47 protein-coding genes (2 of these 47 running past the window's edge) are annotated in these 57,671 nt (G+C 48.2%); 35 read left to right on the top strand and 12 right to left on the bottom strand.

The features are described from left to right. Positions 1-338, bottom strand: the start of a protein-coding gene (locus IFO68_RS13495; protein WP_192016379.1) for a response regulator. It extends 1,303 nt beyond the left edge of the window; only the first 338 of its 1,641 coding nucleotides appear in the window; the start codon lies at positions 336-338; the stop codon falls past the left edge of the window. Positions 339-704: 366 nt separating this feature from the next. Here IFO68_RS13495 and IFO68_RS13500 point away from each other — a divergent pair, with 366 nt between their 5' ends. The 19 genes from IFO68_RS13500 (at position 705) to pbpC (ending at position 22,341) form a co-directional block, all read left to right on the top strand. Continuing rightward, positions 705-2,159: a DUF4150 domain-containing protein gene (locus IFO68_RS13500; RefSeq protein ID WP_192016380.1), complete on the top strand. Its 1,455-nt coding sequence runs from the start codon at positions 705-707 to the stop codon at positions 2,157-2,159. 12 nt (positions 2,160-2,171) lie between these two features. After that, complete coding sequence (locus IFO68_RS13505; protein ID WP_192016381.1) at positions 2,172-4,409, top strand: glycoside hydrolase family 19 protein; 2,238 nt, start codon at positions 2,172-2,174, stop codon at positions 4,407-4,409. Further along, positions 4,402-5,145 (top strand): PA3715 family protein, encoded by a 744-nt coding sequence (locus IFO68_RS13510; RefSeq protein ID WP_192016382.1) that lies wholly within the window; start codon positions 4,402-4,404, stop codon positions 5,143-5,145. The genes IFO68_RS13505 and IFO68_RS13510 overlap by 8 nt, the downstream gene beginning before the upstream one ends. Before the next feature lie 34 nt (positions 5,146-5,179). After that, positions 5,180-5,827, top strand: a complete 648-nt coding sequence (locus IFO68_RS13515) for a hypothetical protein (RefSeq protein ID WP_192016383.1) — start codon at positions 5,180-5,182, stop codon at positions 5,825-5,827. A 136-nt stretch (positions 5,828-5,963) separates the two neighbouring features. After that, positions 5,964-6,476 (top strand): hypothetical protein, encoded by a 513-nt coding sequence (locus tag IFO68_RS13520; RefSeq protein ID WP_192016384.1) that lies wholly within the window; start codon positions 5,964-5,966, stop codon positions 6,474-6,476. Between the two features lie 196 nt (positions 6,477-6,672). Continuing rightward, positions 6,673-6,864 (top strand): hypothetical protein, encoded by a 192-nt coding sequence (locus IFO68_RS13525; RefSeq protein ID WP_192016385.1) that lies wholly within the window; start codon positions 6,673-6,675, stop codon positions 6,862-6,864. Then, positions 6,857-7,462 (top strand): lysozyme inhibitor LprI family protein, encoded by a 606-nt coding sequence (locus IFO68_RS13530; RefSeq protein WP_192016386.1) that lies wholly within the window; start codon positions 6,857-6,859, stop codon positions 7,460-7,462. The genes IFO68_RS13525 and IFO68_RS13530 overlap by 8 nt, the downstream gene beginning before the upstream one ends. A 67-nt stretch (positions 7,463-7,529) precedes the next feature. Then, positions 7,530-8,627: a PA3715 family protein gene (locus IFO68_RS13535; RefSeq protein ID WP_192016387.1), complete on the top strand. Its 1,098-nt coding sequence runs from the start codon at positions 7,530-7,532 to the stop codon at positions 8,625-8,627. Positions 8,628-8,656: 29 nt separating this feature from the next. Then, entirely contained in the window at positions 8,657-9,151 is a 495-nt protein-coding gene (locus IFO68_RS13540; RefSeq protein ID WP_192016388.1) for a hypothetical protein, read from the top strand. Next, the gene (locus IFO68_RS13545) at positions 9,148-9,333 is read left to right on the top strand and encodes a hypothetical protein (RefSeq protein ID WP_192016389.1); all 186 of its coding nucleotides are present in this window, start codon (positions 9,148-9,150) and stop codon (positions 9,331-9,333) included. Before IFO68_RS13540 ends, IFO68_RS13545 begins: the two co-directional genes overlap by 4 nt. A gap of 93 nt (positions 9,334-9,426) precedes the next feature. Continuing rightward, positions 9,427-10,128 (top strand): PA3715 family protein, encoded by a 702-nt coding sequence (locus tag IFO68_RS13550; RefSeq protein WP_473741668.1) that lies wholly within the window; start codon positions 9,427-9,429, stop codon positions 10,126-10,128. Positions 10,129-10,201: 73 nt separating this feature from the next. Further along, positions 10,202-10,996 carry a hypothetical protein gene (locus IFO68_RS13555; protein WP_192016391.1) on the top strand — a complete coding sequence of 265 codons (795 nt, stop codon included), beginning with the start codon at positions 10,202-10,204 and terminating at the stop codon, positions 10,994-10,996. A 6-nt stretch (positions 10,997-11,002) separates the two neighbouring features. Further along, positions 11,003-11,551 carry a hypothetical protein gene (locus IFO68_RS13560; RefSeq protein WP_192016392.1) on the top strand — a complete coding sequence of 183 codons (549 nt, stop codon included), beginning with the start codon at positions 11,003-11,005 and terminating at the stop codon, positions 11,549-11,551. 128 nt (positions 11,552-11,679) lie between these two features. Beyond that, the gene (locus tag IFO68_RS13565) at positions 11,680-12,264 is read left to right on the top strand and encodes a hypothetical protein (protein ID WP_192016393.1); all 585 of its coding nucleotides are present in this window, start codon (positions 11,680-11,682) and stop codon (positions 12,262-12,264) included. A 190-nt stretch (positions 12,265-12,454) separates the two neighbouring features. Continuing rightward, a complete protein-coding gene (locus tag IFO68_RS13570; protein ID WP_192016394.1) occupies positions 12,455-12,862 on the top strand; it encodes a hypothetical protein in 408 nt (135 codons plus the stop codon). Between the two features lie 180 nt (positions 12,863-13,042). Next, positions 13,043-14,233 carry a tetratricopeptide repeat protein gene (locus IFO68_RS13575; protein ID WP_225445226.1) on the top strand — a complete coding sequence of 397 codons (1,191 nt, stop codon included), beginning with the start codon at positions 13,043-13,045 and terminating at the stop codon, positions 14,231-14,233. A 57-nt stretch (positions 14,234-14,290) separates the two neighbouring features. Then, positions 14,291-15,349, top strand: a complete 1,059-nt coding sequence (locus IFO68_RS13580) for a polysaccharide deacetylase family protein (protein ID WP_192016395.1) — start codon at positions 14,291-14,293, stop codon at positions 15,347-15,349. Positions 15,350-15,554: 205 nt separating this feature from the next. Continuing rightward, positions 15,555-20,105 (top strand): alpha-2-macroglobulin family protein, encoded by a 4,551-nt coding sequence (locus tag IFO68_RS13585; protein WP_192016396.1) that lies wholly within the window; start codon positions 15,555-15,557, stop codon positions 20,103-20,105. Between the two features lie 28 nt (positions 20,106-20,133). Beyond that, positions 20,134-22,341: a penicillin-binding protein 1C gene (gene pbpC, locus IFO68_RS13590; protein ID WP_192016397.1), complete on the top strand. Its 2,208-nt coding sequence runs from the start codon at positions 20,134-20,136 to the stop codon at positions 22,339-22,341. Positions 22,342-22,420: 79 nt separating this feature from the next. Here pbpC and IFO68_RS13595 read toward each other — a convergent pair whose 3' ends face one another. The 4 genes from IFO68_RS13595 to IFO68_RS13610 form a co-directional block, all read right to left on the bottom strand. After that, a complete protein-coding gene (locus IFO68_RS13595; RefSeq protein ID WP_192016398.1) occupies positions 22,421-23,317 on the bottom strand; it encodes a glycosyltransferase family A protein in 897 nt (298 codons plus the stop codon). 223 nt (positions 23,318-23,540) lie between these two features. Then, complete coding sequence (locus tag IFO68_RS13600; protein WP_192016399.1) at positions 23,541-25,079, bottom strand: aminotransferase class V-fold PLP-dependent enzyme; 1,539 nt, start codon at positions 25,077-25,079, stop codon at positions 23,541-23,543. A 15-nt stretch (positions 25,080-25,094) separates the two neighbouring features. Then, positions 25,095-26,123, bottom strand: a complete 1,029-nt coding sequence (locus IFO68_RS13605; RefSeq protein ID WP_192016400.1) for a class I SAM-dependent methyltransferase — start codon at positions 26,121-26,123, stop codon at positions 25,095-25,097. A gap of 7 nt (positions 26,124-26,130) precedes the next feature. Next, positions 26,131-28,155, bottom strand: a complete 2,025-nt coding sequence (locus IFO68_RS13610) for a TonB-dependent receptor (RefSeq protein ID WP_192016401.1) — start codon at positions 28,153-28,155, stop codon at positions 26,131-26,133. A gap of 229 nt (positions 28,156-28,384) precedes the next feature. Here IFO68_RS13610 and moeB point away from each other — a divergent pair, with 229 nt between their 5' ends. From moeB to IFO68_RS13660, 10 genes are read left to right on the top strand one after another with little or no spacing between them, the layout of a single operon-like run. Further along, entirely contained in the window at positions 28,385-29,551 is a 1,167-nt protein-coding gene (moeB, locus tag IFO68_RS13615; RefSeq protein ID WP_192016402.1) for a molybdopterin-synthase adenylyltransferase MoeB, read from the top strand. Positions 29,552-29,561: 10 nt separating this feature from the next. Beyond that, the gene (locus tag IFO68_RS13620) at positions 29,562-29,969 is read left to right on the top strand and encodes a M67 family metallopeptidase (RefSeq protein WP_192016403.1); all 408 of its coding nucleotides are present in this window, start codon (positions 29,562-29,564) and stop codon (positions 29,967-29,969) included. A gap of 9 nt (positions 29,970-29,978) precedes the next feature. Then, positions 29,979-30,251: a MoaD/ThiS family protein gene (locus IFO68_RS13625; RefSeq protein ID WP_192016404.1), complete on the top strand. Its 273-nt coding sequence runs from the start codon at positions 29,979-29,981 to the stop codon at positions 30,249-30,251. Positions 30,252-30,297: 46 nt separating this feature from the next. After that, complete coding sequence (locus tag IFO68_RS13630; RefSeq protein WP_192016405.1) at positions 30,298-31,962, top strand: CoA transferase; 1,665 nt, start codon at positions 30,298-30,300, stop codon at positions 31,960-31,962. Next, positions 31,959-33,623 (top strand): class I adenylate-forming enzyme family protein, encoded by a 1,665-nt coding sequence (locus tag IFO68_RS13635; RefSeq protein WP_192016406.1) that lies wholly within the window; start codon positions 31,959-31,961, stop codon positions 33,621-33,623. Before IFO68_RS13630 ends, IFO68_RS13635 begins: the two co-directional genes overlap by 4 nt. 1 nt (position 33,624) lies before the next feature. After that, a complete protein-coding gene (locus IFO68_RS13640; protein ID WP_192016407.1) occupies positions 33,625-34,845 on the top strand; it encodes an MFS transporter in 1,221 nt (406 codons plus the stop codon). Next, positions 34,845-35,897, top strand: a complete 1,053-nt coding sequence (locus IFO68_RS13645; protein ID WP_192016408.1) for a hypothetical protein — start codon at positions 34,845-34,847, stop codon at positions 35,895-35,897. The genes IFO68_RS13640 and IFO68_RS13645 overlap by 1 nt, the downstream gene beginning before the upstream one ends. Before the next feature lie 20 nt (positions 35,898-35,917). Further along, positions 35,918-38,308, top strand: a complete 2,391-nt coding sequence (locus tag IFO68_RS13650) for a decarboxylase (RefSeq protein ID WP_192016409.1) — start codon at positions 35,918-35,920, stop codon at positions 38,306-38,308. A 10-nt stretch (positions 38,309-38,318) separates the two neighbouring features. After that, positions 38,319-40,835, top strand: coding sequence for a prodigiosin MAP biosynthesis aminotransferase PigE (gene pigE / locus IFO68_RS22080; protein WP_192016410.1), 2,517 nt, complete (start codon positions 38,319-38,321; stop codon positions 40,833-40,835). A gap of 35 nt (positions 40,836-40,870) precedes the next feature. Beyond that, on the top strand, positions 40,871-42,037 hold the full coding sequence (locus IFO68_RS13660; protein ID WP_192016411.1) for an acyl-CoA dehydrogenase family protein: 1,167 nt from the start codon (positions 40,871-40,873) through the stop codon (positions 42,035-42,037). On the opposite strand, the gene IFO68_RS13665 is transcribed toward IFO68_RS13660, so the two are convergent. The 5 genes from IFO68_RS13665 to IFO68_RS13685 all read right to left on the bottom strand — a co-directional run bounded on the left by IFO68_RS13665 (position 42,034) and on the right by IFO68_RS13685 (position 47,848). Beyond that, positions 42,034-43,245, bottom strand: a complete 1,212-nt coding sequence (locus tag IFO68_RS13665; RefSeq protein WP_192016412.1) for an MFS transporter — start codon at positions 43,243-43,245, stop codon at positions 42,034-42,036. The genes IFO68_RS13660 and IFO68_RS13665 overlap by 4 nt on opposite strands. Beyond that, positions 43,235-44,239 (bottom strand): helix-turn-helix domain-containing protein, encoded by a 1,005-nt coding sequence (locus IFO68_RS13670; protein ID WP_192016413.1) that lies wholly within the window; start codon positions 44,237-44,239, stop codon positions 43,235-43,237. Before IFO68_RS13670 ends, IFO68_RS13665 begins: the two co-directional genes overlap by 11 nt. Before the next feature lie 185 nt (positions 44,240-44,424). Then, entirely contained in the window at positions 44,425-45,696 is a 1,272-nt protein-coding gene (locus IFO68_RS13675) for an ABC transporter substrate-binding protein (protein ID WP_192016414.1), read from the bottom strand. After that, positions 45,693-47,156, bottom strand: coding sequence for an ATP-binding protein (locus IFO68_RS13680; RefSeq protein ID WP_192016415.1), 1,464 nt, complete (start codon positions 47,154-47,156; stop codon positions 45,693-45,695). Before IFO68_RS13680 ends, IFO68_RS13675 begins: the two co-directional genes overlap by 4 nt. Next, positions 47,153-47,848, bottom strand: coding sequence for a response regulator transcription factor (locus tag IFO68_RS13685; RefSeq protein ID WP_225445227.1), 696 nt, complete (start codon positions 47,846-47,848; stop codon positions 47,153-47,155). The genes IFO68_RS13680 and IFO68_RS13685 overlap by 4 nt, the downstream gene beginning before the upstream one ends. A 225-nt stretch (positions 47,849-48,073) precedes the next feature. On the opposite strand from IFO68_RS13685, the gene ptsG reads away from it, so the two are divergent. Further along, the gene (gene ptsG / locus IFO68_RS13690) at positions 48,074-49,516 is read left to right on the top strand and encodes a glucose-specific PTS transporter subunit IIBC (RefSeq protein ID WP_192016417.1); all 1,443 of its coding nucleotides are present in this window, start codon (positions 48,074-48,076) and stop codon (positions 49,514-49,516) included. Between the two features lie 63 nt (positions 49,517-49,579). Then, on the top strand, positions 49,580-50,497 hold the full coding sequence (locus IFO68_RS13695) for a PIG-L family deacetylase (protein ID WP_192016418.1): 918 nt from the start codon (positions 49,580-49,582) through the stop codon (positions 50,495-50,497). Between the two features lie 119 nt (positions 50,498-50,616). On the opposite strand, the gene IFO68_RS13700 is transcribed toward IFO68_RS13695, so the two are convergent. After that, the gene (locus IFO68_RS13700; RefSeq protein WP_192016419.1) at positions 50,617-52,932 is read right to left on the bottom strand and encodes an FdhF/YdeP family oxidoreductase; all 2,316 of its coding nucleotides are present in this window, start codon (positions 52,930-52,932) and stop codon (positions 50,617-50,619) included. 369 nt (positions 52,933-53,301) lie between these two features. On the opposite strand from IFO68_RS13700, the gene IFO68_RS13705 reads away from it, so the two are divergent. The 4 genes from IFO68_RS13705 (at position 53,302) to IFO68_RS13720 (ending at position 57,452) form a co-directional block, all read left to right on the top strand. After that, positions 53,302-54,039 carry a response regulator gene (locus IFO68_RS13705; RefSeq protein WP_192016420.1) on the top strand — a complete coding sequence of 246 codons (738 nt, stop codon included), beginning with the start codon at positions 53,302-53,304 and terminating at the stop codon, positions 54,037-54,039. 16 nt (positions 54,040-54,055) lie between these two features. Next, positions 54,056-55,498, top strand: a complete 1,443-nt coding sequence (locus IFO68_RS13710) for an ATP-binding protein (RefSeq protein WP_192016421.1) — start codon at positions 54,056-54,058, stop codon at positions 55,496-55,498. A 147-nt stretch (positions 55,499-55,645) separates the two neighbouring features. Further along, entirely contained in the window at positions 55,646-56,863 is a 1,218-nt protein-coding gene (locus tag IFO68_RS13715) for an ABC transporter substrate-binding protein (protein WP_192016462.1), read from the top strand. Between the two features lie 94 nt (positions 56,864-56,957). Next, positions 56,958-57,452 (top strand): SixA phosphatase family protein, encoded by a 495-nt coding sequence (locus tag IFO68_RS13720; protein WP_192016422.1) that lies wholly within the window; start codon positions 56,958-56,960, stop codon positions 57,450-57,452. A gap of 126 nt (positions 57,453-57,578) precedes the next feature. Here IFO68_RS13720 and IFO68_RS13725 read toward each other — a convergent pair whose 3' ends face one another. After that, on the bottom strand, positions 57,579-57,671 hold the end of the coding sequence (locus IFO68_RS13725) for a methyl-accepting chemotaxis protein (RefSeq protein ID WP_192016423.1). The gene runs 1,224 nt beyond the window's last position; only the last 93 of its 1,317 coding nucleotides appear in the window; its start codon lies off the right edge, out of view — the gene reads right to left on this strand; its stop codon occupies positions 57,579-57,581.

Here is a 57,671-nt window from a genome sequence, read left to right on the forward strand (position 1 = left end):
TTAATCAGATAATCATCGGGTTCCAGTTCCAGAAAATGGGTCACGACTTTCTGGCTGTTATCGCCGGTCACACAGATAAAGACGCTGCTAGGTGATAACAGATGATTATGTTTGATTTCCTCAAAAATAAGTCCGCCATCAATATGGTGCTGCATGTTGTAATCACAAAGTACCACGTCGAACTGGTTAGTTCGCAGTAACCGAAGCGCTTTCAGGCTGTCTGTGGCGGTCTGAATGTGTGAGTTGGGCACACCGGCATTAGTCAGCATAGAGCGCGTCAGTGCGATAGCCATATGACTATCGTCAATGATTAAAAAAGAGTGGTGGCATAACAACATAGGCCTCGCCTTCCCCGACAGAGGTTACTCACATAAAAGATTAGATCATTGTTGCATATGCGTTCAGAAAATCACGCTACTTAGTTACCATAACTGCAGAATTAAAATCTGTCCCAGTCGGTTCTGTTCTGGATAATACTGCTGTGTCATGGCATGCCTTCGCTCTAAGAAAAGATCATAAGACCAGATAATCAAGGTCAGAAAAGCAAACGTGAATCATCAGGACAGAAACGGAATCCGCTTCTCACTTCGGGGTAAACCGTTAAATCGACAGTCATATCCGTCTTATTCACTGAGATTCCAGTGAGAAAGCAATCCTATCTTGTTGATAAAATGGCCTAATTATTGATGAGATGAGGACGGGTAATGCCGGTAACAGTAAGTGCAGATGGGTTGAGTATTGTCCACCAAGGCTCGGAGGGCGTAGCAAACGCCGATATTCCGGATGTTTGTATGACACAGTGCGGACCACCTGTTGTGCCGATTCCTTATTCCAATGAAGCCAAATCGGCCGATCTGGTGGAGGGTACGACGACAGTGACAATGGACGGTGGCAACAGTATCGCGATCAAACCCAGCAAATTCTCGACCAGTACCGGCGATGAAGGTGGAGACAAGAAGGGCATAGTCTCTGGTGTCATTCAGGGAGAAGCCGCTTTTGTCACTGCCTCTGCCACCGTCAAAATCGAAGGCGAAGGGGTTGCCCGCTTGTCTGACATGATGACCATGAACAAAGCCAATACCATGTGCCTGTCTGGCGTATCCCAAGCCAGTGTCGAGGTACCGCCAGACGAAGCCGCAACGTTTGATGTCACCCTGAGTTGCCGATACCCAACGGGTGCTCCGTTGGTAAATGCGCCTTTTACGGTTACTGATGAAGGCGGGGCGGAGCTGGGCAGCGGCACTCTGGATGCTTCCGGACAGGCCGTGGTCAGCGGGTTGGAAGAAACCCTGTGTCTCTTCAATATTCAGGAATCTCAGGATCCGTATCAGCCTTACAATAACCTGCCGGAAAATAGCGTCGAAAACCCGTATCCGGATTTATTCAGCTATTGCTCAGCTGTGGCGGGCAATCGCGTGCCGTTCTGGCAGGAACGCAGTGGCGTACGCAACGACTGGGGCGTTTTGCTGTCGGAAACCTTCTCTGATCCGGATTTCGAATCACTGGTGCGGTTTGAAAGCCAGTTCAGCGCCACGTATTTCGCCACCGAACATCAGCATAAAGTGTTTGGCGAATGTTTTGTGTCAGCACTGGATTGGATTCAACGCGACGCAGACACAGTCGATCACTACGTACCGCTGATTCACAGCCTGGCGCCACTGTGCCATCCGCAGGGGCATATTCTCGATGCCTTGTTCACGCCGGATGAGTTTCTGCCGCCGGCCTTTTTGCTGGGTGGTGTGCGCTATCACGGCACAGGCAACAGCATCGAATACATCCGCAATATGGACTGGGACGCTGTCGCTCAGTCGTTCAGTCAATACATCGACAATTTTGTCGGTGTGATAGCCGATTATCTCGCCTTTATTAAACTGCAGGCTGAATACGAGCACCGCACCGTGATAGTAGAAGGGATTGCCCGCTATGAAGACGGCTTGAAAACCCTGAAGCGGCTTCTGCCGGACATTACGGCACAATATTTTTCTTCGTTAAGTGAGAAGTTGGTGCAGCTAATTGAAAACGCAGAAGAAAGTATTGTGACAAACACCCAGGTTTCCGGTTACAGTTCCACAGTCGGCCAGGTGACTGCTGTGGTTTTCACAACAGCAAACACCGGACAGGAAAGCCTGATTCCGTTCCTCGATGTGTATTCAGACTAAGGTGACACGAGCATGAAAACCGCATTTCCCATCTGTCAGGTCGACGGTAGCCAGTTCAACGATGTGTCTGCACTGAAGGTGCTGCTGAACGGGCAGACCAGTGGCCGTTACATCATCAGCAAAGGCCGTGGCTGGCACGGTGGCATTCACTTCAATAATCGCATTGCATTCTGGGCACAGCACTTCCAGCCAGTTCAGGCCATGGCCGACGGTGAGCTGGTGGCTTATCGCATGGCGGAAGAATACCCGACCACACAGTATCAGGAGACCACTTCCAGTTACAGCAACAACTTCTGCCTGCTGCGCCATACCTTCCAGAACCCGGATAAAGAAGACGAAAGTTATACTTTCTATTCCCTCTACATGCATTTGCAATCGCAGAAGGAAATTCAGGATTCGATCACAGCGGCAGAGAGCGCGAGTCAGATATCCTATATCCGCTTGAAAAAGAACTGGAACTCTCGGAGTGAGCCGGGAAGTGCAGATTTTGACAAGAAAGTGTTACTGCCTAAAGATTCAATCCTGAAGCTTATTGATCCTTCACGAGCAACAGTAACCAAAGACAAGATTAGAAATACCGAATATGACTTTCTTAAGGTCAAGGTGGTCTGCGTCGGTCAGTATGTTGGTAATAAGGATAAAGTTAAGATTCAGAATGAAGCCGATCAGAAGCTGAATCAAGAGGTCTGGCTGGCCATTAAGCAATACGGTGAAGGCACCAATCCAGAGGAGTTTTGGAACAATTTGGCTGAGCCGTTAACCAAACAAATGCCACCATGGCACACCCAAAATGGCCCGGAAAATAATTTGCCCATCGTCGCTGATGGTACCGTCCAGGTACCCGAACTGCCGATGAACATTAAAGCCGGCGAACACCTGGGTTATCTGGGCAAGTACGAGTACCTGAAAAATGCCCAGGGCAATATTGATCAGGAATACCGCGTTCATCTTGAAGTGTTCTCAAATGATCGCCCGCCTGAATATTTCCTTAAAGCTCTGGCTGGTGGACAAGAAGAACATGGTTTTCAGGTTATCGACGGCAGCAGCAGTACCGGCGTAATGGAGCCGGCAAACACCTTCTTCAACGACATTCGCCGCGCAATCGACACAGATAACGACGGCCAGATCTCAGAAAACGAACTGGTTGCCTTCTATCAGGCCGCCACGAACAGACTTGAAAAAGTAATCGCCAAGCACCCGAGTGAGTGGTATTCCAAGGCAGAAGAGCACTGGTTTAATCAAGTATTGGCAATGAGCCAAAAGTTGACAGAAGCAAGTTTAAGCCGATATTTTGATTCGACTGAAAGTTATATGTCGTCGGAATTTCGTAAAAACTTCGTACAGTCATACGACAGTTTTGCCATCCATGAAAAAGAGCGCATCGATAACACCAGTTGGATGCAGGATATCAACCCTGAAAAACTAGAACTAAAGCCAGAGGTTTGGCATTTTTGGCCGTTTACTATCGGTAGCTATGGATACCAGATATCTAAAGAAAAAATGGCTGCGTTATTCCCCGATGCTCCAGAAGGGAAGCGAGAAGAAGTTCGGATTTTATTTAATGCTAATGCTGAACTATTCGAAATCAATACGCATGAACGTGCGGCTCAGTTTTTTGCGCAGATTAGAGAGGAAGTAGGTGATAGCCTGCTTGGGAAAGAAGAAGACTTATGGTATAGCGTCGAAGGGTTAAGAGGTAAAGCATATTTTCTAACTTACACAACTGAAGCAGATCAGTTAGGATATAAAAGAATAACAAGCGATGAGTATGCTATTTTATCTGAACAGGATAAAGGAAAGTATACTAAAAGAAAATCTTATTACTATTCTCAATTCCCTCAGGAATATGAAATTGCTAAAAGAGTTTATGCTTGCCCTAATGGTTATTTTGAATTGATACAAGGAGGGGATGAATCCGGTTGGTTATATAGAGGGAAAGGTTTTATTCAGTTAACATGGTTAGTTAATTATAAAGATGTACAAAAGGTTCTTGAGGATAAAATAAAAGGTTTTGAGTTTGACATTGTTAACAATCCGGAGGTTTTGCTAGAAACTAAAGTTGGTTTTCTCTCTGCACTAGGATTTTGGGAGTTAAAAAAAATCAATAATGTAGTTGATGGAACTATTGAGTCAACGGATAGAGTTACAGATATAGTCAATAAACGTACACCAAGTAGAGCTGAACGAAGACAGCATTTTTTAGATGCCTATAAAGTATTAACAGGAAGGTTGGATATAATTGATGAATAAGTTTATTATTATATTTTTCGCTATTGTTGCAAGTAAACCATCATTTGCAAATGAGAGTCAGAAATGTGTGGATTCAATTGTGAAATTGATGAAAAATGATGCATTTAATTCAAATAATGGGGAGCATCACAAAGATGAGTTAAAAGCGTACTCCTGTAAAAAAACATCCGATAGTGCCTATACAATAGCCTCATATTTACAGCTCAGTGAGAAAGATAAGAAATATGATTTATATCATTGGCGAGTTTTGTTAATTAAAGATGAGCAGCGTATTGAATCTTCGTATTCAGGATTCATAGAGGAAGAGACTGAGATTGCAGTCGGTGATGATCCAATTTTATTAGACACTCATGACTATTATCTTGATGATAACGTCAAAGCATTTGGTGTGATATTGAATGTTGGGTATGCAGCCCCCTGTTCTACAGGTGGCAGGAATCAGTATTTCAATTTATTTGTTCAAAACCAGAATAATATGAATCGGGTGTTGATTGATTATCCAATGCAAGATTGGTTTATTTTAAAAGGAAATGCTTGCTATGAAGATCAAAGAGTCATCAAGCAGATAGTAAATTCATCCGTTGAAGTACAAGAAACAAAAACAAATGGGTTCTACGATTTACTAGTAAAACGTAGAGAAATAATTGAAAATGAACGAGATGAGGTGCTGGATGAGCAACTGAAAGTCATTCACCGCAATAAGCTACTGAAGTTTGATGGTCATTTTTATCGATGATCCGTTACTGATCATGTCTTGAGGACGTTAGATAATGAAAGTCAGGTTACCAGCTTTATATTTATTGATGCTTCTGTGGTCATTGAGAACATATGCAGATAATTTATTCAGCTTTGACTGCCAAATCGACTACACACAAGATATTGTGAGTGAACAAGGTCAATATATTAGACTTGCTCCTTATCAAACCAATTATGATTTTCAAGAGTTAGGTATTACGGTCGCACCTAAAAATCACCCAGAATATCCAGAAAACTATTTAATTATCAATGAATCTCTGATTAGAAATTATCATATCGAAGTTGAGGGTGATAATTTCATTCTGAAAAGTAATGACAAAGTACTCATAAATACGAGTATTAAGAAGCCTTCAGAGGGTATTGTGATCAATGCAAGCATTCAAGAATTTTCAAAGTCTTACGTGCTTATTGACTTTTCATTTTATAACCCAAAGACCATGCTAAGACAGCATGACTGGCAAATCATGTTTGATAATTATGACGATAAAATTAACACTAACAATGTCACTAGGGGGATGAATTTTGAAAATTCATATAGTATTTACGAATGTATGAATGGCCTGGAAGAAACAAATTTTGAAGCCTATCAGGGATATTGGGGTAATCTACTAGAAGCAATTCTACAAAAGAAAGTTGAAATAACCCCAGAAAATCCTTATTGATATTCATGTATGGTTACATACAAGGATTCCAGTGTGCACGTGTTTTTTATCAAAAAAGATGCTCTTTGTATCACAGGTTACAATAATAAAATAAAAGTCGAAATTGATATTGTCAGATGTGGAAGTGGAGATATAGATGAATAAGAATAAAATATACCAGAAAACTCTCTATATTATCTTGTCTATTATTTCGTTTTTTTCAGCGGGTAATGAAGCTCGAATTGTAACTGAAGCATTTAGCTATGAACTGGTTTGTCATGATCTCCATCGGGGGGAAATGATCGTTGATTCGGTGATTGGAGCATATCACGAATATGAAATGGATGATGGGTACAGCGGTCAAGTAAAACTAGTTATTTCTGACAACCAAATATTAATTTATAAAGATAATGGGCTGATGATTAATGATGAATTAACTTCCAATGCTGTTGAAATGATAGGGTCATCTAGAATTAAAGTATCAAAAACGGATGATGAATATTTTTCTTTTCATCTAGGTCGTACAGATTTGGTTTTGATACAACATTTAATACAATATGATGAAACATTTAAAGATTTCTTTTTTGAGTGTACAAACACTCCTATGATTGGGAATACAGAAAAATTATTTGAACATATACATAATGTTAAGATTAATCAATTACCATGATAATGCTTAATGGAATTGTGCCAACAGGAGAGTGTATAAAAATTGAAGTCAGGGAAAGTGGTTTTGATTATTTTGATATCAGCAGTGCTTACAGTGATATTTAATCAGAGTCGTGGTTTTAGTCTTCATTGAATGTTCTGTGTGTCATACGACAAATGGGAAGGTGATCTCAATTTGTGGTCGTGGCCAAGAGCTCATGTATCAATATGGTCGCCCTGGTCATGTTAAGCTGGCATTTACACCCATGATTCTTTGTACTCAGAGTTCAATCGGGATGGTGCCGGATGATCGTGAAATCGAAACACTACTGTCGCAGTATCGTTATCTGGTACCAGCCGAATTCGATCTTGATGTCTGGGTGAATAAAGACCATGAGGTCGATGAGTAAAGAGAGTAATGAGATGAGTCGAAAGGGTTATCAATGTCGCTGGGTTCTTGCTGGGATTTTGGCTGTGTTTGGCGGTTTTTCTTCTGCTCATGCGGATGATCTTGTCAATCCCGATGACTTGAATGAACTGTATCGTCATTACTTCAAAAAATATGAAACCAAAGATGCGGCATTGAACGAAAAATATCGGGCACTTCAAACGATATTGTCTGCAGATGAGTTCTCGCAACTGAAAAGCGTTCAGCGTGCCTGGGTTAAATTCAAAGAAGACTTGTGTGATCATCATCCTTACTTTGGTGATGACTTTGCTGTGTCCGAGCTGGATCCATCCGCAAAATCAGTCATCTACCTTTGCCTGGCGGAAGTCACTGAAGCACGATTATTAGAGCTGGCATATATCACCTCTCAGGAGACGGAACTGGCTTACACCCTTTATGCATCCAAAAACAAAACGCTGCAGGCATCACCAGCGGATCAGAATGCATTGTGGCAAGCCTATGCAGACAAAAACTGTCAATTCTTGAGCACCTATCTGAAAGAAAACCGAATCGATTGTATGGAAAGACAGCGATTTTATTATTCAGCTTTGCAGCTTTAATTATGGGTCTGAAACCGTGACGATCATGATGTTGAAGAATGCAATGGCTTGAAATGGAAACTGACTGATGAAAAGTACCACCCATATTATTTTTATGTTGTGCGCATTATTGTTCGCCAACCACCTCTATGCTTCCGACAGTCAGCCTTGTTCAGAGGCATCGAAGTCAATTCTATTACTTGACTTGTCTCATCAAGGCTTCGCCGATAAAAAGTTTGACGCGATTGCTTGCAAAATATTGCCTCACAATCAAGATAAAATGCTCGCGTCGTATCTGAAGAATATGACGCAAGACGGTCACAGTGATCGATATTTATGGCGTGTATTGGTGATTGATCAATCATCCGGAAAAGTCCTATCCAGCTATCGTGATGAAGTTCAGGAAGATGGTGGTATTCGAGTAAGTCCATATAGCATCAAGTTGGATACTGCAAGGTATCACTTAAATGAGACAGCACGAGCATTGGGAGTCCGGTTAATGATCGGTACTGCTCCCCGGTGTGCTGATTCTCTCATAACTGATTTTCTTACATTGTTTGTAGAAAAAGATTCAGAGCTGACGCCTGTCCTTTTGAATCTTCCCACGAATCTTTGGCAACGACTTGAAGGGGATCACTGTAGTACGAACGATGATCTTTTGATTACGACACAGAGTCATGTCTTCCTTTCTTTTCTAAAGGATCAAACACATGGTTATCGGGACATTCGAATCACAACAAAGGTTGAAGAGTCGACTGATTATCCATTAAAGAACATTTATAAATCTGATGTAAAGAAAACAGAGCAAACGCTTCGTTTTGATGGACAATCTTATCAAGCGACAGAAGTACGGCCAAATCATCCGCAATTACTGAAAGATGTTTATGAGAATCTGGATATCACCACATTTAGAAGTTCTTTGATGCCAAGACGCACAGAGGAAGAAAGTTGTTTTCCAGATTTTGAAACCATTCCCAAGCCCGTTTATTCAGAAAAGATGATCGTGATGGACAGTGAACACTGGTATTACGCTTTAACCCTCACCAAAGAGAACCATTTAGGCTATCACTTTTGTTTTGTGGATAAGTCGAAATTGGGTACTTATTTTACTACGAGCTCTTTATTGCTGAGAAAGTATGGGAATCGCTATGTCGCATTGAAATTTGAGATAAATGCGTGTGAATAATGAGTCAGTCAACCAGAAGGAAAAATTTGATGAAATTAGGCAGTAGAAGCGGTTTGGTATTTTCAGCAATGCTGCTGTTTTCTCATGTCGCTCAAGCCAGCAGTAGTGACAATCTTTTTGAGTTTGAATTGAGCTGTGATGATTTGCACAGAGGCGAATATATTACCAACGAGTACGGGACCTATCCAGTCTATGAGATGGAAGATGGTTATAGTGGGAAAGTGGAAATAATTGTCTCCGGTGAGGATGTCTCGATTTACAGAAATGATGCATTGGCCGTCGAAAAGAAGGTGACTTCCGAATCAGTCACCATGGATCCCTTAGGTTTTCTGAAAATAGCAACTGCAGAATATAACTATTATACATTCAGCTTTATCGATGATGAGGCGCTTTTGGTGAATCACGTGTTTACAGAAGGTGATACCGTGAAGGATGCATTTCTGGAGTGCGAGTATGTGCCGGATATCAAGCGGGTGACTGCGCTCTACCAGCATATTCAATCTTTGAAGGTAAATGAATCATGAAACGATTGAAATTGATGGTGTCTGCCCCCCTTTTTCTTTTGGTGTGGGCGGGTTCGGCACAGGCCGCGCAAACCCAGTTATGCAGTAATGCCATGATGTCGGTATTGAAGTCTGATGCCCGCAATCAGAATGATTCTGAATGGAATGAGGATAATTTCAGCTCGGTTGCGTGTACAGGGTGAGAGCATGAGTTAACAAGTTGTAAAATCACCATATAAAAAGCATGTTGGGATATACAAAAATAGTGATTTTTAACCGCCTGCCACAGGTGTGAAATGCATGAGGTGTCTAATAATTACTCAACCAGCCCGAGAGAACTTACGTGTGTTCAAAAAGTGAACATACGTGCTCTCACCCTGGTTGCGTGTAAGCGCTTACCGGGAGAGCCAGACATCATGTTGGGGTCATATTTTCAGCGCAATTTTATGCTTCCGCTTGATGACTCATCTCAGTATCTCTGGCGCGTTGTCTTGGTTGATACAACTACGCATAAGGTGGTTTCTGCTTATACCGGTTCAGTTGGTGATGAAGGAGGGATCCGAATTGATAATGATCAGATCTGGCTGGATACCGCACGTTATTACCTGAACGATGGGACCAGAGCCGTCGGGGTTCGGTTAGATATTGGTTACGCTTCCCGGTATGCAGAGGGTGGGGCGTCTGGCTATATGACGCTCTTTGTGCGCGAGCAGGAAAAGTTACAGCCTGTACTGAAAAGTTTGCCGATGAATTACTGGACGAATCAGGAAGGCCATTTTTCGGTGACTGATGAGCCTGTCCCGATTCATCAGGCCAAAGTCTATATCAATATCGGAAATAAAATCTCCCATGGATACCGTGATTTAAAACTGACGACAAAAGTGAAAGATAAGATGAGCGATCAATATTTTTCAGATGTTTATGAAAAAGCCTGGAGTTTTGAACAGACGCTGAAATTCGACGGAAAGGCCTATCAGGGATTTAAATCATGGCCGTGATTTGCGGGATAGAAAGCACACAGGGTTGTCTGTTGCCAGTCTTGTTTGATGCCTGTGAATTCGGGGACGAAGGATGATGTTACGTATCTTCTGGCTGGGCATTGTGTTGTTGTCAGGACCGGCGGCAGCCCTTGATATACACACAGAGAACCGCCGCGACAATGGCGAACCCTATTGTGCGATACAACTCAGTTCACAAGGACAAGTGCTCGAAACGCAATTATGGGGAACCTGGTGTGGCGGTGTTCAAACAGAAGCGGTGTATCGTGACAGTGAGGAACTGCAACAGCTGACTGTGGTGCATGACCGGGGCAAGTATTCAACCCGCTATTACATCAATACGGCCGGTCCGCTTGCCATTGCTGCAAAAGTGTCTTTCACCCGGCATCCATTCCTGCCAGATATTCGAATGCTTGAACAGCAGGTCTGGCAACCTCTGGCTGTGGAGCTGGACCGGATTCGTTCCTCAGTGGATGTGAATCTTTTATCCACGCTGTACAACTTGCCTCTGGATATCAGCCGCTATTCTCCGGCCCAACTCTTTGACGAGCAAAATTTTTCTTTATTGAATCGTATTGGGCATGTCACCAACGCAGGTTGTCTTGATGGGGAAAGTTATGTCTATCTCTGTGAGATCGGGCGTGAGCGTGTGGCCAGTGTTTGTTTCCGCGAGCAAGATCAGGCGTTGATTTACAGGTTTTCTAAAGCGGGCACGCAGGAACTCATGATGGCAAAAACGTTGACCAGTCCCGGTGCTATCGACTTATTGTTCCAGCGCGGACATTACAAGTACCAGATTGATTCGCAGGCGCACCAGCTTCGGGTCAGTCTGCAATCACAATTGCTTTTCGAAGCGACATGCAGGTAGTTCACCATGAACCAAATGAAGTCTTTACTTACTGTGCTGAGCTTGATGCTCAGTGCTTCTGTCTGGTCTGAAACCACAGCCGGGGAAAATCCGGTGGCTTTGGTGAGGTCGGTCGAGATTGGTGATCATGCGGTCAGCGTTCAGTTTGCTGATGGGCGAATGCAATCCATCCCGGTGCCCCACGAAATTGAGTCTCTGGATTACAGTGCCCGCTTTTTGGATATCAACTTTGACGGACATCCTGATTTGGTGATTGACGATAATCTGGGAGCCAATCAGTTATCTGAAGTGTTTTTATATCATCCGAAAGCGCGGTTGTTTTCTCAGGAAGCGGACTGGAAAATGAATGGATTACACTTGAACCCGCGGCGAAAACTGGTGTGCGGTCTGCACCGTATCAGCAATACTCAGTATGAAATTCAGATTCTGACGAAAAATGGCAGGATCGAACACGTGATTTTTGATTACGAGCGAAATGCAGGCACTTCCGAAATGACCCGGCAAAGTTTAAGTCGGGAATTTTTTGAAGCGCTTGAACAGCGTTGCCTGAACTGAGCAGTGAAGAATTTAATGTATTGCTTGAGGAAATCCTAAGTGTCTGCATGCTTATTTTTTACTTCGAATTCTCAACAAAGCATATGTGTTGAGAATTCAAGAACGAAAGTGAATGAAGGTTAGTGTTTATGTTTATGAGATTCATTAAAAATAAGTGCTCTGTCGTTTTTATTTTCATAGTGGTAGTTGGTGTTTTATTTTTCTTACACGAACATGACTATGTTGCTGATTTAGGGTTAGGTATGACAGTATCCGGCGATAAATATGTCGATAGTGGTGATTGGGTCTTTAATTGCCACAATGGCGATCTCATCAAAAAGGATGGCATACCTTTTCCAGATTTTGATGGCAATGATTTGATGAATCACTTGCTTGCTAAAGGCTATGATTTCAGCCGTAATTTAAGTAAAAAGTCAGTGCTCAATGGCTTCTTCCAGTTATCTGACTGGCAAGGAAGGTTAGAATACAGCACTTCTAAAGTGTCGCCATATTCTATAGGAATCAGTGGAAATACATGGACAACAAGGTTTGTGAATGATAATAAAGAAGAATATTTAATCTATGTGATTAATGATAGATTGGATAAGTTGAACGAGATTAATGAATGGTCTTTATTGGTATCAGATTATAGTCCAGAAAAGATTTACCAGAAAGATGAATTAATAAATTTAGCTATAAGTAGCTGTGACAAAGAACAGATCTTAGATAATTGATAATATTCAAGTTAATCGTTAAGAGGGTACAATTTATTGCTGTAATAACAATCGTGGTGTTTACCAGTGCCTGTTATCCAATAAATATTTTGTATATGGTTTTATATGATGATTTCAAGTTATTCCGTAAGGGAGATTAGCGATTAAACTGGTTATTCTGTCTGCATTAGTCGCTAATCTAAGTGCAAGTATGCAGTTCAATGAAAATGAATATTCATTTCAATTCCACTGTGATGACATTCACGAGAGCGGAGAGGTTTATTCGTATGGTCCAGATGATGAAAGTGACGATGATGGTTATGGTGGGGTTGTTGACTTATTTATCACAGGCGATAATTTAACGATCAAACACAATGGAGACATAGTTGCTGAAAAACGATTGTCGTCTCCCGACGTTAAAGTGAATCGTTACGATGAATTTTCAGTGTACCTTGATGAAGGAAATTATTATTCATTTATGTTAAAAGAAATTTCAGTTGTTCATTACATAATATCGACCGGTGAGAAAAGGGAAGAAAACTACTTAGAATGTAAGAATTTTTTGACACGAGTGAAACAGGCCGAATTAGCTGATCATATCAGAAGTTTCAAAAAATGAGGTTGTTGCTTTTGACTTTGCAATCCTAGTACTTGTTTTCAATTTAGGAACGTGACCAAGATTTTATCTGCCATCATGTTTTTAATAAACCAAAGCTGCCTGCTGATTTATCAAGTAATCCCTTAAATATCATCAACGAAATGTCGCCTTTATGGTTGAAATCAACGGAAGGTAATAATAATGATGTTTCAACGTTCTTGGCTAAAGGTGTCATGTTTTACAGCTTGTATCGGCTTCATCTCCTCAGTGGCGACTGCTGGGGAAGTACAGGTACTCAGCGCCGTCGTGAAAGGCCAGTCAATCCAGGACGCCGACGTGACCTGGCAGCGAACCGGTCAAAACTCTGTCAGAGTGAAAACCAACGCGCAGGGCAAAGCGGATACTGCTCAGCTGGTTGATGACCTGAATACGACCATGCTGATTGAAAAAGAAGGTTATTCGACGCTGGTTGTAAAATGCCCCTGTGAAGGCTTTACCTATGCGTTATCTCCAGAGATGCCAAATCTGGATGGCTTGCGTGTTGTGCTGACCTGGGGTAGTTCGCCATCGGATCTGGATTCTCATCTGGTCTTTCCGGGCAACCATGTGTATTTCTCGCAAAAGCAAGGTGATCAGACTCATCTGGATGTTGATGACACCTCATCTTACGGTCCTGAAACCATCACTGTGGTGAAAAAGAAACAGGGCGAGCGATATGTCTATATGGTGCGCGACTTCTCAAATGGTGGCCGTGATGATTCGACGGCTTTAGCTGCCAGTAACGCGCGTGTTGATGTTTATATCGGTAAAACGCATATCAGAAGTTATAAAGTACGTAATGATGTCCGTGCCAATAGCTGGGTAGTGTTCGGCATTGATGGTGAGGGCGCTTTTCACGACATCAATCAGTACCTGTCTTTAGTTAAAAATAAAGACATCAACAGTCATCTGGCTGGCGTACTGGCTGCTGACTCCTTTGAATCGCACAGTCTGGTGACAGCGGCCATGATCGCTCAGGCAAAGCGGCTGAATACGGCTGGCGAAAAAGCCTACCAGGATAAAGATTATCTGGCTGCCATGTATTACTTCCAGGATGCCATCAACCTCAATCCGGATTTCAGCCAGGCATACAGTAATCTGGGTGTGACCTATCCTAAATTAGACAGACGTGCTGAAGCATTATGGGCCAACCGTAAAGCCATTGAGCTGGCATCCGGTAACCGCGCCGATCGCATTAAAGCTGGGTCTTACTACAATATCGGCCGCATCTATGAAGCCTCTTCTGAGTGGCAAAGTGCTTTGGATAATTTCGAATCGGCATCACGGCTTCGTGAGCATTCTGCATACCAGAGCGGTATTGATCGGATGAAAGAGAAACTACACATTCAATAATTGTCTTGCCTGAAAACGCCTGCTGTGACGGGCGTTTTTCTTATTTTGGATGACGTTATGAGATTGACACATTTTGTCCTAGCTCTTAGTTTGTGCGCTTGCTGGGCGCAGGCCGCCGGGCCAAATAAAGTTGCCACAACAGACAGAAACTTATGGCCTGAAGTGATTCACTCACAAGCGGCCTTTGACCGTGCTTCTGCCGCAGAGATACTGCAGTTTGTCCATGTGATGGCGAAAGTACCGCTGGCAAGCGCAGAGGACATCTCTCGTTTTACCGGTGTGAAGCAGGTGAGTGTTGACTCTGTTGTGACATGGCGTAGCAAAACGCAGCAGCGAATGCTGGAAGGGTATCGTTTTGCTTCTCACAATCAGTCTGTGAAGCAGTGGGACGATCTGGTCAGGATCGCGCGCGAACGCCTGCCTGCTTTTGACAGTAAATGGCGTGAATCCAGTGAGCAGTTTTACCACTATTATTTGTTTGAGCAGGTACGTTTAGCGACGCTGTTTCCCCGGATAAGCAGTGAGATTCTGACTTTTAACGACACTGAGGTAACGGGTGAACGTTTTGACGACGGCGAGTTTCTGCTGACCTACGATGACGGCCCGCATCCCACTCGTACCCAGACACTGATTAATCAGCTGAATTACAGAGGCATCCAGGCGTACTTTTTTGTGCTGGGTAGTAAGCTGGTTCCGGCTGAACATAAGAACTGGTATCAGTCTCAGTGCCTTGGGTCCCACGGATGGCGACATCATGCGCATAAGGCGCTGGATAAATCGAAAGACTCCATTACCAGCACGGATCAGGTAATGGCGCAATTTGCTTCCCTGCCTTCAGACACCGCTTTCCGCCCGCCTTATGGTATGCGAAGCCTGGCGCTTTCACAGTGGTTACAACGTCAGGGCAAACCTGTTTATCTGTGGACTATTGATAGCCAGGACTGGAATGCCCGTCTGTCATCACGGCAGGTTGCTGATCGTGTCATGACATTGATGTTGTTATGGCGAAAGGGGATAGTGCTTTTCCATGACATTCACCCTCACGCGACGGTTGTTTTGAATGATCTTGATGACATGGTGCATCAGGCCGGGCTGAAATGGCGGTCATGTTCATAAACAGCGAAAGACGTTGGTCTCAGTGCCAGCGTTTTTTTCGATCTTCATAACTGATTTCTAATGGCCTGCTTTGTATTTGCGGGCCAGTGGTCGTTTTTATTCTTAATCGCAGCATTTTATATTCAGGTCGGGATAGAATAATGCGCATAGTGAACATAAAAGCAATATTTTACGACTCTAGTTGGTAAGGGCAGAATAATACTTTATGGTTATATCAATTAATTTGGCGCAATGGCGGCAATGTTTGCTGTTGTTGTGTCTGTCGCTGTTTTCGTTATTCAGTTATGCGGAAGCGGATCAAGAAAAATCACAGCAAACACCGGAAGTTTTATTTGTCGGCAGCGGACCACTGGTTCCGCAGTCTAACCAGCAATCGATCCCTGTTAACTTTATCAATCTTGACCATGTCGATGTCGAGATATTACAGGTGACTGAGCCGGGGCAACTGCTGAACAGGCATTATCTTCAGGACCAATTATCCAGCTATGACCTGGACAATATCAAGCATGCTTATAAAAGCGTGTTTTCAGACCGCTATACACTGCCGCCCAGCGAGAAAGACGTCCAGACCTCAGCCCGACTGCCGATTCCGCATTTCCTGGATGCGGGCTGGTACATAGTGGTGATTAAAGCGCCTGGTACGTTTTACCGCGTGAAAGCCAAGCATATGCTGCTTACCGATGTTGGTATTCAGGCCAGAATCAATACCCGCCAGGCTGTATTCAGTCTGGCGAGGCTCTCGACGGGCGACGCGTTGACACAAGGTGTGGTAGAGATTTACCGCGATAACGCCTTACTCGACAGTCAGCCTGTTGACCTGCACGGGGTTGCCCGTTTTGATATCCGGACTCAGCGTAAAGATATTGTTATCGCCCGGATGACAAGCCGCAATGATAGCGGTGTCGCTAAAGAAGAAATGGCGATTCTGCCTATGCGTGAAGCGCCGCTGGATTTGTCGGACAGTGCCGTTGGCGGTCGAAAATATCAGGCGACAGAAGCCTATATCTACAGTAACCGTGATTTGGTGAAACCCGGTGAGGCCTTACCGGTAAACATTCTTCTGCGCGATAAAGACGGCAGGACCTTATCTCAGCGACCTGTCTCCTTGTCTGTGGTGAATCCATGGAATGAGGAAATCTTGAAGGAGCAGTTACAGCCTCAGGCCGAGGGTTATTATTTTCGTCAGCTTGAGACCGAGGCGAATTGGAAAACCGGGCGATACCGTATCGAAGTCCGTTTAGATCCGACCGCGCCAGACCCGATAAGCGAATTGTCATTTCAGCTCGAAGAATTTGTACCTGAGCGTATGGATCTGACATTTCAAAACGCCGCGCCATTTGTGTTCGCGGGCCAGACGAATAAGGTCGAACTGAATGGCCGCTATCTTTTTGGCAGCCCGGCGGCGGGCAATAAAGTGAAATCAGCGGTGACTTATGCCCCCGTCACTCATATTCCGGGCAAGTTTGAAGATTATGCTGTCGGCGTGCCTTTCACGCTGGATTCCAATTATCAGGAGCTGAAAGAAGTCGCCCTGTCGGAAGAAGGACGGTTAACTGTCAATCTCCCTACGCCTGATCCGGAACAGATAAAAAGTCCGGTAAAAACCGTGGCAAATTTCAGTTTGCTGGAGTCGGGCGGTGCAGCGGTACAGCGTAAGCTCAATTACGTGACATGGAAAAATCAGCCGGTTCCCGGCATTAAACCTGAATTTGTCTCTGTACCATACAATACCGATGCCTTGTTCAAGCTTGCACTGCTCAGTGCTGATGGACAGTCTCTCACCAGCGGTGAATTGGAAGTCACCATGGATTATGATCAGGGGCCGTATTACTGGGTTTACGAAGAAGGCATTGGCTGGGAACGTAAAAAACAGGAACGCTGGAAGCGTTTATCAAGCCAGAAAATCAAAGTCGGCCAGCAGCCGGAAAGCTTGGCGTTTTCCACCAAGTGGGGCGACTATCTGCTGACGGTGACTGATGTGTCGACCGGTGTGTCGTCCAGCTACAGCTTTTATGCCGGTTGGTATCAGGGTAATGAACAGCTGAAAGCCAAACCGGATCATTTGGTGATTCAAACGGATAAACCGGCGTATGTCGCCGGTGAGCAAGCCACAGTCACAGTGACTGCGCCTCTGTCCGGAAGCCTGCTGGTGACACTGGAAGCGGATCAGCTTGTCTGGTCGGAAAGCTATCCTGTACAGGCCGGTAAGATTGATGTAACTGTACCGGTTCCGGCATCACTGGCCCGCCACGATGTGTTCCTGACCACCACACTGATTGGAATAGACGGACAGACACCCAAGCGCTACTTTGGTATCAAACCGCTTAAATTGGATCGCAGTAACAGAAAACTGAATGTTGCGCTGGATCTGCCGGACTTGATCAAACCCTCAGAAACGCTTTCTGTCCCGGTGACTGTCGATAACATTGATGCCCGGCAGGGCGGTGATACCTGGATCACCCTGTCTATGGTTGATAAAGGGATCATCAATCTGAGTCGGTTCAAGCCGGTTAATCCGCATGATTATTTCTTTGGCCAGCGCCGATACAGTGCGGATGTCATCGATATGTATTCGCGCTTGTACGATCAGCGGCCTGATCCGTTTGCTCAGTCGCGGTTTGGCAGTGATGCCAACGAAGACACCGATAACAAAAATGACGGCCTGGTTGAAAGTAAGTCCATCATTCTGATGACCAGACCGATCAAACTGGTGGACGGCAAAGCTGTGGTTGACATGGCCATCCCGGACTACAACGGTGAAGCTCAGATTGTGGCGACCGTCTTTAACGGTTCGCAAGTCGGGCAAGCGGTGCTGGATAAACCCATCAGCGCCCCTGTGGTGGCTGAACTGAGTGTGCCGCGCTTTCTGGTGCCTGGCGACCAATCAAGTGTCACTGTCGATCTTCACAATGTGAGTGGTCACACTCAGACTCTGGCGGTGGCGATTGCGGGATCCGAAACACTTAACTTCAACCAGCAGCCAGCGACTGAACTGGTGCTGAAAGATGGTGAACACTGGAGCCAGAGTTATCGTTTTGGTGTGTCAGATACCACTATCACTGACCGTGCTTCGCTGACGCTGAGTGTGAACAACCAGGAGATATCGATTGAACGCTCGTGGGGGATCCCGGTTCGCCCGGTCATGCCCTGGGTGACGCAGTCGCAGTCGGTGCTGCTGGATTCGAAAGAGACATACAATGTCAGCGAGCAGCTTTGGTCTGGCCTGGATGTGGTGCGTGGCAGCATGGGACACGCTTATTTCAGCCGGACACCTGTGCTCAATACCGAGGAGCATGCGCGAGGACTGTTCCGGTATCCGTACGGTTGTGCCGAACAGACAACCAGTAAAGCCTGGCCATTTCTGCTGGATGAGCCAGAACTGCAGCGTTTCAAAGCCCAGGCCCATCAGACTCGTCATTACAGTGATGATGACGGAGACGATACGCCATCGACAGACAAACAGCTGATCGAAAAAGCCGTGCTGCGGCTGAAAACCATGCAGAAAAATAGTGGCGGTTTCTCATTGTGGGACAGCAGTGGGCGGGAAAATCCCTGGCTCAGCGGCTATGTGACCGATTTTCTGCTCGCGGCTGACAAACGGTTCCCTGGGGTGGTACCGGCTTCCATGCTGACTAAAGCCACCAATCGCTTGATGGCGTATGTGCGTAATGAATCACTGACCAGTAATCTGGCCTATGACATGGAATCAGCCAAAGTGGCGCGTGCCTACGCTGCCTACCTGATGAGCAAGCAGGGCAAGCTGAAGTGGAGTGATCTCGACAGCATGAAGTTGACGACCCTGCCAACCCAGCTCAGTTATCTGCATATGGCGGCCAGTTATGCCAACGTAGGTGCCAGTGATGATGCGGAAGATATGCTCGATGACATCAGGGATTACAACCGCAGGCACAGGTATTTCGGCGATTACGGGTCGAACCTGCGCGATGTCGCAAAATCGGTGACTGTGTTGCAGGAGATGGCGGGTGATAATTCACTCAAAGAAATGGCACAAGAGCTGCAAACAAAGTATCTGGAGCAGTTGATCGATCTGGCAAACACATCTTGGATGAGCACGCAGGAACGCGCTGCACTGGTGCAGGCATCTGCCCTGACCAACGCGGCAAACCGCGATCAGATTTTCAATCTGTCCTTCAGCGGTAATCCGATGAGCCAGACAGGGATGTTCAGTCAGCCATTAGCGAGTGACATGACAATCCAGAACCTGGATGACAAACCTGTGTATGTCAAAGTGCTGGCGCAAGGCTACCAGATGTTAAATCGCGGGATTGCCAATGAGGCTAACCGCTTTAATACCTTGGATGCCGAACAGGTAGAGCGCAAACTCTATACCATGAAGGGCGAACCTCTGGCGTCTAACCGTGTGAAAGTGGGAGACCGGGTTGTTGTGGTACTCACTGTCGCATTGAACGAGCGCGTGAATGATGCCTTACTGGTTGATAAGATTCCTGCCGGTTTTGTGCTGGAAAACCCGGCCCTGAATCAAGGCTTGCCGCTCGAACGGGTACTACCGGCAGGTATTGAGCTCAAGACTGCCGATCATCAGGAATACCGCAATGATCGTTTTGTGCTGTCCGATGAAATGCGCAAAGGCCAGCAATCCCGTTATGGGTATATTCTGCGTGCCGAAGTACCGGGCACGTTCGCGGTACCGCCTGTCTTTATCGAGTCAATGTATCGTCCGGAAAAACATCTGGCGTATTGGCAGACGCCGCAAACCATGACGGTGGAAAAATAGCCGTGATGATCCAGAGTAATCATTTCTGATGAAACGATTATTGCCCAATCTGCGAGCCACACTGCCAGTGAAAATGGCAGGGTTGCTCGTTTTCTTTTGGCTGGCAGTATTTGTGCTGAACAGCTTGTGGCCTTTGCCTCCTCTGTACCCGGATGGCCCTGCGACAGTCGTCGTTAGCAGGGATGGCGAGATACTGCGCTCATTCGGGGATCGGCAGGGAGTTCATCGTTACAACGTCACACTGGCTGATGTTGATCCTTTCTATATTCAGGCCCTGCTCAATTATGAAGATCGCTGGTTTTACTGGCATCCGGGTGTTAACCCTGTGTCCGTTGTCCGGGCCGCCTGGCAGTGGGCCAGCAATGGTTACGTTGTGTCTGGCGGATCCACGCTGACCATGCAAGTGGCCAGGTTGATTGATCCTCATGCACGATCGATTACCGGCAAGCTGAAACAGCTCTGGCGGGCTTTGCAGCTTGAGTGGTATTACAGTAAAGACGAGATACTCACTTTTTACCTGAACCTGGCGCCTTTTGGCGGCAATATCGCCGGTGTTGAGGCCGCCTCCCGGCGGTATTTCAATACTACGGCCGGGCACCTGACGAAGAACGAAGCCGCTTTACTGGTGGTCTTGCCGCAAAAGCCGTCGCTGTACCGGCCTGACCGATACCCGGACACAGCGCAATCCATGCGAAATAAAGTGTTGGATCGTCTGCACGGCAGCGGTTTGCTGGGTGATAAGGCCACACGGCATTTAAAACAGGAAGCGGTTGAACTGAGGCGTTCGCACAACACGACGCTGGCCCCTTTGCTCAGTCGTATGCTCAGAGAGCAGTATCCGGACAGGCATGTTATTGAGACGACACTGGACGGTGTTATTCAGCAGCGGGTTGCCCGCTTACTGACCCAAGTGAAGCGCCAGTTGCCTGCGCATTCCTCCGCGGCTGTATTGGTGGTGGATAACCAAACAGCCAATGTGCTCGCGTATCAGGGCTCGGTGGATTTTCAGGATAATAGCCGCTTTGCCCATGTCGACATGATTCAGGCTGTCCGGTCTCCAGGTTCCACACTCAAGCCCTTTATCTATGGTATGGCGATAGATCGCGGCGTCATTCATACCGAAAGTCTGCTGAGTGATATCCCAACCCGTTTTTCTGATTACAAGCCGCAGAATTTGAATGAGCGGTTTCAGGGCGCCATCAGTGTGAGTGAGGCGCTGAAACAATCGCTGAATGTACCTTTGATTCAGGTGTTTAATGCGCTGACGCCTGCTGTTTTCGAGCAGGGCTTACGTCAGGTGGGGGTGCAGTTACAACACCATCAGGCCAACCTGACGGTTGGATTAGGCGGGACGGGAACCAACCTGCTGACACTGGCTGAAATGTATCGTTCTCTGGCCACAGAGGGGAAGTTCAGAACGCTGAATATGGTGAGAGATCAGCAGAGAGCGCCAGAAACTGAGAAAACGCTCCTCAGTGCTGAAAGCAGCTGGATGGTATTTAACACCCTGAGTGCGATCAGCGCGTCGGACCGGGTGGTACCGCGGGTGCGTCGTGAAGTTGCCTGGAAAACAGGCACAAGCTATGGATACCGCGATTTCTGGTCGGTCGGTGTCAGCGCCGATTACACAGTGGCGGTGTGGGTCGGCCGCCCGGATTCATCGCCTGTTGTCGGTTATCTCGGCGCAACTCAGGCAGCACCGATTATGTTTGATGTATTTGATCAGTTACCCGAGGACGCCAGTCGGGTACAGCAGCCGGCAACGGTGAAGCGCCAGTTGATCTGCTGGCCCGGAGGCCGGGCCAAATCAGTATCAGCGGACGCCAGCTGCGCGTATCAGAAATATGCCTATACCCGTAATGGTCTGACGCCGCCTACTCTGGAAAGTGATGGTGACTTTGTGGTGACGGATAGATGGCCCGAGGCGCTGAGTGTATGGCTGCAACAGCAGCATATGATGAGTCAGGGGCTCTCTGAACAAGCGTCATCTGAGCAGAAGCAGCCAGAGGCGGGGATCAGGATTTTGTCTGTCAACAATGGTCAGCACTATTACCTGTCACAAATAGACTCGATTGCACTGAAAAGTAACAAAAAACCGTCTGAGGTATTCTGGTATGTCAATCACCAGCCGTTTAATGGCCGTCAGATCGATCTTACGCACCATCAGGGAGAGCTGACTCTGACAGCATGTCAGGGGCTGCAATGCGACAAGAGAGTGATAGTGGTTCATCACTGAGAAGCATAGATATGGAATATGGACTGTGAGCGGATGGTGCAGACGCTGGCCAGCAGTTCATTGCGCGGTAAACCGACGGCTAGCTGAGAGACTTGCTGGTATTATCTGACTCCGGGTGTAATCGCATTTTTTGTCTGTCGATCATCCATTTTGATATCAGGTCAAAAATCAGATTACTGCTTCGCCAGCGAACCTGATGCAGGGATGCAGACGTGCCATGAATGGCAGCCGCCGGCATGGCGGAAATACCCTGCTGTTTGAGATCACTGACAATACTGAGTTGTTGAAAGTAACGCAGCGAGTAGCGAACCCGGCGTCTGAAATAAAGCTTGTAGTCCTGCCAGCGTAACGGGCTGAGGTGGGAGTAGATGAACACGGCTTTGACGCACACACCAATGCGTTGTTTGGGTAAATCAGTACCGCTGCAAATATTGGTTGCTGAGAGAAATCCCAGCATGCTGTCGTCACCGATCAATCCGACGGGCAATTTGACGTGGCTGTTTGTTAATGCCCAAATAAATAAAGGGGAAAGCAGGTATAAACCACCAGCCAGGTCATGATTCTGCTGCATTCTGTTTTGCATCTGCTTACTGCTTCTTCCCTGATCATAAGGAAAGCCTGTAATGGCATTGTAGTGTGGCTGTGAGATGTGGCAGTCAACAATATGTTTAAAGGCGTTGTTACCAAATGTCAGATCGCCATCGGCAAAAACGGCGACTGAATGGCCATCATAATATTGATAGATAAACGTATTCCAGGCGTTTGACTTGTCACCTATCTCAATCAAAACCGGGTGAAGATTGGAGTTTGTATCAGCGATACCAGACACAATGTCATATGTCTGATCGGTACAGCCGTTTATCATGACAAACAGTTCATACTGATAACTGCCGCAGTTTTCCATGACGCTTTCAATACAGCTGGCAATGCTTTCCTCCAGGTTGTATGCAAAAAGGCAAATTTGAACATTGATCATCTTACCATTCCCGGCAACGGCCATCCCTTATTGGAATAACTATATACGGGTTTTTGAACACAGCCCAAACGCAGGATGAAATCGCACTACGGCCCGGACTTAGTTATTGTGCCTTTTGATTCATATCAATCTGACTCTATCCAGTCTTATCATTTGGTGTCGCGGGCATAGTCACGGGGTGAGAGCGTTCTCACCCGGAAATACTGTCTGTTGAATCGGACTGCTAAGGTACAGTTGCATCATTACTGTGCAGGCGGTGGGCGGGGGCATTACGCAGTTGCTCAAACAGTGACTTAGCATTGCTCATGGCATCGCTCATTGATTCGGGTGGGCTGAAGCTGTTATCCGAATAAGTGTCGAAATGATCCAGTGAAGCTGTCAGCTGAGGCTGATGATGCTGATAAAGCCAGACACCTTTATCTTGGTGGTAATGATAATAGGGCAGGAGTAAGTGGCCTTGGTTCGCGATAACTGACACGGCCTCAAGGATATAGTCGACGGTTTTTTGATCAAACAAATAGTGTAAGTTTAACCTCACCCACCCGGGTCGGCTTTGAGTGTCTCCAGCTTGTAGTTTCTGCCGGTTTTGCTCAGCTTCAGAAGATGAAATGCCCAAGAGGTGATGCGCGTATGGGCCAGCACAAGAACACCCACCACGAGCCTGGATGCCAAATAAGTCATTGAGCATGGCTACAACGACTCCATAATGCATCTGTTTGATGTTAAAGGAAAAGATAGCGAGACGTTCTAATGATTGGCTGCCAAGCATGTCCAGCTTCGGGATAGATGCCCAACAGGTAAATGCCTGTTCGACCAATTCTTTTTCTCTCTGTTCAATGTAGTCCAGCCCGATTTGTTGCTGGATTTTGAAGACCAGGCCAGCACGGATGGATTCAATAATTGCCGGTGTTCCGCCTTCTTCCCGTCGTTCAATGTCCTCAACATAATGGTGCATGTCTGCATTCACATAAGAAACCGTACCACCGCCATTCAGCCCCGGAAGCCGTTGTTGAAAGCAGCCTCGACGAACGACCAGTAATCCCGGGGTGCCCGGGCCACCCAAAAACTTATGAGGAGAGATAAAAACAGCATCCATAGGAATAGCTTGCATGTCGATGGGCACATAAGGTGCAGCGGCTGCGAAATCCCAGCAAGCCAGAGCACCGAATGATTTGAGTAATGCCGTTACTGCTTTTACATCGGTTTTTATTCCGGTGACATTGGATGCTGCAGAGAATGAACCGATTAATAGCGGAGACGACTGGTGACAGGTAAGTTGCTCACGTAATGCATCCAGATCGAGAGCGCCTGCTGCATTTAGCGGTATGCGTACCAGTTTGACATTCGCTTCACGCCAGGGAAGATCGTTAGAGTGATGCTCATACCCGCCAATAAACACAACAGGTTTATGTTCTTGATACCGAGGTAAATCCAGCAGGTGTATAAAGCGATTGATGGCGCTGGTGGCACCAGACCCTGTGAAAATCACGTGCTGTTCTTCAGAAGCATTTAAGGCTTTACGGATAATACGCCGGCTTTGCTCGCGCAGGAAGGTGGTCTGCCTGCCAGTAAGCGAGGTTTCAGTATGGGTGTTGCCATAAAATGGCATCACTTGATCCTGAATAAATTGCTCAATTAAAGACAGACTACGGCCAGAGGCTGTGTGATCGGCGTACACAAGGGGTTTGATGCCGAAAGGAGTGTGTACCGGCCATTGATCTCCAATCACAGACTGACGAAGATAGTCTTTATTTAATAACATGTTTACCCTCTCTAATTATGCGTTGATGGATTTTTCTGCAATGATCAAAGTCATTTCACCAAAAGGTGTTTGTAGTGGAAGAGATCGCAGGTTTGCTGGTGTATTGGCTTCCAGTGCGGCTTCAACTTGCCCGGCCTCTAGTGAAAGTGGCCCATTGGCTAGTTCGGCAGGTAAGCGCCCCAGTATGTGAAAAGCGGGCTGTGTGCGCGCCGTATTGAGCGACTCATGAAAGCTGATGAAAGTTCCGCCTGGCTCCAGAGCCTGCCAAAGCTGGTTAATGCACTGGTTGAGATCGTTGGCAAAGTAGAGGGACATGGCGGCGATAATGAGTTGATAACCCACTCCGAAGTTAGCCTCATTCATGTCCCCTGGCAGAAATCTGATTGCAGAGGCCAGCTTACTTTCTGGCAAGACCTGTTGCTGAAGGAGCTCACAGCAAGGTGGCAGATCAAAGATTGTGATTTCACATTGTGGAGAACAGTTCAGAATATCTTCAGCGAGCTGGATAGACCCTGCACCAAAATCCAGAATTGTTAAGCCTGTATCCCAGCCTTGCAGTGTGCTCAAAACAGGAAGAAGGATCGGGTTGCGAACACTGCGCTGGAAAGCTTGTAAACCGGTAGTCGCCTGCTGCCAGAACTGCGTATTTCGCATGTTCAGTTCTGTAGCAGACTGGTGCGGTAATTGGAGTAAATCATTAATAGTGGCAGGTGAGATTGACTTCACGCGGGCAAGGTGAGTGAGGGTGTCGCCAAGGTACTGTGCAGAATGACTGAGCAGATAGGGGCGATATTGCGTATTTAACCTGTAACCGCAAGCAGATTTACTCACCAACTCCATGGCAACTAAGGCGTTCAGTAACAATTCAAGCCGCTCAGGATCCCAGTGGCGTTGCTGCGCGACGATTTCAACAGAATTGCTTTGTTCAAAATGGTCAAATAAGCGGTGTGAAAAAGCAAACTCCAGCACCTGCCAGCGTACAGGCCCTAACAGGGATGAAAATAGTGCATGCTGCTCTGGGGTGCCGCAAAGTGAAGTCATCATGACTGGCTCACCATTGATAGTTAGCGGTAATTGAAAATGTGCGCGGCTGAGTGTCTTCGACAATGGCGCCCGCAGGTGTGTTGACAGCGCGGCTGAAGATTTCCTCATCAAAGAGGTTATTGACAGCAAAGGTCAGCGTAACCGGGCTCAACAGATAGGTGGCACTGAAGTCGACCACTTCATAAGCATCCTGTTTGAGGGTGTTTTGGCTGTCGAAGAAATAGGTGTCGCTGCCCCTGACCGCAAGCTCAGTATCCAGCGTGGGTAACGGCGAATACCTGAGGCCGACAGACCAAGTGTAATCGGGTGTGTATGGCAGGTCGTTTGTTGTCTGCCCTGAAGCATTATTACTGGTTTGCTGGCCTTCACCATGCTGCAGGCCGACTTGTGTTCTGACGGACCAGAGCGAGTTGAACTGCCAGTCAGCCAGCATTTCTAAACCATAAATATCCGCTTCAGCGGCATTTGTCATTTTCTGAACCATGCCAGGCAAAATGTCGAGCATCTGTTTATCTCGGATCTGGTTATAGAAGAGGGCAGCTTCTATGTGCAGGTCGTGATCTAGCCAGTCACTCTGATAGCCAGCTTCAAAGCTGTTGGTGTATTCCGCATCATAGGTGAAGTTGTCATCTGACAGAGCAGAGCTGTAATTAAACCCGCCGGGCAGATAGCCGGTGGACCAGCTGAGATAGGCCAGTTGTTGTGGCGAAAACCGGTAATGGCTGATCAGATTGGGTAACCACTGTGTATCGTCCAGCGTCTGAGTTACATTTTGCGGGCCAACGCCTGACATTGCGCCTTCCTGCTCTGAATGCTCTACCCGCAAACCTGCAGTCAAGCTGAGTGCATGCGTGAGCGGTATTTGCAGATGACCAAAACCTGCGATCCCTTTATGTTCGATTAAGGTATCACGGGCAAGACCTGAAAAGCCCATAGTGAAATCAACGTGTGTGTCCTGCTGAAATAAGTAGGTTCCCGCTGCCCACTGCAAGCCAGAAGCCTGAGTGCCGGCAATGCGGATCTCCTGAGAAACAGAAATGTCGTGAAGGTATGAGGTCGTGGCGGCTATCGGTGCGGGGCCTGTGTCCGGGTCAATAATGAAATCTTGCAAATAATCGGTATAGCCGGTGATAGCCGTTAGCGCCATTGGGCCGAAATCGTGGTCGATACGCAGTGAATGCACGGATGTGGTTTCGTTTTCATCTGAGAGCGTATTTTGATTTACGACGAATCGCTCGGTTGCCAGCGGGCCTGTCAGATAACGCATTGTGGCTCTGCCATCATCACTGTCTTGCCACCGGCTGCGCACTTGTATGGCCGTTTGTGCATTGGGTGCGTAAGTCATTCCTGCCATTACATGGAGGCGAGTTAATTCGTTCTCATTACTGGATTGTCTGAACTGGTTATAGTAGGGGCTTTCTGCATCTAGTGAACGGACTGCCAGTATTCCTGCAATCGTTTCTGAGCCTCCTTGGATACCAGCTTCAATCTGATGGCCAGGCGCACTGCTTTCGCCTCCTTTAGACTGAAGATAGCTGTATGCTCCCCAGCCGGACATCTCGCGACCGGGAGTGAGGCTATGTACTTTGATTACTCCGGATTCAGAATTTCTGCCGTAATAACTGCCCTGAGCGCCTTTGATGAGGTCAATATAGTCGATACCCAGAAAATCCGGGGCTTGCCGGATACCCAGAGGCAAAGATACATCGTCAATCATATAACCTACAGGGCTGCTCAAACCCGTATCCAGTGATGACTGACCGCGGATGACAACCCTGGGCTGGACGGAAGAATTCTCGACAATGGTATTGGCAGCATACTGGCTGAGGCGCTCTATATTTTCCTGGGCAGGTGTGGCAATACTTTCTGACGGAATAAAGTGGCGCGTGGCGGGTATATCCTGTCCGGATTCTGGCCAGTATTTTGCTTCAACGACAATAATGTCATCAGGTGCTGTGTGGGGGATTTGATCTTGAGCATTGAGACAGGTGACTGGCAATACCCCTAGCCCGATGATGTGATGCCGTTTCATTATTTTTCTCCGCAACGAAATACTTGCATCACTATAGGGGCTGTAACTATTTGCGATATAAAATGCAGAACAAACCGATATCAAATTGCGAACAAATAAGCGGGTGTTCGTCATTTGATAGAAAAAAGCTCGCCGTTTGATATTTTTTATTTCCCTTCTTCTCTTTAATACAAAGTGAAAATGAGTTGGTCTTCAAAAGTAAAGGCCGGAAAATTTCAGAGGGTTAGATATGAAACTATTACCAATAGTAGAACCTGCTCCAAATCTGTTGAGAGAAGAAAAAGAGAGATATAGTCGTCATTTATTGTTACCAGATATTGGATATATCGGTCAGTGTCGGCTAAAGAATGCCAAAGTGCTGGTGATTGGAGCCGGTGGACTTGGTTCTCCTGCGTTGCTTTATTTGGCCGCCGCTGGGGTTGGAACCTTGGGTATTATTGATTTTGATGATGTTGAAGAATCAAACCTGCAGCGACAAATTATTCACGGTATTTCTGATGTAGGTAAGAATAAAGCGGACAGTGCACGAAATGCGGTTGAAAATATTAACCCATTCATTGAAGTGATTTGTCACTATGAGCGACTGGAACCGGAAAATGCTCTGTTGATTATTAGTCAGTATGATTTGATTCTGGATGGCACAGATAATTTTTCAACCCGTTATTTAGTGAATGATGCTTGCGTATTAGCAAAGAAACCTTATGTGTGGGGATCCATTTTTCGGTTTGAAGGTCAGGCATCGGTTTTTTGGGAAGACGCGCCTGAAGGGCAGGGGCTGAATTATCGCGATCTGTATCCTGCACCACCGCCACCTGAACATGCGCCGTCTTGTTCTGAGGGAGGTGTACTTGGCGTGCTTTGTGCGGCAATTGGTAGTGTCATGGCAACGGAAGCCATCAAACTGATCACAGGAGCAGGTACCAGTCTGCTTGGTCGCCTGATGGTTTATGATGCGTTGGACATGACCTATCGCACCCTGCCATTGCGCAAAGCACCTAATCGTAAGCCCATTCATGCTCTGAGTGATTATCAGATGCTGTGCGGCTTGAATAACACAGTTTCTGATGTCGCTGTTCCGCAAATAGCGCCGTTAGATTTAGCGCGTATTCTTGAGCAGAAAGCGACCTTTCAGCTGGTTGACGTCCGGGAGCCGGGTGAGCGCGAAATTTGCCATATACCGGGTTCTGTCAGTATTCCCCAACGAGACATCATCAGCGGTAAAGGCTTATCCCAGCTCGATCGACAGCTGCCGGTGATCCTGTACTGCAAGATGGGTGGACGTTCACGTAAAGCGCTGCTGGCATTACAAGAACAAGGCTTTGAGGATCTGAAAAACCTCGAAGGCGGCATTCTGAATTGGATTCAGCAGGTTGATCCAAATATGGCAAGTTACTGAGGATATCTGGATGTTAGTACTGACTCAGTCTCAAATTGACGCCATCGTTGCACATGCGCGGCAGGAGCATCCTCTCGAGGCCTGCGGGTTAATCGTTGGTCCGGCAGGCAGCGATATCCCATCGGCGGTCATCCCTATGCGCAATATCGCTGAATCTGAAGTGTATTTCCGCTTTGATTCTAAACAACAGCTTCAGGTCTGGCGTCAGATGGAAGAGGAAGGTAGTGAGCCTATTGTGCTGTATCACTCTCACTCTGGCTCGCGGGCCTATCCCAGCCGTGAAGATTTGGCCTTTTCTCTTACGCCACATACTCACCATGTCATTGTTTCGACCTCCCCTGATTCGTATCTGGAAGTCCGAAGTTTCAGGTATCTGGAAGGACGTCCGGTTGAAGAAAACATTAAGATTATTCAATAAGGAAAACTCATGTCTGTCACTATTCATATTCCAACTATTCTTCGCGTTTTGACAAATGATCAGAAAACCGTCACATCGTCAGGTAACAGCGTTAAAACAGTGATCGAAAATCTGGACGTCGACTTTCCCGGCATTAAAGCTCGTTTAGTTGAAAATGAGCAAGTCCATGGCTTCATTAATTTATATGTCAATGATGAGGATATTCGTTTTGGTGAAGGGCTGAATACTGCTGTCTCGGCTGGTGATGCCATTACTATTCTTCCAGCCGTCGCTGGCGGTTAATGTTCCGGGCTTTTAATCAGTCTTCAATAATGCAGAGTGAAAAGTCATGTCGAAATCAGCATATTTTCAATCGTTAAACCTGACGGGTAATTTCAGTCAGGCCAGTGACGCATTTTCCCCTTTTATTCAGGCGCTTTATTCTCAGGCGGTGAAGCTGGGAATTCGGTTCGAGGATCGAAATAACGAAACGGCCCCGAATGAATTGCATCTGGCACTGAGTGAGCAGGATGGCATTGCATTCACTGTTATGGTTACAACGCCGATTGTAGACGGTGAGGTGTGTGGTGAGGGGGCGTTACAGGTATTAACCGGTTTGGCTTCGGTTCATTCACGCTCTCTGGATCGTCAGGTGACGTTAGGGGTCGATTATATTTCCATCGCGGGTGCATCTCTGGTTGTGCAGCAATTATTTGCTGGCCTGACCGGGAAGCATCGTGGGATGACTTGCGATCAAACTGTTTTTGATTTGCGACAAGCAGGCCTGTTAGCGGTAGGACAATATATGGCCGGGGCTACAACAGCCTCTGATCCCGAGTGTTTTTCCAGTGGCCAGTCGGATCCCTCTGTTCGACCACCGTTCACATCTAAAGACGGTGTTTTGTTTGAGCTGGAATCCTTGTCACCGCAGCGTTGGCAGGCATTCTGGCTGTCCCTGGGCGCGGCTCCGAAAGATGTCAGCCAAGGTTGGCATGCGTTTATGCAGCGCTATGCCAAGGCTATTGCCCCGTTACCTCCGGCGATGCCATCACTGTTAGCTGAACACGATTTTAGTGATTTGGAAAAAGTAGCAATAAAAGAGGGAGTTGCAATTACGGCAGTGCGCTCTTTGCAAGCGCGGAGAGAGGATGACGATGTCGAGGCCCTGTTGTCTCAGGGGCCATGGCATTTCATGTTTCAGCAGTCTGATTCTGTTTGTCCTCTGCCTTTCAGTACTGAGCCCGGAGGGCTTCCTTTATCAGGTATCAGCATAGTGGAATCCTGCCGTCGGATTCAGGGGCCGCTGGCCGGTTACATTCTGGCAGCGCTTGGAGCAAGTGTGACGCGTATTGAACCGTTAGGAGGAGACCCGTTACGCGGTATGCCTCCGCTTGCCGATGATTGTTCGGCCCGCTTTTCGGCACTGAACGGTAACAAGCAGGTGATTGAAGTCGATATCAAGTCAGAAGCGGGCCGGGCACAGGTGACTGCATTATCTGGTGATGCCGATATGTTCATTCACAACTGGGCGCCCGGCAAGGCAGCAGAGCTCCGTCTGGACATGACTGAACTGAGTAAAGCTAACCCTGATCTTGTGTATGTCTATGCAGGAGGCTGGGGGCAAATGGACAGCACAATCCAGATACCCGGTACTGACTTTATGGCTCAGGCCTATTCGGGACTGGCCGATGTGATTAGCCGGCACTCGGGTATTCCGGGAGGGACGCTTTTTACGGCTACGGATGTTTTTGGCGGTATTCTGGCCGCTCAGGCTGCGGTAATGGCGTTGTACTGTCGAGTGAAGGGGCAATCTGGCATATACGCCGAAAGCTCATTGCTCGGTGCAGCCACTCTGCTGACCGAACCGGCATTACAAGGTGATGCCTGCGACTGCAGTTCTTTGATGCATAGCGATTACATCGAGTTAGCGTCCCTCTCATCTGCTAATGAAACCGAACCTTTCCTGACAACCCGGGCGTTTACCCAGTTAAGCTCATTATGGAGGCCGCAATGAATTCTGCAGGCATTATCAATCTGGTTCCTACACAAGTACGTACACAGTGGAAAGCTGAAGGTGCTTATCCGGACATCACTGTTTTTGATGCTTTCACCCAGCAGGTCAGGCGACAGCCGGATGCTATTGCAGTGTGTTCCAGTGAAGGAAGCCATCGATTTGAGGAGATCTATCAGCACAGTCTCAAAGTCGCAAATGGATTGGCGCAGGCCGGAATGGTGAAGGGAGATGTGCTGGTTTACCAATTGGGCAATAGCTGGCGATCACTGGTGATTGACATGGCCGCGGCCGCGATTGGTGTGGTGGTGTGTCCCATCCCGCCTGGAAGGGGCAAGCTGGATATTGAGTCCATACTCAAGCGATGCCAGGCCAGAGCTATTATCGTAGAACATCACTCGGAAGGTGAAGATGTATGCGCAATGCTGGAGACTCTGCGGCCATTGTTGTTGTCATTGCGTTTGCTCATTACCGTAGGTGAACAGCGTCAGGGCTGGTGCGATTTTGCTGATTTACTGAATGCTAGCGCTTTGCCTGAATGCCCGGCACTGTCACCGGATGATCCTGTTCGCTTTTTGGTGTCGTCAGGTACTGAATCTGAACCCAAACTGGTGGCTTATTCGCACAATGCGCTGTTGGGCGGCAGAGGGCGGTTTATGGCATTACTGTCGGACGGGAAGCCACGATTCGCCCCGCTTTATCTGATGCCTCTGGGGTCGGCTTTTGGTTCGACAGCCAGTTCGTGTGTGATGGCCTTACTTGGCGGTACTGTCATTATTCTGCCTAAATTCTCCGTAGATGCAGCGATTGACGCGATTCGCATGTTCAGGCCGACTCATGTTCTGGGCGTGCCGACTATGTTTCAGCGCTTGGCATCCGATGATCGTTTGGCTGCGCTCGATTTGAGGGATCTTGTCGCCTTAGTGAGCGGCGGCGCATTGATCGATGAAGCCACGATTAACCGGTGTTATGAGGCTTTTGGCTGCCAGTTCATTAACCTGTACGGTTCGGCAGATGGAGTGAATTGCTTTAATGCGTTGACCGATAGCAGGGAAAAGGTTGCGGCAACCGTTGGTAAGCCGGATCCATCAATCTGTGAGATCCGGGTTGTTGACGATCACCATCAGCCGCTGGAACAGGGTGAGATCGGCGAAATTGCAGCGCGTGGCCCCATTACGCCGATGCAGTATGTTAACTCGCCAGTGCTGGATGAAACTTATCGGGATCAGCAAGGCTGGGTCTATACCGGCGATCTGGGCTGTATAGACAGTGACGGTTACCTGAATCTGATGGGGCGCAAGAAAGATGTGATCATTCGCGGTGGTGTGAATATCAGTCCTGCCCAGATAGAAAAACTGATGACACAACATCCGAATGTTGTCAGCGCTTCCTGCGTCGCTGTTCCTGATCATGACCTGGGTCAACGCGTTTGCATTTGTCTGTCATTACAGCAGGGTACATCACCACTTTCTCTGAATGACGTTACCCAGTATTTACACCAGCAAGGTCTTGAAAAACATAAGTGGCCAGAATTCTTAAGTCACTTTAGTCAGTTACCGCTAAGTCCGGCCGGTAAAGTTGATAAACCGTCTATCACTAAGTGGTTAGCTAGTTTGCCACAACCTGAACAGTCGGAAGCGTCCCAGGTTAGCAGGGAGAGATAATATGCGTGAATCCCCCAATTCCTCTCAGGCTCAATTCGCGCCTCAGATAGAAGCGAAAACAGACTATGCCTTACTGCTTACGCTGCTAATGGCAATGGCTTTACCCATGCTCATTTTGTATGCCAGTGGTGCGCTTGCGCCATTGATGCTGGCTGATGAACATATTAATGCCGAGCTGTTAGGCATGTTTACACTGGCAGCTTTTGGCGTGGCCGCGCTATTGTCTGCGCAGGCGGGTCGCTGGGTAAGGAAGTGGGGATTGCGACGCTCAGCCACTGCTTTGTTTTTGTTAACAGGGGTGTCTTTTGCCGCGTTAGTGCTCTTTGAACATTGGTTCGGGATGTTAATAGCGATTGCGGTATGCGGTGTGTCGCAGGCATTGGCGAACCCTGTCACTAATCAGGCGATTGCACTTCAGGTCCCCCCTGCGCGTAAAGCTTTCATGGTTGGAGTGAAGCAGTCCGGTGTTCAACTATCGGCACTGGCTGCCGGCTCCGTTTTATCTTTGGCTGCCTCATTGTGGGGATGGCGTACCGCGTTTGCTTTCGTTATTCCTCTGTGTCTGCTAATGGCATTTCTTGCCGCTGGGCGAAATTGGAAACCCAAAGTCCATGCCGCACCGCCACCTGCCAGAGGCGAAGCGAACCGCGCCTGGTTACTTTATGTTATGCAAATGCAGGCAAGCGTAGGGATCACACTGGCAGCCTTCATTACTCAGGTACCTGCTTTTGCTTCTCAAAGTGGCATGTCTGCCCGGCAGGCGGCATTTTTAATCACATTGTTTGGGCTGATGGGTATTTTATCCCGCCTTGTACTTACGCCGCTAGCCAGCAGGTTACGCCACGAGTCTGATTTACTGATTGTGCTGTATGCCATAGCGGCTATAGCTCTGGTGGTTACTTTTGGTGCCGGTACCGAACACCTGTGGATGATTTACGCAGGTGTCGCAGGGATAGGCGGAACCTTGGTGGCGACGAACTCAGTCGCCATGGCAATGATCATCAAGTATCCGGGTTTTGGTGAAGTGCCAGTAGCGTCAGGAAAAGTGTCAATGGCGTTTTTCGGTGGCATTGCAACGGGCTCTCTGCTGTTTCAAGGGGTCGTCCTGCTGGCAGGTTCTTTATATGCAGGGGTCGGACTTTTGCTGGCGTGTCTCATTTCATGCATATGGGCAGCCAAGCGCTTACGGGCGTCGGTAACAAAAGCAGGGTGCACACAGTGATGGCAGTATCTCATATGACAAGGGCTGAAATTATCTCCGGGCTGGCGGCGCACATACTGACAACTGATTTGCAATCAGAAGGGCAGTTTCCACTTTTCCGCAAAACCGGTAATGAGTGGGTGATGTCATCCCGTGGCTCTTGGATCGCAGGGTTTTGGTCTGGCTGTTTATGGCTGGCCGGGTACGCGACGGATTCTGACACCTTGCAAAACCGGGGGCGTCGCCGCTGGAATCAGATAGCACAGGGACTGAATGCCGACTCAGTATTCAGAGCAATGAATGCTTGGTATGGCTTTGGCCCGGTTGCCCGGCTAACCAATGATAGCGAGGCCGAAACCCTGTTGACTGAGTGTCAGAGTCAATTGTCGGCAACATTCGCACACTGGGAAGGCTTTCCTTTAGGAACAGCGATGGGGGGCGGGGAGGCTGGCAATAACAGAATAACCATTGATCCCTGCGCGGCGCTGATTGAAATGGGCCGGCATGCTGACTGGCAGTCTATGCCTATGGCGCATACCAAGTTAATGGTGAGCCAATTAATGACAGCCAAAGGTGATTTTTATACCCATAGCTTATTTCGAAACGCTTGGCATCCGGAAGGTATCAGTGGGGAATGGCCAAGAGGACAAAGCTGGGGAGTATTAGCAATGGCAACAGCAGCATTGTATGACCCAGAAACCTATCAGGAAAAAGCTCAGCATTGCTGCGAGCGCTGGTGGCAGCGTTTTGGTGTATCTATTCCGTTCAATACAGCTCAGGACAGTGTGTTATTGCCAGATGCCTCTGCAAGCCTGATTAGCGTGGTGGCTTATTTGAAAATGCACCAGGTGATGGGGGGCGTTGGCGAATGGAAGGACAGAGCAGTTGCCATGTTGGACTCTGTTCTGGCGAGTGATTGTGTCACCGGTAACACAGAGGGTATTCGCTTTTCTGGTTGCTGTTATGCCACTGCTGCGAACCGTCAGGATAGCGTAGAAATGCCTTACGGTTATTTCTTTTTATTGCAGGCTTTGCTGATTGTATCGGGAAGAGTGGAAGCCAGTGCATTTTAATCTGAGTGAGGAGAGTTCAAGTGCATCGAAACATAGGGATTTGTGTGATAGCCCGCTCTGCCGAAGTTCGTAACGGGGTACGGCATGCGATCGACAAGTTACATTCAGCTATGGCCGCGGAAAACGGACAGCTTGCCAAATGGCATTCCGGGGTCAACCTGCCGCAGGAAGAAATATTTAATCACTTGTTGAGTCAGGCTAAACATTACCTCAGAGACGCAGAGGAACACCATCAGTTTTCTTTTCATATCTGTGAATTTTGCTCAGCAGAGGAAGCTAGGACTGCACTCATGGCGGCGGATTCTTCCCCGATAGATGTGATCATTGCGGATGACATTTTGCTTTCGTCTGAAAGTGGGCAAACACTATGCCAACACTTTTGGTCGGTTCTTGAGTGTAACCCTGGCAGAGTTTCATCTTATTCATTTCTGCTGTCATTACCGGATCTGTCAATGGCTGAAGGGCGTTCACCCGGTATGGTGGCCTTGAGCATTCAGCAAGAAGCGCCTTTGATCTGGGAAATGCAGATTCTGAAAACCCTGATGGATCATCTGGACAGCGCTTATATTAATAAATTGCTGGCAAGAACCCTGGCAGCCACCCCAACCGTTTCTACCACGGCGCGATTTATCCATCGCTTTATGTCACTGAACTTTCCGGATCGCTGGGATTTTCACTATTACACAGGTTCCATGATCTCTGGGTTTATCGACTCAATGTTCCGGTTATCCGAAAATTCTGCCACGTTATGTGAAAGCGGGCCCAATGAACACAGTCTGGCTGTGTCGGCACTTTGTGGCTGGCAGTTGTCTCAGCGTGGTTATGTCATTGCAATTACGTCAGGTATGATCGATGAATTTCGCGGGACCTTATACAATCTAAAACGTGCAAATGCGCCAGGTATCATATTGTGTGCCGACAGTCCTGATACGAGTTGGTTTCCGTTTCAGGGGACAATGCACTGCGATTATGATGGGCGTGAGACACTGGCAGCCAAAGGAATTCCCTGTGTTTACCTGAACGATAAATCGACGCTGGCGGAGCGACTGGCTGAGGTTGCCCGTATTCAGCAGACGCAACCCGGTCCGGTATTCGTGATTGCCACCCAGCAGATGCTGGAGTGTGTTTTGAAAGAGAGCTTAGTACCTGCCCCCGAACAATGTTTGCTGCCTGTGGCAAGATCAAACGTTGAACCGGACCGGCTGGCAGAAGTCATGAATCTGTTGAATCATTCTAAGCGACGTATTCTCTGGCAATGCAGTCATTTGACCGATCATGAGCGTGATTTGGTCTACCGGATTGCCCGTAAGGCCGGTATTGCTTTAGCCGATTCAATGGTGTCTCCCGGTTCAGTGTGTGATTACTACCAGCAGCAGCCTGTAGATAATTATGTAGGAACATTCTCTGTGTACGGCTTTAACCGTAAAGTCTTCCGTTATCTGCATCAGGAACAACAATTAGCTGACCCGGCCTCCCAAAGCCTCTTCTTTCTGAAGAGTAAAGTTGATCAAGCGGCTTCTCCTCTTTCACCCGGTAAATTGAAAAACAAGTGTCACATTGTTCAGGTGAACAGGAAACAAGAGCATATTTCGCCCTTTACCGATCTAGGTGTTGTCAGTGCATTGCTGCCATTCTTAGAGTCAGTTTATACCAGACTGGATGTTGATTCAGAGGTGCTGGATTTCCGGCAGTCTGAGTTAGACAGGGTGCAGGCAGAACCTGAAACCATGCCATCGGATTGGCTGTCGCAGCTTCCTATGTCTCCAAACTTTTTCTTTGCCTCCCTGGGTTCCTTGTTACATCAGAAGATTGTTCAGGACGGATATCGATACTTGGGGGTGTACGATGTTGGTCGCTGCGGAATGAGTGCGATTCGTAATTTGCCGAAGACAGATAAAGGGTTTTCAGGTTGGTATGGCAGGGCGCTCATGGGGGATGCATTGATGGCTCTGCCTTACCTGGCGCGAACGTCCAAACTTCCCATTCTGGCGTTTATCGGAGACGGGGCACGAGCATTAGTGCCGGACATAGAACGCCAGACACAGGCTGCACTTGCGCAAAACCCTCATCGGGATCAAATCAGTATTACCGTTTTCTATTTGTGTAACGGGGTGCTGTCTATGATTCGTTCCTATCTTGATAATCGCAGTGCGAGCAGTAATACCAGACAGGTTTCTTTGTTACAGACGCATGATGTATCGCAGAGCGGCCGTTTGGAGGGGCGGTATTCTCTGGACTGCCCTCCGATTGTTCGTGAGCGGTGGGAGCGTTTTGATCCAGAGCAATGTCAGGCTCGGTTAACCAAGCAGCACGGCCTGCATTTCATTGATGTGGTACTCGCTCATAACTCAGACGGTGATGGATTAAGCCTGTTGTCGGAAGCGGCATGGCATCGAATAAACGTAGCATAAGGATTTGATAGTGAAATTTGGTTTTATTGCCCACCCAACGTCCGTGCCGCTCAAACGGCATGCGAAACTGATGGATATGTTTGGCCGGATGAGCCGGGAGCAGGCTTATGGTTTTTCGCCTGAAAACTGGCAGAAAGAAAATGTGGTTCCCTTTACACGATTTGAGCGGGTGGTTAGTGCTACGGGGGCGCAATGCAGCGGTATTGTTCACTACATGCCACTTACTGCTGAAGAAATGCTGAGTCAGCCTCAGGTGATGACTGACAGAGTCGTTGAAGGGATCCATCAGTTACAGCAGGAAGGCGCAGAGTTGGTCGGACTGGGCGGCTTTACCGGCATAGTCGGGCAGCGTGGCATGCAGACAGCGAAACGGGCAAAGCTACCGGTTACAACAGGTAATTCTCTGACAGCGTATGTCGCTTATAAAAATGTATTGGATGCATTGGCAGAGTTGGAGGTCAGTGAAGATGGTGCTGAGGTCGCTATTGTCGGATATCCGGGTTCCATTGCATTAGTGATTGCACGCTTGCTGTTGCCACATGGAGTGCGACTGCGTTTGGTCCACCGTCACCGGGAATCTTCACCGGCACATTTGCTTGCTTACCTGCCGGAGCAGTACCACCGACAAGTCATCCTGACCAATGATTTGTCGTCCTGTTATCAGAATATGCTTTTTTATGTTGCAGCTACTTCGTCAGGTGGCGTGATTGATCCTGCCCGGCTGCTGCCAGGCTCAGTTGTGGTGGATGTTGCTTTACCGCGTGATGTGATGGAACAGGCATCGCCCAGGAGCGACTTGCTGTTGATTGACGGCGGGCTGATTTCTGCCAGTGAAGAGGTTTCATTTGGGGGCGTTCAGCCTGAATTTGACCCCAAAATGTTTATGAACGGCTGTTTGGCTGAAACCCTGATACTGGCATTGGAAGGTCGGGCTGAAGCCTTTTCTATCGGTAGGGAGCTAGACAGTAAGCGCGTACTCGAAATCGGTGAAATTGCTCAGCGTCATGGCTTTTTTCCGACGCCGATTGCCAGCCTTGGGCGCAAAGTGACCAAGCAGCACTGGTCGGCAGTCAGGCAGTTTCATCATTCGCGTAACATAAATGTCGGCGTTTTGGCTGAACGGAGTGAGCTGACATTAAACCAGACGAGATCGCGTTTTGCGCAGTATATTAATCCGGAAATGGCCCGATTTTATGAACATCATCATTTAGAGCGGGTGTTTGTTAAAGGCCAGGGAGCGATCCTGACTGATACGTCAGGCGCTGAATATCTGGACTTTGTGTCCGGTTACGGCTGTGTCAATGTCGGCCATAACCATCCTTCCATTACCGAGGCAATGACCAATTACCTGGTGTCTCAGCAACCAACCTTTATTCAGTACGTGTCTATGCCGTATCAGGCCTCTTTGCTGGCAGAACAGCTGGCTGCTTTGGCGCCGGGTGATTTGTCCCGAGTCTTTTTGAGTAATTCCGGTACTGAAGCGGTTGAAGCAGCGATAAAGCTGGCCTTGGCGGCATCGGATAAATCGCAGATGCTGTACTGTGAAAATGGTTACCATGGTAAAACGCTGGGTGCGTTGTCTGTGACAGGGCGAGAAAAACACAGAAAACCATTCGAGCCTTTGCTTACACAATGCCATTCAGTGCCATTTGGCGATATAGCGGCACTGGAAGTGGCACTGGCAAAAGGCGGTATCGCAGCTTTTATCCTGGAGCCAATTCAGGGAGAGGGAGGGGTCATTTTACCCCCTGGCGGTTATCTCGAAGCAGTACGCAAGCTGTGTGATGATTATGGTTGTTTACTGATACTGGATGAGATTCAGACCGGACTGGGGCGCACCGGTAAAATGTTTTGCTGCGAGTGGGATAACGTCTGTCCTGATATCTTAGTTCTGTCTAAATCGTTGTCCGGTGGCATGGTGCCGATTGGCGCGACACTGTCCGCTTCCCGTGTCTGGGATGCCGCCTACGGCAGCACCGATCGTTTTGCACTTCATACCTCCACTTTTGGTGGTGGCAATCTGGCCGCGACTGCGGCTATTGCAACACTGGACATTATTGAAAAAGAGCAGCTTACAATCAGAGCAAGCACAACAGGTGTGATGCTCAAACAAGCGCTTGACGATATAGCCAGTGAATATCCCTTCATCAAAGCGGTAAGAGGAAAAGGACTCATGCTGGGTATTGAGTTTGAGCACTCTTTTTCCGGCAGTATAGCCGCCACAGTTGAGGAGTTGGCACATCGCTTTATGTGGGATGCCGCCGGGACTTACCATCAGATTTCAGACAAAGCCAAACAACACATTGATTCGGCTGTTGAGGATATTGAGAAAAGTCTCGAGGATATGTTTGTGCTGCGTGTTGTGACAAAGCTGGCAAAAGAGCATCAGATTCTGACGTTCATGACGGCAAACAGTAACCGTGTTATGCGTATTCAGCCTCCGCTCAACCTGAGCGAAAGCGATGCTATGCGGTTTATTCATGCATTTCGCCAAGTCTGTGAAGACCTGTCAACATTCAGGAATTAGGGGTAAACCGTGTATTTAAAGGAAGGAACCGATTGATGACAATTTTGACAGAAAGCCAGACAGTTTTGGTGGAACGTGCGCGTCTGTTCGCTCATGAGCAATTGCTGCCCTTTGAATCCAAGATCACTAAGTTTGCCACTCTGACCGACGATGATGCGAAACGGCTCACTCAAAAAGGTATAGAGGCTGGTTTTTTTGCCACGAATATTGCCACCGGGCTGGGTGGCAGAGGACTGAGTCTGTTTGAAAATGTACTGGTACAAGAGCAATTAGGTGTGACCAAAGATATTTTGGTCCGTCGTGCTACTGGCAACGTTTATGATTGCTTGACCTTGGCGAGCGCGTGTCAACGGGAGCAGTATCTGCAACCGTCGGTGGCGGGGAAACGTTGGGCGGCTTTAGCCGTATCTGAACCAGATGCAGGCTCCGATGTGGCAGCGATGAAAACGCAAGCGGTCAGAACCGACAGTGGATGGCTTTTGAAAGGAAGCAAACTGTATATCAGTGATGCCGACTATGCCGACTACTTTATTGTTGCTGCGAAAACGGCACCTGAGCGTGGAGTGAAGGGAATATCACTCTTTCTGGTTGATAAGCAGGCAGCAGGGTTCTCACTAGGGCAGCGCTTTAACATGATAGGTTTTGATGGCACCAGTCACAGAGAACTGATTTTTGATCAAATAGAGCTCGCTAACGATGCGTTATTAGGTGAAGAGAATCAAGGCTTTCAACTGCTCTGCAGTACTTTGGGCAAAGCGAGGCTGGCAAAAGTGGCCGCCAGAGGGTTAGGCAAGTGTGTCAGGTTGCTGCACGAAATGACAGAGCACGCTAAGCAAAGGCAGCAGTTTGGTCAGTCACTCTCCATGTTTGGAACTGTGCAGTCAAAGTTGGCAGATGGGGCCACAGGAATCCGCCTGTCCCGAGCACTGTTGTGGGAAACAGCGAAGCGAATGGATGCCGGAGAGGCTTGCCGGGAAGAGATCTCTATGCTGAAAGTGTATGTCTCTGAACTTTTGGGGCGATTAGCCGATGATGCGGTGCAGCTGTTTGGGGCGTCAGGTTGCCATGATGGTGGCACTATTGAAAGCTTTTACCGTGACGCCCGTTTGTTCCGCATTATTGACGGTACGTCTGAAATTCACCGTAATATCATTTCAGGTTCTCTGCTCAAAAATGGGGTTTTACCGCTCTGTGACGTTTAACCCTCTGCGATAGCGTGTTGGCGCTGATGCAACAGAAACAGCGGCAACACAGCGAATAACAGCAGTGAGGCCCACACAGGGAAGAGCGCATCAGCCTGATACATTGCTGCCCCTGCCAATGGTCCGGCCGCCAGCCCTATCCCTTTACCAATAATATTGATTGAAGCGGCATAAGCCTGATGGTTTATGCCTGCTTTTTGGCTCAACAGCGCGAGGTTAGCAGGCAGGACTAACCCCATGGCGAGACCTGTCATTGCCATTGAAATCATCATTGCTAAATAGGTATCCGCCTGGATAAGCGCGGCTAAGCCGATACAGCCTAGCACCACCCCTCCGAAAAGAATATTCACTGGCCGGCTAATCGTTAAACAGGACAGCAGCACCTGGCTTAATGCCATACAGCCCATTGCCATCGTGAGCATAGCACCACTGCCTTTGAGCGCCTGCTGAGCGGTATAACTGAACTGATCCTGTAATCGTAAACCTGTGGTTTGCTGTATCAGGCCGTAGATAAAAATCACGACAAACGTAATCAGCACATAAGGCGCGATTGTTTTCAGAGGCAGTTTCTGAACGGGGGCAGATTTCTCACGAACGGTTTGCCTGACAAATGTGCTGTTAATACGGGGAAGATACAGCCAGTATGTCAGTAACATCAGCACCGCTATGATTAGCATTGAGTGAGGAAAGTACGCGACGCCGGTCAGCATGGCTGTACTGCCGCCAATTAAGCTGCCAATACCGAATGTGGCTCCCATCAGTCCCATGCCGGATACACGTTTTTGTTCTGGGGTAACATTGGCAATATGCGCCTGAATACTTGGCATCATCCCTGCAACCGCAATGGATTGAAAAATACGAATTGCCAGAAAACTGAGAAAAAGGGCGGTTGCAGACAAGATTAATGAGGATTGCAGGGTAAACAGAGCCGCACCCATAATCAGGAACAAAGCTGTCGATATGATACCGGAGCGAATAGCCGGCTGGCATCCGACGCTATCACTGTATCGTCCCCACCAGGGGGCGACCAGAAGCATAGTAAAGGCGGATAGGGAGAGAACAGCACCAGTTTGTATATCACTCATTCCCAGCACTCTCCCGGCAATCGGAAAGCTGATCATGAACAGGCTATGAGCGACGGCATTACCGATGAGTATTGCCATCAGAGGAAGGAGCGCGCGGATAGGGTTCGGCGGATTATTTTTCATTTTGAGAGGCTTTCTGTAGTTGATGAGAACGGTAACAAACAGGGGTGAACCCTTCATGATTTCGGAATGCATGGGTAAAGTGGCTGGCACTACTGAAACCGCACAGATGGGCAATATCCGTAATGCTTTGTGATGGGTCCTTCAGGTAGGTTTTTGCCAGATCCAAACGGTAGCTTCGCAGCCAGCAGAAAACTGTTTTACCGTACGTTTTCTTGAAATCCCGGTTTAAACGGGTATGGCTCATACCGACTTCTTTCGCCAGCTCGTACAAAGTCGGGGGATTTGCTAAAGCGGATACCAAAATATGACGCGCGCGCTCAATCGGTTTATTGTGCACAGGATTGGGGGGAGCTTCCGATGGCTGGACAGACTGTGCCAGAGGCACTAGCCAATGAGCCAATAATTCAAGCGCGCTTCCTTCTGCTTTAATGCGATCAAAAGGATTGTGAAGCGGATTGCTGATCAGAGGGGCGATCCATTCCTGGTTTTTTTGCTGTACAGCAACTTGTGCGCTGGGCATGGTAAAAATGGCGCTAAAGATTTCATCTTTTTCGCAAAATGCTTTTTTAAGGCGTTGAGTCGGAATTTTCAGTACAGCCATTTCGTGCGGAGCGCCAGCACTGCTGTAACGGTAAAACGTGTTGCCTGTCAGGTTGAAAAGCCAGATGTCCCCGACATTGATGGTGTGAAGTTTTGAAGGATGAAAACCGAGCTGACTTTTACCTTTTAAACCAAATACCATCAACGTGGTGTCACTGTGATAATCAATTTTTGATAAGAGCGGTTCATCGCTTTGATAGGTGCTTTTGGTGAAGCAGACATCTTCTGCCAGACGGAAGCAGCGGAAGTGACTCTCGCCTTTATTGTCTGGAAATGTTATGTCGTACCACCCTAATGGGTTAAAAGCACACCTCTCATGTAAGCCGGGTGTGACCTGTGTGACTCCGGCCGTCGTGTCCTTGACGATAAGGTTATGAATAGGCTGTATTGACATGTCCGTATGCGCTTAATAATAATTATCATTTAGATTAACTAAATATATATGACTCTATAGACACATGCAACGATAAGCTTTATCGACGTGAATTGTGCAGACCAATTCTTATGCTGTTATCTGAAGCTTCTTGCTGGTTTTCCTTTACTAATTGGGAAAATGAAGAATAAAGGCTTTGGGTGTTTCTACTCACCACGTGGAATATTCTGCAGGTGAAGAATGAAATCTTCTGGTGCCATGGTCTCGTCATTAAAGAAGCGAAAAATTTCGCTGGATGTGGCACGCTGCGCTATTGGGCTGACGGCCATAGAATCTACGATGCTGGGGATTAACTGACCAGATTTTGACGCTTTCTCCATGTCGGCTTTGGCATTGACTGAGCAACTGTTGTATCCCTTCAGGCTGATATCGTTTCTAGCCGGAATGGCACCTTTCAGAGCATTAAAGGATTTCTGAAAGTCCGGTGAAGACAGGGTCTTACTGACGATTTGAGCCGTGTCAGTATTGGTGCGCGGGCTGTCGAACAGTGCGAAGCTGTCCATGTTATAAATAAAGCCTGTCTGTTTTGCAGGGGTCGGGTAGCAGCCAATGGCGGAAGGAACAGCGATGTTATTGGCCAGCAAATCACCCAGAACCCAGTCTCCTGAGATCTGGAACGCCCGCTCGCCTTCTATGAGTAATTGTGTCCCCTCATCCCATCGCATGTGAGACATGCCAGGTTTGACCAACTGGCTGATAGCGCGGAAACGCTCAAGGATGTCGTAGGTGGTTTGGCTGTTGAGTGCCTGCGGCTCCATCTTGATAAAGGCGCGTCGGTAGTAATCCGCTCCGCCATAGCCAAAGGCGAGGTTCTCAAACAGCAGTGCAACCTGCCACTGGTCTTTACCAAGTGCCAGTGGCTCTACGCCGTTTTGTTTCAAACGGCTGAATACATCAATCAATGCATCCCAGCTGGTGGGGACGGCTAAACCGTATTGGCGCAAGACTTTGCGATTAATCCACATCCAGTTCAGCCGGTGGACTGTGATGGGAATTGCCACATAGTGTCCCTGATACTGGTTAGTGTCTTGTGCAATAGGAAGCAGGTTTTTGTGCCAGTCTTGGTCAACAGCCACCTGGTCCAGTTTATGGAGAAATCCCAAAGCGGCCCAGGACTTAATCGACGGACCTTCCAATTGCACGATATCGGGTGGGGTGCCTGCAATCGCACGGGCCTGAAGGATAGACATTGCCGTGTCGCCGCCCCCGCCTTGTACGGGCAGATCAAGAATAGACACGCCGGCATCTTGCAGTGCCTTTGTCGCCAGATTGAAAGCGGCAACTTCACCTTTGGCTGTCCACCAGTGCAGAAATTCCACTTCCTGATAGGTGGTACCTGGCGATGCCTGGGCTTTTGCCTGTGATTGAGCACCGGATACAGTGAGCACCAGCAGGCTAATGAAAAAGAAAAACTTCATTCATCTCTCATCAATTGAATGTGAACAATCAGTCCCTGAACAGGGTGGTTTTGCAGGGTGAGATCGCCGCCGTGGCTGCGAGCAATACTGCGGGATATGGTGAGCCCAAGACCGGAACCCAACTCATCTTGCGGATTAACACGGAAATAAGGTTCGAACACTTTTTCTGTCCATTTTTTATCCAGACCCGGGCCGTAATCTCTGAACGTGAGCAGAATACTGTCGGTCGTTGATATCAGTTCGATATCGACTTTTTCTCCGTACTTCACGCCATTGTCCACTATGTTATACAGACAACGTTTTACGGCCAGAGGTTTGCCCAGGTAATGAACCGGCTCTGCGAGACTTAATTGAACCTTGGGGGTGTTCCGGTTGTAGTAACTGGCACATTGTTCAACCATCTGGGTAACATCGATCCACTCAGGCTCTTCGTGAATGTCTGTGTCCCGAATACATTGCAAGGCACCTTTTAACATCAGATCAAACTCATCCAGTATTTTTTCGAATCTGGCTTTTGCTTGTTCATCATCGAGCATTTCGGTGCGTAACTTCAGACAAGCCAAGGGTGTTTTCAGATCGTGGGAAATGGCGCCAAACAGCATTTCTCTGTCCCGGATATAGGCGCGGACCCGCCGGTTCATTTTGTTGAATGCGCGAACAGCAGCCCGGGTTTCTTTACTGCCTTCTTCTTTGACTTCCTGTACATAGAGCTGCCCGCTCATCAGAGTCGCTGCTTTCGCCAACCGGCGAATAGGGCGAATTTCCAGGCGCAGTAACCAGACAGTGCAAAGCACCAGTAACAGAGAGGAAATACCCAGGAACATCAGCTGTTTTTGATCAATAAACTGCGGCGACAATGCAGAGAAAGGAACGGGTAAAGTGGCAGCCAGATAGAACCATTCCTGTTCCGACATCTGGATTTGCATGACGACAATAGGTAAATCCATATCGCCCAGTGCCAGACTGTACCCCGCCCATATTTCCGGCAGAGCATCGAGTTTGATGCCTGAGTTAAAAACGCGCAGATCCTGTCGGCGACTGAGGGAAATAGTGACCTGTTTAGCATGGGAGATTTTTTTGTTCAGCACGTCATGCGCAGCAGACAGCAGAATGTCAGTGCGTGCATTATTGGCGGGAGGAACAACAGATAATTGGTGCTGATTGATTGAGATGAAGAAACGGGTCCCGCCCATTTCACGGATCTGGTTCAGAATAAGGTAGCGATAATTGACCGGCAGCGCATGAAAATAGTTGTAAGTATCGGCCGCATTCGACATCAGGCTGACGATCGTTTTATGCAGGTTTTCAACTTCCTTTTTGGCGCTGGACTGGTACCAGATAAGCCCGGCAATCAACTCAGCAATCATAATGATGATGAGCAAGGTCGCTCCAATCCGAAAAGTAATGGATGAACAGAGCGATTGCAGGGTTGTCAGCTTCAGAAATGACGGCGTATTCATACAGTATGGACATCGCTTGCCAGCATATAGCCTTTGTTTCTGACCGTCAGAATCAGCGAGCGCTCTTCGTCGTGAAGGTGTTTTCTCAGGCGGCTGATTTGTACATCGATACCACGTTCAAACGGGTCAGCATCCCGGCCCCAGATACAACGAGCGATGTCGTCCCGGCTCAGCAACTGATGGGGTTTCTCCAGCATCAGACTTATCAGGTTGAAATCTGCCCCAGAGAGTGGAACCACTTCGCCATCCGGGCTGATTAACCGCCGCTTAATCAGATCGCAAGTCCAGCCTGAAAACTGCAACTGGTGTGCCACTGTTTCGCCCTGTGCGGGTTGAGTACGTCGCAATAAGGCTTTAATACGCGCGAGTAGTTCCCTCGGGCTAAAGGTTTTGGTGATGTAATCATCAGCACCGATTTCAAGACCCGCAATACGATCAATTTCGTCGGTCACCGCTGTGAGCATAATGATAGGCACATTCGATCGCTGGCGGATTTGCCGGCATAAGGTGAGCCCATCATCGCCGGGCATCATGATATCGAGGATGATCAGGTTAGGTTCGGCACGATGGAAATGATCCCACATTTCTTCACCGTCACTGGCGGTCAATACATGGAATTCAGATCGCCCAAGATATTCTGTGAGTGCATCACGGAGTTCCTGATTATCGTCGACGACGAGTATGGTTTTCATTTCCCTGAGGTTTTTCATACCTTACCAAGTTGCCTACTTTCAATAATCTATCTGATACATCATTTCTTATGGGAAGGCTACAGGTATAGCGCAAAATTCACGCACGGTGCAATGTGCGTATGTAACAGGCTACTTACAAACTCATAGGCTTTTGTAACCTTCAGCACGCTGCTTTTCATTACCTTATATGTGTACCCCCAACTATACATCAAGAAGGATCGAGAAATGATTAGTAGCACCTTTGGGTTATTACAACGGATAGGCAGGTCGCTAATGCTGCCTGTTGCTGTCCTGCCTGTTGCCGGTTTATTGCTGGGGATAGGTTCAGCTAACTTCTCCTGGATGCCGGGCCTGGTGTCAGAGATCATGGCGATGTCGGGCGATGCAGTGTTCAGCAATCTGGCACTGATATTTGCGATTGGTGTGGCGCTGGGCCTGTCAGATAATGACGGGGCCGCCGGGCTGGCTGCGACTGTGGGCTTCGCTATCATGACAGCAACAATGGGCGTGATGGCAAAACTTCACGGCATCGAACCGGCAACCATCATAGGGATTCCAAGCCTGAATACCGGGGTTTTTGGCGGTATCATGATAGGTGCCGTTGCTGCATATCTGTTTAATCGTTTTCATAATATCAGGCTTCCTGAGTACCTTGGTTTTTTTGCCGGCAAACGTTCTGTTCCCATTATCACCGGTATCACAGCCATATTTCTGGGTATTTTCCTGAGTTATGTCTGGCCGCCAATCGGTAACGCAATTGACAGTTTCTCGCACTGGGCGGCATACCAGAGCCCGACCACGGCATTTGGTCTTTATGGTTTGGTGGAGCGTTCACTGATCCCATTCGGACTACACCATATCTGGAATGTGCCTTTCTTCTTTGAAGTGGGTGAGTATGTCGATCCTGAAACCGGCAAAGTGATTAAAGGTGAGATTCAGCGCTATCTGGCTGGCGATCCTACCGCGGGCAATCTTGCAGGAGGTTACCTGTATTCCATGTGGGCACTGCCTGCTGTTGGTCTGGCGATTTACCACTCCGCACGACCTGAAAAACGCGCGCTGGTTGGCGGTATCATGGCATCAGCAGCATTGACTTCCTGGTTAACGGGTATCACAGAGCCTATGGAATTCGCCTTCCTGTTCGCGGCGCCTGTACTGTACGTTATTCACTGTATTCTTACCGGCCTGGGTTTTGCGCTGGTGACCAGCCTGGATATTCACCACAGTGTGACTTTTGCTCATGGTGCGATTGACTTCCTTATCTACTATCCACTCTCGCAGAATGCGTGGCTGTTTATTCTCATCGGCCCTGTTTGGGCGCTGATGTACTACACCATTTTCCGTGTACTGATCGCCAAGCTCAATCTCATGACTCCTGGCCGGGAAAGTGAAGAATCTGAAGTCAGCAACTTGTCTGAAATCGGTAATGAGCTGGCACAAACTCTGGTTCAGGCGCTCGGCGGAAAGGATAACATCAAAAATGTAGACGCATGTATTACCCGTCTGCGTGTCAGTCTTCGCGATATTAATGGCGCTGACATTCCGAAAATCAAACAGCTGGGGGCACGTGAAGTGCTGGTGGTAGGAGATAACCTGCAGGCTATCTTTGGTACCCAGTCAGACAACATCAAAACTGAGATTAATGCCGTTCTCGTTGCTTCAAACTGATACAAGTCTGGGCGGTTTACCCCGCCCTTTTTATTTTTGTTCGTTGAAGAAAAGGAATAGAAAATGCGTTTCAATACCAACTCATTAGTGGCTGGATTACTGGCGACAGCAAGCTGCATGGCCCCGGCTGTTCAGGCTGCGCCACTGGATGTCAATCAGCACAACCTGTATTTTCTCAGCCCGCATCCGGATGATATTTTGCTTACCTTTGGAGGCTTGATAAATAAATTGTCTAAAGAAGGTACGCTGGCACAAAAAACAAATGTCACCGAGGTATATTTTTCACTTTCCAACTATACGACCAACCATTTAAACGAACTGACAAACAAGCGCGTATTCGATGTTTCTACCATGCGTTACAAAGAAGACTTTGAAGCGCACATGAAGATGTTTACTCAGTGGGATCACTTCCGCTATAAAACCGCCGGTTTTTATGATGCGCCATTGCGTAAATATGAAGGCTCTCCGACTGCAGGTGGCGGCCCAGCAGGTACTTTTACTGATTTTCGTCAGGATGAAATCGGCATTTATGAGCGCATTGCCGCAGATGTCACCCCTATTCTTAAGCAGGATAACTGCGCCGCCTTTGTGCTGCTGGCGAATGGTAGCCATATCGATCATTTCATCGTACGTGAAGCGGTAATGAAAGCGGCGCATGACCTGGGGGCAGAGGCGAAGTGTCAGATTTATTTTGGCGAAGATCAGCCATATACAGGTTCGAATCCAGATAATGCAATGGACGAAGTAAATAGCATTCAGGCACGTTTGCCGGCAAACTCAATCACGCCAATGACGTTCTGGATTGATAAGCAACATAAAATTGATGCGTTTAAGGAATTTTATCTCAGCCAGTATGATCTGGGTTATATCCCGCCACTGGAAAGCACCGATTACGAAACCATTTATAAATGGGATAAGACGACATACAGCGCCTTGCAGCCGCATGCACATTGTCAGTCGGCTTATTGTAACCTGCAATAACGAACGTGTTCAGTTCCCCCTGACACATTAAGTAAAAGACCGGGCCGTCGTTATGCGCCCGGTTCATTGAGCTCTTATCCTGTACTTTGCCTCTGTTACGTAATTGCCGGTACTGCTGATCAGTAGGGTGATAAGTCTATGCGCTCTTCACTGAGTTGGCTGGGTGCGAGAACAATGGGGATAGCCTTGGATATCGGGGTATCACTCAGGTCACCGACGCTGTCTAATGCCACCAAGGGATTCGTTTCCGGGAAATAGGCGGCAATATTGCCAGTGGGAATGTCATAACTTACCAGCTTAAAACCATAAACAGTGCGTTTTACGCCATCGGCTGACAGTGATGTCACATCGACCCGGTCACCCGGCGCCATGCCGAGAGCGTCGATATCAGCCGGGTTGATCATCAAGACTTTTCGCTCGCCAGAGATCCCGCGGTATCTGTCTTCAAAACCGTAAATTGTGGTGTTGTACTGATCGTGTGAACGGACAGTCTGCAGCACAAAAACAGGATCGTCGCTGAGTGCACGCAGATTGGCCGGCAGCAGGTGAGTTGGCAGCGGATGCGCGATGAAGGTGGCTTGTTGAGAATCGGTATGCCAGATACGCTCTGCCGCGCTGTTGCCCAGATAAAACCCGCCCGGCTGTTTCAGTTTCTGGTTCATGTCGGTAAAGCCAGGGATAGTTTTGGCGATAAGTTCGCGAATTCTGTCATAGTTATCAATTAACGAATCCCAGTCGACCGGATGATTGCCCAATGTCGCTTTGGCGATACCGGCAATTATGGCAGGTTCTGAGCGCATTTCGCCTGTGTCACTTTCAACCACACCGCCTGAGGCATGCACCATACTGAACGAGTCTTCGACTGTCACCGACTGCGGGCCGGATTGTTGAAGATCAACATCGGTGCGGCCAAAGCACGGCAGGATCAAACTGTCTTTACCTGTGATCAAATGGCTGCGGTTCAGCTTGGTGGCGATGTTGACCGTGAGATCGCAATTCGCTAATGCCTGCTGAGTCAGCCGGGTATCCGGTGTTGCCGAAGCAAAGTTTCCACCCAGTCCGATAAAGATTTTGCTCTCGCCGGTCAGCATGGCTTTGATGGCCTGCACCGTGTTGTGACCGTGCGCCGCCGGTGGGGTGAATCCAAAGGTTGTTTCTATCCTCTGATTAAAATCTGGGGTGGGCTTCTCATTGATCCCCATGGTACGGTCACCCTGCACATTACTGTGGCCGCGCACCGGGCAAAGACCGGCTCCGGGCTTACCTAATTGCCCGAAAAGAAGTTGTAAATTGGCAATTTCCTGTATCGTATTCACTGAGTGTTTGTGCTGAGTGATCCCCATCGCCCAGGTGATGATCACGCGTTCAGAATGCCGGTACAGGTTTGCTGCGTATTCCAAATCTTGTTGCGACAGGCCAGATTGCTCTGTGATAAGAGACCAGTCAGTGGCTGCCACTTCCGCCAGATACGCTTCAAGGCCCTGAGTGTGGGCCTGAATGAAACTGTGGTCAAAAATAGAGCCCTTGCCCTGTTCAATTGAACTGTGATCCATAGCGATCAGTGCTTTAACCATGCCGCGTATTACCGCCATATCACCACCCAGTTTTGGCGTGAAGTAATGACTGCTGATCGTTGTTGCTCCGCCGGTCAGCATTTCTGCCGGCGACTGCGGGTTGGTAAAGCGCTCTAAACCGCGTTCTTTCAGTGTATTGAAAGTGACTATAGCGGCTCCGCGTCTGGAGGCTTTACGTAAGGTATCTAACATGCGGGGGTGATTGGTGCCCGGATTTTGTCCGAACACAAAAATGGCATCGGCTTTTTCGAAATCATCAATACGCACTGTGCCTTTGCCAATCCCTATTGACTGCTTGAGCGCGACACCGCTTGCCTCGTGGCACATGTTGGAGCAATCCGGGAAGTTGTTGGTGCCAAACGCCCGGACAAAAAGCTGATACAAAAAAGCCGCTTCGTTGCTGGCACGGCCAGAGGTGTAGAACTCGGCCTGATTCGGGCTGTCCAGACCTTGCAGGTGCTCAGCAATCAGTGAAAAAGCTTCGTCCCAACTGATGGACTCATAATGATCCGTTTGTGAGTTATAACGAACCGGATGGCTGAGGCGGCCTTGATATTCAAGAAAATAATCACTTTGCTGTTGTAACCAGCCGACAGGGTACTGGGCAAAGAAATCCGGCGTTACCCGACGGCGGGTTGCCTCCCAGTTCACGGCTTTGGCGCCGTTCTCGCAGAAGCGGAAATGTCCCGGTTCATCGGTTTCGCCCCAGGCACAGCCCGGACAGTCGAACCCCTGATCCTGATTGGTTTTCAGCAGATTCCGTATGTTTCGGGTGATATTTTCACTTTTCACGAGGTGACGGGTGGTGCTTGCTAGCGCTCCCCAGCCACCGGCTGAGCCTTTATATTTTTTCACTGTCATGGCGACTGTCTTCCTGCATGGCCTGGGCGACGGATTAAAACAGAACATATCCATAAAGATACCGGTTTCTATAGTATGACGGCAGGCCAGACAAAAATGTAACCTTATCCACAAAATGTGTATGGGTAGCCTGTTAGTTTATGAATTTTCAACCATTTCGGGTAAAGGGATATACTCAACGGGTGCAACATACTGTGATGAGCCGGTAATCACGGTGCCTGTTACTTTAGCGTTACATTGAACCCCAAGCGTTTTGGGCCGGAGTCTGGTATCTTACATTTTTGAGTCGTATATGTGCAAAGATGCTGCTTTTATCTGTCATGAGTACCTGTTTACCATGCCGGAAATGGCCGCAATGAGGAAATCAGAATGGTTGCGGACAAGTCAGTACTGGTCGTGGATGATGATCAGGAGATTCGTGAACTGTTGGGCGAATATTTGGGCAAGCAGGGCTTCCGTGTTGTAACAGCAGAAGACGGTGTGGCAATGAAACGGGAACTGACCATCAGTGAGCCGGATTTGATATTGCTGGATATTATGCTGCCCGGTGAAGATGGTTTCACTTTGTGTCAGCATGTCCGGAAAACGTCTGCCGTCCCGATTATCATGCTCACAGCCGTATCAGACGAGATGGATCAGATTGTCGGGCTGGAGCTCGGCGCGGATGACTATATTGCCAAGCCATTCAGCCCCCGTCAGTTAATGGCGCGAATTAAAGCGCTGCTGCGAAGAGTACAGCCAACAGAATCGAACCAGCCGGTGAACCCGTCGTTGCCAAAAGCCTTTTTATTCGATCACTGGCGTTTGGATACGGCTGCTCAGTCTCTGCAGGATACGCAGACTCAGCGCACCTATGAAATGACCAACAGTGACTACGCGCTGCTTTTACTGTTTCTCAGTCGTCCCAATGAAGTGCTCGACCGGGATACGATTTTCTTTGCGACACGCGGGCGTGATGCGCAACCGTCTGAGCGCGCGGTAGATGTCCAGCTGAGCCGGTTACGCCAGCGTCTGGGTGACAAAGGGCGTCAGCAGCGGTTAATCAAAACAGTGCGGGGAAACGGCTATCTGTTTAATGCAGATGTCACTTACGAAACGGATAACTGACCGGAAAGCTCAGCAGATGATCAACTGGAAAAAATGGTGGCCTCAATCCCTGATGGCCCGCACTTTGTGGTTTACCTTGCTGGCTGTGTTTCTGGCACAAATGATTGCGACGCTGATATGGTACGGGCAGTCTAAGCGTCGGGATCTGGCCGGACTGGAATCGGCGGCCACCAGTATGGCCACCATGTTTGCTTCCACTGTCACTTTTTTTGAATCCCTGCCTTTACAGTACCGGCACATCGTTCTGGATCAGATTCGGAACATGGGCGGCACCCGTTTTTTTGTTTCATTCAACGAAGAAGAAATACGGATCGATCCTATCCCCGGTTCCAGTATGAAAAACACCGCAGTTAAAGCAATACAGGAAGTGTTGCATGACAAACTGCCGCGCCTGGACGTTATCCGGGTGGAGTTTTCACGGCCTGAAACCCTGCATGTACTGAAAAATGACATTCTGTTGAGTGACTTACCCCGTTCCTGGGCACATTACACGCTGAGTCTGGAGCCGCTGAATCCGCCGATTCTGGTGGTGCAGCTGGAATTGGCGGACAACGAGTGGCTGTATATCGCCGCTTTGTTACCAGCGCCGTACTCCACGCTGGAGGATGAGATCATTACTAAGCAACAAGTGCTGTTTCTGCTGTTCATCACCGCCTTGCTGCTTTTCTTCACCTATACAATGATCCGGCGCCAAACGAAACCGCTCAAGCAGTTAGCGGATGCCGCTAATGCCTTGAGCATGGATATTTATCAGCCGCAGCTCAAGGAAGAAGGTGCCAGTGAGCTGGTCACCGCGACCCGGGCCTTTAACCGGATGCAGCAGCGCCTGCGTCGTTATATTGATGACAGGGAACATTTGTTTTCCGCCATTTCCCATGATTTAAAAACCCCGATCACCCGTCTTCGGTTGCGTGCAGAACTACTGGAAGATGACACCAAAATCGACAAGTTCAATAAAGATCTTGATGAGCTGGAAATGATGGTCAAAGGGGCGCTGCAGACAGTACGGGATACCGATCTGCATGAAAATCTGGCCCAGGTGGATGTGGCAGAAGTGATGCGCAGTATTGCCGAAGGGCATAACAGAAACAGTATTACAGTGCATTTGCCTGTTGCAGACATTGCGCCACTTACGGGTAAGCCGCTGGCCCTTAAACGTTGTTTAAGCAACATCATTGATAACGGGGTGAAATACGGTCAGGAAGTCTGGGTACTGACCGAAGACACAGCAGAGAGTCTGGTTATTCGGGTGCAGGACAGGGGGCCGGGGATTCCAGAGGATAAAATGGACAGTGTGTATGAACCTTATGTCAGATTAGCGAAGGATGATGAAGGCCATGGCCTCGGCATGGGAATAACGCGCAATATTTTACATGCCCATGGCGGTGAAATGTCTATCCGCAACATGGAGCAAGGGGGGCTGGAAGTGACGATGATCCTGCCTCGCCTGATGGACTGATGATAGCCGCATCAACTCACAGCAGATACGGCGTAAAGTAAGAGAACCTAAATGAACATGAGTGTTTCAGCGGGGCGCTATCGCACACTGTCGCTGGCAGCGGTGTTAATCACGGCTTCGGTATCGGCATTCTTGTCTGCGCCGGTCATGAGTGCATCTGATGCTGGTCAGCAGCCTGAGCAAGAGGTTGAAGTGCTTCACTGGTGGACAGCGAAAGGTGAAATGAAAGCCGCGGAAGTGTTGCAGGATAGCCTTGAACAGCAGAGTATCGGCTGGAAGAATTTTGCTATTGCGGGTGGTGGCGGTGAAAGTGCCATGACAGTGCTGAAAAGCCGTGCTGTGTCGGGGAATCCCCCTTCGGCGGCACAGCTCAAAGGTTACGACTTGCAAGAGTGGGGCATGCTGGGTTTTCTGACCAGTCTTGATGAGGTGGCAAATGTTCAGCGCTGGGATCAGCTATTGCCACCGGTTATCAGCCAGATCATGAAATATCAGGGTCATTATGTGGCCGTTCCTGTGAATATTCACCGTGTTAACTGGTTATGGATTAACCCGGACTTGCTGGAGAAAGCCGGTGCGACTGTGCCGGATTCGCTTGAGTCGTTTTTTGTTGCGGCAGACAAACTGAAGCAGGCCAATATTGTACCCATAGCCTTGGGCAGCGATCCCTGGCAAGAGGTGACCTTGTTCGAATCTGTGGCGCTGGCGGTACTGGGTCCTCAGGGTTATCGCCGTGCTTTTGTTGACTTAGATTCAGACATGCTGGCCGGTGAGCAGATGGTGGATGTTTTCCGCCAGTTCGAGCGTATGCGGCAATACATTGATGTGAAAACCAAGGCCATGGAATGGAGCGACGCCAGTACCATGCTGATGGAAGGGAAAGCCGCGATGCAGTTCATGGGGGACTGGGCGAAGGGGGAATTTTCTGCGTTGGGGAAAACTCTGGGTAAGGAGATTCTGTGTGTGCCAGCTCCGGGCACCCAAGGCTTCTTTACATACAACATCGACAGTTTTGCTTTTTTTAAGCATAGCGATGACCTGAGTATTCAGGCGCAGGAAACGATGGCACATACCATTCTGACACCTGATTTTCAGCGAAAATTTAATTTAGCGAAAGGCTCCATCCCCGTGCGTACCGATGTGGACATGACAGGTTTCGACAGTTGTTCACTGGCCTCTGCAGCTGCTTTTCAATTAAATCAGCAAAATAATACTCTGGTACCCAGTATTTCTCAGGGGCTTGCCAGTACCAGCTATGTGCAGGCAGCGATTTTTGACGTAGTGACCGATTTTTTCCACAGTAAGCAGGCTGATCCGGAAAAAGCCGCGAATCAGCTGGCCAGGGCCGTTAAATCAGCACAGTAAAGCGCTTTCGCCTAGCCGGTGTTAAGCTGTTTTGTTTGCGCTAGGATTAGTACAAACAGCACTGGAGCAAAAGACTAACGGGGAGTTTGCGGCTATGAAACTGCTTTATATTGTTCGTCACGCCAAGTCATCCTGGGATGACCCGGAATTGGATGATCATGATCGCCCGCTGAATGAGCGCGGCCTGAAAAACGCGGCTGATATGGCAACCCGGTTCGCCGCCTGGCAGGCGCTGCCCCAGCGAATTCTATCCAGTACCGCTGAGCGGGCATTCCAGACCGCGCAATTTTTTGAACAGGCGCTGCATCCGCATCCTACTGAGCTGGCAACCACAGTGGGCTTGTATACCGATTCTGCCCATGAGGTGGTCAGCATTATTCAGTCGGTGCCTGATGAGGTTGAACGGCTTATGGTGGTCTGCCACAATCCCGCCATCAATGAACTGGTGGGCCGTCTTGGATTAAAAACCGACAATGTTCCGACCTGTGGCCTGGCGGTTTTTGCAATTGAGGCAGAAACATGGCAGGCGTTCGGGCCGGAATATTGTCAGTTGCTGTATTTTGATTTTCCGAAACGCCTGGCTCACTGATATGTTGCGCTGTCAGGGGCAGGCTTTTTCTTTCTGAGAGAATGTCTCTTGAACACTTGTCGCTTATGAATTTGCCTCTTGAGCATGGAAAGATGCTCAAGAGACAGATTGTCGGCAGGGCAGAAGTTAACTGGCTGCTGACATTTTTTGCACGGCCATAACAACATCGTTAATACTGTCTTCAATGTCTTGAATGGATGTGCTGGCTTCTTTGACTTT

The sequence above is a fragment of the Photobacterium arenosum genome (assembly GCF_014841115.1).
Taxonomy (GTDB): domain Bacteria; phylum Pseudomonadota; class Gammaproteobacteria; order Enterobacterales; family Vibrionaceae; genus Photobacterium; species Photobacterium arenosum.

What these genes read in the sequence shown, in the direction of transcription:
- IFO68_RS13630 (WP_192016405.1), top strand. Translation starts at nt 30,298, where the DNA reads ATGTCGAAATCAGCATATTTTCAATCGTTAAACCTGACGGGTAATTTC.
- IFO68_RS13710 (WP_192016421.1), top strand. Translation starts at nt 54,056, where the DNA reads ATGATCAACTGGAAAAAATGGTGGCCTCAATCCCTGATGGCCCGCACT.
- IFO68_RS13570 (WP_192016394.1), top strand. Translation starts at nt 12,455, where the DNA reads ATGCAGTTCAATGAAAATGAATATTCATTTCAATTCCACTGTGATGAC.
- IFO68_RS13635 (WP_192016406.1), top strand. Translation starts at nt 31,959, where the DNA reads ATGAATTCTGCAGGCATTATCAATCTGGTTCCTACACAAGTACGTACA.
- ptsG (WP_192016417.1), top strand. Translation starts at nt 48,074, where the DNA reads ATGATTAGTAGCACCTTTGGGTTATTACAACGGATAGGCAGGTCGCTA.
- IFO68_RS13625 (WP_192016404.1), top strand. Translation starts at nt 29,979, where the DNA reads ATGTCTGTCACTATTCATATTCCAACTATTCTTCGCGTTTTGACAAAT.
- IFO68_RS13680 (WP_192016415.1), bottom strand. Translation starts at nt 47,156, where the DNA reads ATGAATACGCCGTCATTTCTGAAGCTGACAACCCTGCAATCGCTCTGT.
- IFO68_RS13675 (WP_192016414.1), bottom strand. Translation starts at nt 45,696, where the DNA reads ATGAAGTTTTTCTTTTTCATTAGCCTGCTGGTGCTCACTGTATCCGGT.
- IFO68_RS13520 (WP_192016384.1), top strand. Translation starts at nt 5,964, where the DNA reads ATGAATAAGAATAAAATATACCAGAAAACTCTCTATATTATCTTGTCT.
- IFO68_RS13540 (WP_192016388.1), top strand. Translation starts at nt 8,657, where the DNA reads ATGAAATTAGGCAGTAGAAGCGGTTTGGTATTTTCAGCAATGCTGCTG.
- IFO68_RS13595 (WP_192016398.1), bottom strand. Translation starts at nt 23,317, where the DNA reads ATGATCAATGTTCAAATTTGCCTTTTTGCATACAACCTGGAGGAAAGC.
- IFO68_RS13500 (WP_192016380.1), top strand. Translation starts at nt 705, where the DNA reads ATGCCGGTAACAGTAAGTGCAGATGGGTTGAGTATTGTCCACCAAGGC.
- IFO68_RS13525 (WP_192016385.1), top strand. Translation starts at nt 6,673, where the DNA reads ATGTATCAATATGGTCGCCCTGGTCATGTTAAGCTGGCATTTACACCC.
- IFO68_RS13715 (WP_192016462.1), top strand. Translation starts at nt 55,646, where the DNA reads ATGAGTGCATCTGATGCTGGTCAGCAGCCTGAGCAAGAGGTTGAAGTG.
- pbpC (WP_192016397.1), top strand. Translation starts at nt 20,134, where the DNA reads ATGAAACGATTATTGCCCAATCTGCGAGCCACACTGCCAGTGAAAATG.
- IFO68_RS13645 (WP_192016408.1), top strand. Translation starts at nt 34,845, where the DNA reads ATGGCAGTATCTCATATGACAAGGGCTGAAATTATCTCCGGGCTGGCG.
- IFO68_RS13510 (WP_192016382.1), top strand. Translation starts at nt 4,402, where the DNA reads ATGAATAAGTTTATTATTATATTTTTCGCTATTGTTGCAAGTAAACCA.
- IFO68_RS13575 (WP_225445226.1), top strand. Translation starts at nt 13,043, where the DNA reads ATGATGTTTCAACGTTCTTGGCTAAAGGTGTCATGTTTTACAGCTTGT.
- IFO68_RS13685 (WP_225445227.1), bottom strand. Translation starts at nt 47,848, where the DNA reads ATGAAAACCATACTCGTCGTCGACGATAATCAGGAACTCCGTGATGCA.
- IFO68_RS13660 (WP_192016411.1), top strand. Translation starts at nt 40,871, where the DNA reads ATGACAATTTTGACAGAAAGCCAGACAGTTTTGGTGGAACGTGCGCGT.
- IFO68_RS13620 (WP_192016403.1), top strand. Translation starts at nt 29,562, where the DNA reads ATGTTAGTACTGACTCAGTCTCAAATTGACGCCATCGTTGCACATGCG.
- IFO68_RS13665 (WP_192016412.1), bottom strand. Translation starts at nt 43,245, where the DNA reads ATGAAAAATAATCCGCCGAACCCTATCCGCGCGCTCCTTCCTCTGATG.
- IFO68_RS13640 (WP_192016407.1), top strand. Translation starts at nt 33,625, where the DNA reads ATGCGTGAATCCCCCAATTCCTCTCAGGCTCAATTCGCGCCTCAGATA.
- IFO68_RS13515 (WP_192016383.1), top strand. Translation starts at nt 5,180, where the DNA reads ATGAAAGTCAGGTTACCAGCTTTATATTTATTGATGCTTCTGTGGTCA.
- IFO68_RS13545 (WP_192016389.1), top strand. Translation starts at nt 9,148, where the DNA reads ATGAAACGATTGAAATTGATGGTGTCTGCCCCCCTTTTTCTTTTGGTG.
- IFO68_RS13565 (WP_192016393.1), top strand. Translation starts at nt 11,680, where the DNA reads ATGTTTATGAGATTCATTAAAAATAAGTGCTCTGTCGTTTTTATTTTC.
- IFO68_RS13600 (WP_192016399.1), bottom strand. Translation starts at nt 25,079, where the DNA reads ATGTTATTAAATAAAGACTATCTTCGTCAGTCTGTGATTGGAGATCAA.
- IFO68_RS13550 (WP_473741668.1), top strand. Translation starts at nt 9,427, where the DNA reads ATGCATGAGGTGTCTAATAATTACTCAACCAGCCCGAGAGAACTTACG.
- IFO68_RS13505 (WP_192016381.1), top strand. Translation starts at nt 2,172, where the DNA reads ATGAAAACCGCATTTCCCATCTGTCAGGTCGACGGTAGCCAGTTCAAC.
- IFO68_RS13700 (WP_192016419.1), bottom strand. Translation starts at nt 52,932, where the DNA reads ATGACAGTGAAAAAATATAAAGGCTCAGCCGGTGGCTGGGGAGCGCTA.
- IFO68_RS13555 (WP_192016391.1), top strand. Translation starts at nt 10,202, where the DNA reads ATGATGTTACGTATCTTCTGGCTGGGCATTGTGTTGTTGTCAGGACCG.
- IFO68_RS13695 (WP_192016418.1), top strand. Translation starts at nt 49,580, where the DNA reads ATGCGTTTCAATACCAACTCATTAGTGGCTGGATTACTGGCGACAGCA.
- IFO68_RS13535 (WP_192016387.1), top strand. Translation starts at nt 7,530, where the DNA reads ATGAAAAGTACCACCCATATTATTTTTATGTTGTGCGCATTATTGTTC.
- IFO68_RS13560 (WP_192016392.1), top strand. Translation starts at nt 11,003, where the DNA reads ATGAACCAAATGAAGTCTTTACTTACTGTGCTGAGCTTGATGCTCAGT.
- IFO68_RS13580 (WP_192016395.1), top strand. Translation starts at nt 14,291, where the DNA reads ATGAGATTGACACATTTTGTCCTAGCTCTTAGTTTGTGCGCTTGCTGG.
- IFO68_RS13530 (WP_192016386.1), top strand. Translation starts at nt 6,857, where the DNA reads ATGAGTAAAGAGAGTAATGAGATGAGTCGAAAGGGTTATCAATGTCGC.
- IFO68_RS13585 (WP_192016396.1), top strand. Translation starts at nt 15,555, where the DNA reads ATGGTTATATCAATTAATTTGGCGCAATGGCGGCAATGTTTGCTGTTG.
- IFO68_RS13670 (WP_192016413.1), bottom strand. Translation starts at nt 44,239, where the DNA reads ATGTCAATACAGCCTATTCATAACCTTATCGTCAAGGACACGACGGCC.
- IFO68_RS13605 (WP_192016400.1), bottom strand. Translation starts at nt 26,123, where the DNA reads ATGATGACTTCACTTTGCGGCACCCCAGAGCAGCATGCACTATTTTCA.
- moeB (WP_192016402.1), top strand. Translation starts at nt 28,385, where the DNA reads ATGAAACTATTACCAATAGTAGAACCTGCTCCAAATCTGTTGAGAGAA.
- IFO68_RS13610 (WP_192016401.1), bottom strand. Translation starts at nt 28,155, where the DNA reads ATGAAACGGCATCACATCATCGGGCTAGGGGTATTGCCAGTCACCTGT.
- IFO68_RS13720 (WP_192016422.1), top strand. Translation starts at nt 56,958, where the DNA reads ATGAAACTGCTTTATATTGTTCGTCACGCCAAGTCATCCTGGGATGAC.
- IFO68_RS13705 (WP_192016420.1), top strand. Translation starts at nt 53,302, where the DNA reads ATGGTTGCGGACAAGTCAGTACTGGTCGTGGATGATGATCAGGAGATT.